Origin of the sequence: Kitasatospora sp. NPDC053057, assembly GCF_044546945.1 — a bacterium.
In the GTDB taxonomy this organism is placed as follows: Bacteria; Actinomycetota; Actinomycetes; order Streptomycetales; family Streptomycetaceae; genus Kitasatospora.
In genome coordinates this window covers 120,545-175,341 of the sequence record NZ_JBITZP010000007.1, presented here as the reverse complement: position 1 = coordinate 175,341, position 54,797 = coordinate 120,545, and the positions used below count along the sequence as shown (strand labels likewise).

Below are 54,797 nucleotides of genomic sequence, written 5' to 3'. Positions count from 1 at the left end.
GGGCCAGGGTGAGCTGTTGCTCGTTGGGGGTGTCCTGCCACTCGGTGCCCCAGTGGATGCTGACCACCACCAGGTCCGCGCCGTCCGCCCGGGCGGCGCGGGCGTCGGCGAGGATCCGGTCCCGGTCGATCAGGTTGACGGCCCAGGGCTCGTTCTTGGGCAGCGGGATGCCGTTGGTGCCGTAGGTGTAGGCGAGTTGGGCCACCGTGGCACCGCCCGCCCGCAGCAGCGCGGGCCGCCCGGCCTCCTCGGCGGTGCGGGCGGAGCCGGTGTGGGCGAGGCCGACGGCGTCCATCGCGTCCAGGGTGCGCCGGATGCCGGCCGGGCCGTCGTCCAGGGTGTGGTTGGAGGCGGTGTCGCAGGAGGCGTACCCGGCGTCCTTGAGCGCCTTGGCGACCTGCGGCGGGGACTTGAAGGCCGGGTACCCGGTGTACGGGCCGCCGTCGGCGCCGTAGACGGTCTCCATGTGGCAGATCGCCAGGTCGGCCGCGCCGATCAGCGGTTTGACACCGGCCAGCATGGGGCCGAAGTCGTAACCGGAGCCGCCGGCGTCCTCCTTGGCCTGCTGGATGATCTCGGTGTGCGGCAGCACGTCGCCGGTGGCGAGCAGGGTGAACGCCCGCGGCCCGGTCGGGGTGGGGGTCGGGCTCGCCGAGGGGCTGCCGGGCGCGGTCCGCCCGGACGGTTGTGGGGCGCCGCAGCCGGGGAGGGCGAGCAGCAGGGCGAGGGCCGTGACGGCGGTCCGGCGGCGGGGGAGGGGCATGGTCGGCTCGTCTCACGATCGGAAGGTGTGACCAACCCTCCGACTATGCGGGCGACCGCTTCGCACGCCGTCGGCCCCACGCCCGCAGGTCACCCGGGGAGCCGTCGACCCCGAAAATAGTGACCACGCGTGACTCCTTGTGCACGGTCCGCTCGATGTGCTGACATATCCACGTCAATTTTGACGAGGGGTCGCGCGCGGCGCGTTCGGACCGCGCCATGCCGCGCTGCCCCTGCCTCCGTGGACGATCGAAGGGGAAGCCCATGCTGCTCCGCACAATGGCCGCCGCGGCCGCCGTCTCCGCCGCGGTGGTCGGCTCGCCGACCTTCGGCGGCGACGCGCTGCCGACCCCGCCGGACCGGATCGTCATCGACGTCGCGACCGTCAACGGCTCCGGCTGCCCGGTGGGATCGGCCGCCGTGGCCGTGTCGCCGGACAACACCGCCTTCACCGTGACGTACAGCAGCTACCTGGCCCAGGTGGGAGTGGGCTCGAAGCCGACCGACTTCCGGAAGAACTGTCAGCTCGACCTGCAGGTGCACGTCCCCCAGGGCTTCACCTACGCCATCGCCTCCGCCGACTACCGCGGCTTCGCCCACCTGGAGAACGGGGCGAGCGGCGTCGAGCGGGCCAACTACTACTTCCAGGGGGACCCCGGGACCACCTACCAGAGCCACCGCTTCGACGGCCCGACGGACGACAGCTGGCAGGCGACCGACAGCGTCGACGTCGCCGCCCTGGTCTGGGCCCCCTGCGGCGAGGAGCGCAACTTCAACATCAACACCGAACTGCGCGTCGCCGCCGGCACCTCGGACCCGGCCCACACCACCAGCTTCATGACGATGGACTCGACCGACGGCAGCATCAACACCGTCTACCACCTCGCCTGGAAGCAGTGCCCCTGATCCGCGAGCGCGCCCGGTCCCGGCGGTGCCCCGGCCGCCGGGGCCGCGGCGTGCCCGGAGGTGAGCGACCGTCAGAAAAGCGATCGCCTTTGCATGTTCATGTCGCTACAGTGCTGCGGGTCCCGGACCCCCACTCGGCAGACGGAGCGCCATGACCATCGCACGCAGGTCCATCCTCAAGGGCACATCGGCGGCCGGAGCCGCCCTGGTCGCGGGCGGCGCGGCCGCCCGACCGGCCTCGGCCTCCGACGGCCCGACCGACGGAAACGCCGACGGAAACGCCGACGGGCCGGCCGATGGATCGTCAGGCGGACAGGCCGACGGGCCCGCGAGCCCGCTGCTCCAGGCCCGCCCGCACCGGATCGGCACCCCCAGCGTCAGCGGCCTGCACCTGCAGTTCGGCACCGACCCCGCCACCGAGATGACCGTCTCCTGGATCACCCCGCAGTCCGTCCGCCGCCCGCAGGTCCGGCTCGGCTCGCCCGACGGCGGCCTCGGCAAGGTCGTCGAGGCCGAAACGCGCACCTACCGCGACGCCCTCGGCAAGGACGAGGTGTACGTCCACCACGCCAAGCTCACCGGCCTGCGCCCGGACACCACGTACCTCTACACCGCCGGGCACGACGGCACGAGCCCCGAGACCGGCAGCTTCACCACCGCCCCGCACGGCCGCACCCCCTTCACCTTCACCAGCTTCGGCGACCAGGCCACCCCCAACCTCCGCCGCCACCTGGTCTTCCCCGACGGCATGCCCTCACCGCTCGGCAAGTACCCGGTGTACACCAGCAGCCAGATCGGCTCCCCGTACGCCGCCGACATCGTCGCCGCCGTCGAACGCGTCGGCCCGCTGTTCAACCTGGTCAACGGCGACCTCTGCTACGCCTCCTACAGCGGCCGGCACGGCGAGAGCCGCACCGCCACCTGGGCCGACTGGTTCATCAACAACAGCCGCTCGGCCCGGCTGCGCCCCTGGATGCCCTGCGCCGGGAACCACGAGAACGAGAGCGGCAACGGCCCGATCGGCGCCGCCGGCTACCAGACCTACTTCACCCTGCCCGACTCCACCGCCGACCGCGACCAGGAGACCCGGGGCATGTGGTACGCCTTCACGGTCGGCTCGGTGCGCTTCATCAGCCTCGCCAACGACGACGTCGCCATCCAGAACTCCGGCGAGACCTATCTGCGCGGCTACTCCGGCGGTGCCCAGCAGCGCTGGCTGGAACGGGAGTTGCGCACGGCCCGGAGCAACCGGGCGATCGACTGGATCGTGGTCTGCATGCACCACCCGATGATCTCCAGCTCCAAGCACGGCTCCGGCAGCGACCTCGGCGTCCGCGAGGCCTGGTGCCCGCTGTTCGACGCCTACGGGGTCGACCTCGTGGTCAGCGGCCACGAGCACTACTACGAGCGCTCCCACCCCGTCCGCGGCACCCTGCCCAACGACACCCGCACCCCGGTGCCCACCGGCACCGACCCCCACCTCGCCGACACCGGCCGCGGCACCGTGCACATGGTCATCGGCGCCGGCGGGAACGCCGCCACCACCCAGGACGACCTGTTCGAACGCCCCCAGGGCCGGGTGGTCATCGGCCTGGAGGACAAGCCCGCCCCAGGCGCGCCCTACCGGGAGTCGATCTGGCTCACCGAGGACGCCCCCTGGGCCGCCTACCAGGACCGCACCAACACCCACGGCTTCGCCGCCTTCGAGGTCGACCCCGGCGACCGACGCGGCGGCACCACCACGATGCGCGTCACCTACTACACCTTCGACGGCCCCCACGCCGACCTCACCCCGGTCGACACCTTCACCCTCCACCGCCGCCGCACCGACGGCCACGACTGACACCGGAGGGCGGGACCCACCCGGGGACCCCGTAGGCCGGGCAGCCCCCTTAGCACGAGGTCGGGCCCGGTGCACCCGACGCACCGGGCCCGACCCGCCGTTCGGGGGACAGCGGCCCCTTTCCGGTGTGGCTCCGGGACCGGCGTCAGGAGCGCTCATCTATGAATTGACCGGCGGGTCCGGCCGGTGCGGCAGCGGCGTGGACGCCGCCTTTCCGATGTGCGCGTGTCCGACCGAGGGAGCTCCCGTGACCGACACCCCCTGTGCCACGGACCGCGGCCGCGGCGCCGCTGCCGTCCTGACCGGCCTGGGGGCGTGGCTGCCACCGCGCCGCGTTCCCAACAGCGAGCTGTGCACCCGCATCGACAGCTCGGACCAGTGGATCCGCGAGCGCATCGGCATCGCCGAGCGTCGCGTCGCGGAACCCCACATCTCCACCGGGGACATGGCGGTGGAGGCCGGGGCGCGGGCCATGGCCTCCGCCGGGATCGGCAGTGTGGACGCGCTGGTCCTGGCCTCCAACACCCCGGACCGCCCGTGCCCGGCCACGGCGCCGTGGGTCGCCCACCGGCTGGGCCTGCCCGCCGTGGCCGCCTTCGACGTCATGGCCGGGTGCTCCGGTTTCGTGTACGCCTGCACGGTCGCCGCCGGCCTGATCGCCTCGGGCGCGGCACGCCGGGTGCTCGTGGTGGGCGCCGAGACGATGACCGCCCTGGTCAACCCGCTTGACCGGGCCACCGCCCCGATCTTCGGCGACGGGGCCGGCGCCGTCGTCCTCGAAGCCGGCTCGCCGCACACCGAGGGCGCCCTGGGGCCGGTGGTATGGGGCAGCGACGGCTCCCTCGCCGATGCCATCGCCGTTCCCGCGGGCGGTGCGCGCGAGCGCCACCGGCGGGACCGGACGGCACCCGAGGAGCACTTCGTGCACATGAGCGGCAACGAGGTCTTCCGGCACGCGGTGCGCAGGATGACGGCGGCCGCGCGGGAGGCGGCCACCGAAGCCGGCTGGGTGGTCCGCGACGTCGACCGGCTGATCGCCCACCAGGCGAACCAGCGCATCACCGCCACGGTCGCCGACATGCTGGAGATCCCCGCGGCACGCGTCCCGTCGAACATCGAGGAGGTCGGCAACACCGCGGCCGCCTCCGTGCCGCTGCTGCTGGCCCACGCCGCCGACCAGGGGGAGCTGAAACCCGGCCACAAGGTGCTGCTGGTCGCCTTCGGCAGCGGCCTGGCCTGGGCTGCCACCACGCTGGTGTGGCCGGCCGGCCTCAGCGCCCGCCTGTCCTGACCCCGCCCGTCCCCGTCCGTCGGCCGCCGCGTTCCGAGCAGGCCGTCTTCCCACCGGAGGGAATCGCGCATGACGTTCGACCAAGTCAAGGAGATCCTGACGGACAGGTGCGGCCTGCCCTCCGCGCCCGTCACCCCCGACGCCCCCCTCGCCAGCGCGGGCGTCGACTCCATGGCCCTGGTGGTGCTGTCCATCCACCTGGAGGACCGCTTCGGAGTGGAGATCAGCGAGGATCAGCTGTCCGCCGCGACCTGCGTGGACGACATGGCCAAGCTCATCAGCCGGTACGCGGTGAGCCGTTGATGACCCATCCGTCCCCCGTCGAGGAGCTCCACCACCTGCGCTGGCGGGGCATGAAGTACGTCTGCCGGATCGTGCACACGGATCCGGGCACGGGGCACTGGCGCAGACCGCACTCGGTGACCGAACCCCTCCTGCTGCTCGGCGGCGCACTTCAGGACATGTACGCCTGGCCCCGCCTGGAGCGGCGCATCGCACCGCACACCCCGGTGATCCTGGCCGACCTGCCCGGCACGGGCACCGCGGACGACCTGCCCGAGGAGGAGGGCTTCGACACCCTGGCCGCCGCGGCCCTGCACCTGCTGGACGCCCTCGGCCTGGCCCGCGTCAACGTCCTGGGCGCCTCCTACGGAGCGCCGATCGCCTACCGGCTGGCCCAGCGCCGCCCGGACCGGATCAGCCGGCTGCTGCTGTCCGGCACCGCCCACCAGGTGACCGGCACCATGCGGGCGTTCCTGAGGGAGGCCGTCAGCCACATCGAAGGAACCGCTCCCGGACCCGGCGAGTCCCTGGACGACGCATGCCCGGCAATGGGCCCGTACGCCGACCGCCTGGTGCGCTACCTCGTCAACACCGACGAGCACCAGCGCGTCCAGCAGTCGGAGGCCGTGCAGCGGCTGCTGCGCAAACAGGCCCTGCGCACCACGTGGCGGCAGGCACGGCGGCACGCGGCGTGCCACCGCCGCGTCCTGGAACCGTCCCTCCTTCCGCAGGGCGGTGTCACCGGCGTCCCCGCACTGGTGTTCACCGGGGAGTACGACAGCACCACCCTCCCGCGGCAGAACCGGGAGGTGGCCCGCACCATCGCCGGCTCCACCCTGGTCCTGCTCAAGGAAGCCGACCACATGGCCCATCTGGAACGCGACGCCGAGTACGCCCACCTCGTACTCCGGTTCCTGCGCGACGAACCGCTCGACGGCCTGGACTTCGCCTACACCGCCTGAAACCCGGACGCGAGAGGGAACCCATGCCCAGGACACCCACCCGCCCGTGGCGACAGTGGCGCGCCGCAACGGAGCTGACCACCGGCCCGTCCGACGACGTGGAGAACGCCAGTCGGCGCTTCCTCCTCTACGGCGTGCTGCCCCTGTGGTTCGCACCGGCCGTCGGCGACTGCGGCGAGGAACTGCTGCGCTGCGCCCGCGCCGGCCGCCGCCGGGCGGCGGCGTGACGGTGCCCGCGGATCGCCCGGCGGTGTCGTGATTCCGGGTGAACGGGCGCGGCGCGTCGGTACGGTGCGCCGCGAACTCCCGGGGCGAGCGGTTAGGACGGGGGAATGCGTCTTCTTCCCCTGACCGCGCTCCTGGCGGTTCCGCTCCTCCTGTTCCCCGTCTCCGTGCCCGCCCAGGCCTCCCCGGGCGCCCCTCCCGAGCCCTTCGCCGCCGCGCCGCCCGACGGTTCGGCGGAGCCACTGCCCGAGTACCGGTACACCGGGGCCGGGTTCGACGCCTGCTCGGCTCCGCCGGCGGAGGCCCTGTACGTCTGGCGCACCGCCTCGCCGTACGGTGCGGTGAACATCTACAGCAGCGGCAGTCAGCGCGGCTGCGAGCAGCGCCGGCTGACGCCGCGGTGGGTCGCCGAGGTCCGGGCGATGGGGTGGAGGCTGGTGCCCACGCACGTCGGGCTCCAGGCGCCCTGCGCCGAGCGGCCGGACAAACCGCTGCGGATCGACCCGGACCGGGCCGAGGAGCAGGGCGCACAGGAGGCGGGCGAGGCCGCGGCGGCGCTGGGGGAGCTGGGCCTGGGGCCGGGCAGCCCGGTGTACCTCGACATGGAGGCCTACCCGGTGGGCGACGCGGTCTGCAGCCGGGCGGTGGTCGACTTCACCGTCGGCTGGACCAGGGCCCTGCGGGCGGCCGGCTACCGGTCGGGCTTCTACTCCAGCATGGATTCCGGCATCGCGGACCTCGTCGCCGCCGCCCGGGCCGGCCGTGCCCCGCTGCCCGACGCCATCTGGTACGCCCGCTGGGACGGCCGCCCCGCGACCAGCGGGCAGCCCGGGCTGCCCGACGAGCTGTGGGCCGGCCGCCGCATCCATCAGCACCGGGGCAGCGCCGACGAGACGTACGCAGGGGTGACCCTCAGCGTCGACCCCGATGCGCTGGACGGACCGGTGGCCGGCCCCTGAGCCACGACGCGCCGGGCGCCGTCCATCGGCGCGGCCCTAGGTGTTCTGTCCCGGGGCGTCGTCCTCGGGGGCGGGCGGCGTCGCGGGCTCCTCGGCGTCGCGGCACGCCCCACAGGCGTTCCAGTACGGCAAGAGCCGGCCGTCGATGGTGGTCCGGAGGGGTGCGAGTGTCATGTCGGAGGTGTCCAGGCCGCACAGGGTGAGCGGGCCGCAGACTCCGGAGGAGTCCGTAGGGGCGGTGTGCGCGAGGCGCACGGGGTTATCCGGGTCGGCCGGCTCCTGGCCGGTACCGAGGAGCCGGACATTGGTCGGAGTGTCGGGTTCGAGCACGGTGACGGTGTCCATCTCATCAACCTTGCCGCAGAAGCCGTACGTTGCACGCGCAGGGTGGCATCCGGACCAGTCGGCGGTGGACGTCGGGGTCAGCGCTCGGGCCGTTCCTCCAACGCGTGCAGGACCTTGTCCAGGGTGATCGGCAGGTCCCGTACCCGCACGCCGCAGGCGTGCCACACCGCGTTCGACACCGCGGCGGCCGTGCCGACGATGCCGATCTCCCCGATGCCCTTGGACCCCATGGCGTTGACGTGGGGGTCGTGCTCGGGGAGCCAGTACGCCTCGATCGCGCCGACGTCCGCGTTGGCCGCGATGTGGTACTCGGCGAAGTCGTGGTTGACGACGTGACCGGTGCGGGGGTCGAGCACGCTGCTCTCGTGCAGGGCCATGGACAGCCCCATCGTCATCCCGCCGACGAACTGAGAGCGTGCCGTGCGCGGGTTGATGATCCGGCCCGCGGCGAACACGCCCAGCAGGCGCGGGACGCGCACCTCGCCGGTGTCCAGATGGACGTGCGCCTCGGCGAACTGCGCCCCGAAGGCGTGCATCGCGAGGCGGTCGTCGGCCGGCCCCACGGTGCCGGACGCCTCGGCCCCGTCCGGCGGCTCGCTCCCGTACTTGGTGCGGAAGGCGCCCGCCGCCTCGACCACGGCCGAGCCCCACGTCGTCATGCCCGAGGAGCCCCCGGCCACCGAGGCCATCGGGTAGTCGGTGTCGCCGATGCGCACGTCCACGAGAGCCACCGGTACACCGAGTGCGTCCGCGGTGATCTGCGCCAGGGTGGTCCAGGTGCCGGTGCCGAGATCGGCCGCGCCGATCTCGGCGACGTAGCGCTCGCCCTCCCGCCGGATCACCGCCGTCGACCTCGGCATGCGGTAGGCCGGGTAGGTGGAGGCGGCGACGCCCGTGCCGACGAGCCAGTCGCCGCGGCGGCGCACGCCGGGCCGCGGATCGCGCTCCGACCAGCCGAACCGCACGGCGCCCTCCCGCAGGCAGCCGACCAGGTCACGGCTGGAGAAGGGCTTGCCCGAGCCGGGTTCGACGGCGGGCTCGTTGCGGATCCGCAATTCGACCGGGTCCATGCCCAGGCGCTCGGCCAGCTCGTCCATGGCCACCTCGGGGCCGAACATGCCCGGGCACTCGCCGGGGGCGCGCATCCAGGACGGCACCGGGACGTCGAGGGCGGCCAGGCGGTGCGTGGTCCACCGGTTCGGCGAGGCGTACATCATACGCGCGGGGACACCGCTCTGCTCGGCGAACTCCTTGATGCGCGAAGTGAGTTCGACGACGTCGATGGCGAGAGCGGTGATCGTGCCGTCCCGGTCCGCACTGAGGCGACAGCGCTGGATGGTCGGCGTGCGGTAGCCGGCCAGGGAGAACATCTGCTGCCGGGTCAGGGCCAGCCGCACGGGCCGGCCGGGGACCGCGCGTGCGGCCATGGCGGCCAGGACGACGTTGACGTGCGGCTGCCCCTTGGACCCGAACCCTCCGCCGACGTACGGGCAGACGACCCGCACCCGCGCCTCGTCGAGGCCGAACACCGACGCCAGGACCGCCCGCGTCGAATGGACGCCCTGGGTGGAGTCCCACAGGGTGAGGAAGCCCTCACCCGCCGGGTCCCACAGGGCGGCCGTGGCGTGCGGCTCCATCGGGTTGTTGTGGTACATCGCGGTCGTGTACGTCTCCTCGACGCTCACCTCCGCAGCCGCCATCGCGGCGTCGACGTCGCCCTCGGCGGTGTCGGTGGGAAAGTCCGGGTTCACCCTCTCGGGCGCGTACAGGTCCTCGCGGTCGGCCCGCAGCTCGGCGTCGTGCGCCTCCTGCGCGTACTCGACCCGCACGAGAGCGGCCGCGTGCCGCGCCACCTCGGAGCTGTCGGCGACGACCAGCGCGACGACCTGGCCGCGAAAGGCGACCTCCTCGCCCTGCAGGACCGCCAGCTCCCTGTCCTCGGTGGATGCCAGGCGCTCCGCCGTGCCGGGGGTGAGCACCGTGACCACACCGTCGAGTCCTTCGGCGGCGGCGGTGTCCAGCCCCGTGACGCGCCCCCGGGCGACCGTGGCCTGGACGGCGTGCAGGTAGGCGGCGTTCGCCAACGGCGTCTCGTAGGCGTAGGTGGCGGTGCCCAGGACCTTGACGGCTCCGTCCCGGCGGGGCAGGTCGCGGCCGACGGCTTCGGGTTCGCTCGGGAACGTCATCGGGAGTCCTCTCCTGCCAGGTCGCGCAGGGTCGCGGTCAGGGTGCGGCGCAGCAGGGGGATCTTGAAGGCGTTGCCGCCGTCCAGTCCCTCGGCCGGCCGAGCGTCGGCGAGTTCCGCGTCCGCCGCGCTCCGGTAGCTCCGGTCCGACGCCGGGGAGCCCCGCAGCGCCTCCTCGGCTCGGTACGCGCGCCACGGCGCGTGCGCGACGCCGCCGAACGCGACGCGCGCGTCCACGATCACGCCGTCCTCGACGTCGATCGCCGCGGCCACGCTGACCAGGGCGAACGCGTACGAGGCTCGGTCGCGCACCTTGCGGTAGGCCGACCGGCGGGCGATGGGCCGCGCCGGCAGGTCGATCGCGGTGATCAGCTCACCGTGTTCGAGCACCGTGTCGCGCTCGGGAGCGTCGCCGGGCAGCCGGTGCAGGTCCACGAAGGGGATCGTGCGCTCCCCGGCCGGGCCCAGCGTCCGCACCCGGGCGTCGAGCGCGGCCATCGCCACGGCCATGTCGGACGGGTGGGTCGCGATGCAGTGCTCGGACGCGCCGAGGACCGCGTGGTGACGGGTCCACCCCCCGGTCGCCGAACAGCCCGAGCCCGGCTCCCGCTTGTTGCACGGTGTCGTGACGTCCTGGAAGTAGACGCAGCGGGTCCGTTGCAGCGGATTGCCCCCGACGGTGGCCATGTTGCGCAACTGCCCGGACGCGCCGGACAACAGCGCCTGCGACAGCACCGGGAACCGCTCGCGCACCCGGGGGTCGGCGGCGAGTTCGCTGTTGCTGACACCCGCGCCGATCCTGAGGGCGCCGTCGCCGAGCTCCTCGATCCCGGCGGGCAGCAGACCGGCGAGGCCGACGACCAGACCGGGTTCGACGACGCCGAGCTTGAGGTGGTCCACCAGGTTCGTGCCGCCGCCGAGGAACACCGCGCCCGGATTCCCGGCGACGCTGCGCACGGCGTCCGCGGCGTCCGCGGGGCTGAGGTAGTCGAAGGGCTTCATCCGGCCACCTCCGGACCGGCCGTCCGCCCGGCGGGGGACGACCCGGCCGCCTGCAGCACCGCGGTCACGATGTTGACGTAGGCCGCGCAGCGGCACAGGTTGCCGCTCATCCGCTCGGCCACCTCGGCGCGGTCCAGTCGCGGCGCCCCCGAGCCCTCGGTGACGGCGCTCGGCCAGCCCATCGCGAACTCGTCGAGCGCCCCGACCGCCGAGACCACCTGCCCCGGAGTGCAGTAGCCGCACTGGAGCGCGTCGCAGTCGATGAAGGCCCGCTGCACCGGATGGAGGCCGCCCTCGGCGTGCTGTCCGTCGGCGGCGGCCACCCCGGTGGCGAGACCTTCGGCGGTGATGACCTCGGCGCCGTCCTGGGTGACGGCGAGCGTGAGGCAGCCCAGCACGCGCCGCCCGCCGGACAGCACCGTGCACGCGCCGCACTGGCCGTGGTCGCAACCCTTCTTGGGGCTCGTGATCCCGAGCCGTTCCCGCAGGGCGTCAAGCAGTGTCGTGCGCGCGTCGACGGTCAGCCGACGCGCGATCCCGTCGACCCGAACGGTGATTTCCCTCTGCATCGCACGAGAGTCCCCGGCCCCGGCCATGTCCACACGGCGCACGGCGCCGCGTCACACCGGCGGCGGCAGGACGCCGGGGCCCGCCTGTACGCCGGAGCGAAGGGCGGGCGGGGACCGACCGGCCCCGCCCGCCCTGGAGCGGGTGTCAGCGGCGGAACAGGCCGGTCAGCACGTCCCACCAGCTGCGGCGCTGCGCCGGAATGGTCGCGGCGGCCGGGGTGCCGGCGGCCGCCGCTCGCTGGGTGGCCTCCAGCGCCCGGGTGGCGAGCTCGCGCTCCTCGGCGGCCCGGGCCGCCGCCGCGCGCTCGGCCTCCGCGACCGACTCCGGGTCGGGCTCGATCTCGTGGGGGGTGAACTCCACCGGCAGCGCGGTGAGGTGGCGGGAGATCCAGGCCGAGCTCCAGGTCAACTCCTCCTCGGGGACGGCGAGTCGGAGGTCCGGCAGCAGGGTGAGCAGGATGTCGATCCCGGCTTCGGCGACGTGTCGGCCGATGTCCTGTCCGGGGCACTCGTGCGGTCCGGCGCCGAAGGACAGGTGCGAGCGGTTGCCGTACAGCGGGGTGGCCAGGTCGGGCCGGATCACCGGGTCGACGTTGCCCGCCGCGAGGCCGAGCAGCAGGAGGTCCCCGGCCTGGATCTGCTGGCCGCCGAGCTCGGTGTCGGCGGTGGCCCAGCGCCCGGCGACCAGGGACATCGGCGGGGAGTCCCAGAGCACCTGGTCCAGCGCCTCTCCCAGGGTCATCTGGCCGCCGGACAGGTGGGCGCGGAAGCGCGGGTCGGTGAGCACCATCTTCAGCGAGTCGGCGATCAGGTTGACGGTCGTCTCGTTGGCGGCCAGCAGCACGACCCGCAGGTGCTCCATCACCTCGTCGTCGGTCAGCCCGGCCGGGTGGGCGAGCAGCCGGCTGGTCAGGTCGTCGCCGGGGCTTTCGTGCTTGATCGCGATGGTGCGGCGCAGGCTCGCCACCACGTACTCGTTGCTGGCGATCGCCGTCTCGGTGCCCTTCATCAGGTCCCGTGCGGCGTCGACGAGTTGGGGCCCGTACTCGTCCGGCATGCCGAGCAGCTTGGTCATCACCAGCATCGGCAGGTGCTCGGCGAACTGGGTGATCAGCTCGGCCCGGCCGGTCGGCCCGACCACCTGGACCAGGTCGGTGGTGAAGCGGCGGACGTGGCGGCGGATGCCGCGGCGGTCGAAGCCGTTCAGGCCGTCCAGCAGGGCGGTGCGCAGCCGGCGGTGCTCCTCGCCGTCGGCGAACACGCAGATCGGCTGCCAGGCGACCACCGGCAGCAGCGGGGAGTCGGCCGGGATCTCGTCGTTGCGGAAGGCGTTCCACAGCCGCGAGTCGCGGGAGAACAGCGAGGGGGTGCGCATCGCGGTGATGTTGGCGCCGTGGCCGAGGATCAGCCAGGCCCGGTGGTCGCCGTGCAGCAGCACCGGGGCGACGTCGCCGTACTCGGCGCGCAGCTTCTCGTACAGGCCCGCCGGGTCGGCCTCGGCCTCCGGGCCGTACAGCCGGCGCAGGCCGCCGGGGCCGATCGGTTCGACGGCGCGCCCGTGGGCGGGGCAGCCGGGCGGCGGGACGGGGGCGGCGTCGTCGTCGGGGAACGGGGTGGTCACTAGGTCTCCGGTCGCGAGGTTCGGACAGGTACGGCAGGGGTTCAGCCGGCGGGGGGCGCGGCCAGTTCGTACAGGTAGTGCATGAGCGTCATCAGGGTGTCCCGGCTGGATTCGCGGCTGCGCGCGTCGCAGGCGACGATCGGCACCTCGGGCGGCAGGTCGAGTGCCTGGCGCAGCTCGTCGAGCGGGTAACTCGGCGCCTCGGGGAAGCCGTTGACGGCGACCACGAAGGGCACGCCGCGGTCCTCCAGCCGTCCGATCACCTCGAAGCTGACCTCCAGCCGGCGGGTGTCCACCAGCACGACCGCGCCGAGCGCGCCCTCGAACAGGCCGTTCCAGAGGAACCAGAACCGCTCCTGGCCGGGGGTGCCGAAGACGTACAGCACGAGCTTGTCGCTGATGCTGATCCGGCCGAAGTCCATGGCCACCGTGGTGGAGGTCTTGCGCTCGACCCCGGTCGGGTCGTCCACGCCGACCCCGGCCTGGGTCATGGTCTCCTCGGTGGTCAGCGGGCGGATCTCGCTGACGGCGCCGACCAGGGTGGTCTTGCCGACGCCGAAGCCGCCGACGATCACCACCTTGACCGCCGTGGTGACGGTGTCGGGCAGCAGGTCCGCGCTCGCCGGTCCGACGGCCGTGTCAGAGCCGCTGAAGTCCATGGATCACCGCCTCCAACAGGGCACGGTCGGGGAGTTCCGCCGCGGGCACGGCGGAGCGGGCCTCGATCCGCCCGTCGTCGAGCAGGTCCGCCAGCAGGACGGTGACCACGCTCGTGGGCAGTTCGAGGTAGGCGGAGACCTCCGCCACCGAGAGCGGCGAGCGGCACAGCCGCAGGATCGCCGCGTGCTCGGGCTGCATGGCGGGGGTCGGTTCCGCGAGGGAGACGATCAGGGTGACCAGGTCGAAGACGCCCGGCCCGGAGGGGCCGCTGCGGCCGCGGGTGATCACGTACAGGCGATCGGGCTCGGGTCCGTCCCAGCCGCCCTGGTCGGCGGTCATGTGACTGCCTCACTGTGCTCGTTCATGTGCCCGCCCGGGCGCCGGCGGTCGTGGCCGGACGGTTCACGCGACCACCTCCGGATTGCGCGGCGGGGCGGACAGGTGCTCGCCGATCCGGTCCACCAGGTCGCGCATCTGGTGGCTGACCAGCCCGGCGTCCACGCCCTCGTCGGCGAGGACCGCGAGGTAGGCGCGGTCACCGGCCGACATCAGGTAGAAGTAGCCGCCGTCCACCTCGATGACGACCAGTTTCATCGCGCCGTTGCCGTGCGGGAACTCGTGCCCGACGGCGGCGGCCAGGCTCTGCAGGCCGGCGCAGGCGGCGGCCAGCCGGTCGGCGGTGTCCGGGTCGGCGCCGTACTGGGCGATCCGCAGGCCGTCGGCGGAGAGCACGATGACGTGGCGCACGTACGGGACGCTGTGCGCGAGGTCGTTGAGGATCCAGTCCATGTTGCTGCGGTGCGGAATCACTGCTCGCCTTTCCCTGCCGTCTCTTCACTGGTGTGTCCGGCGCTGTTCGGTGCGGTGCTGTTGTTTCCGGTGGTGGCGGTGTCGCCCGTGCCTTCGCTGCTGCTGCCGGTGCCCTTGTAGCCCTCCATGAACGCCTCCAGCCACAGGCCGGGCTGCTTCTTGGGCCGGGGGGCCGGGGCGGCCGGTCCCGCCGCGGGGCCGGCGGTCGGGCCGCTGGGCTGGGCGGTGCCGCGGGCGGGCGCGGAGAAGACGGCCCGGCCGGTCGGACGGCTGCGGCGGCGCTGCGGCAGGCCGTTGGCGGTGCGCTCGGTGATGATCACCTCGTCGTCCCCGGCCCCCGAGCCGGACGGCCCCCACGGGTTGGTCGAGCCGAAGGAGGGCCCGACGCCGGCGGACTGCCCCAGCCCCGCGGTCTGGCCGAGGCCGCCGGACTGGCCGAAGCCGCCGGACGGCCCGGTGCCGGACGGGGCGGTCCGGGCGCCCCAGGGCCGGGCGGGGGCCGCGTGCCGGGGCGGGTTGGCCGGGAGCGGCCGCGGGCCGGAGAAGGCGCCGATGCCGTGCGCCCGCCCGGTCGGGGGAGCGGTGGTGAGCAGTTCCTGGGGCACCACCAGCACCGCGCGTACGCCGCCGTACGCGGAGCGGCGCAGCGACACCTGGAAGCCATACGCCTGGCAGAGCCGGCCGAGGATGGCGAAGCCCAGCCGGGGGGACTCGGTGAGGTCGTCGAAGTCCTTGGAGACCATGGCCTCGCGCATCGAGCGCTCGGCCCGGGAACGGGCCTCGTCGGTGAGTCCGAGGCCGCCGTCCTCGACCTCGATCGCTATCCCGCTCTGCACCTCGGAGGCACTCAGGTGGACGTGGGTGTGCGGCGGGGAGTAGCGGGTGGCGTTGTCGAGCAGCTCGGCCACGGCGTGGATCAGGGGTTCGACGGCCGGGCCGGTGACCGAGATCTGCGCCACCGGGTGCAGGTCGACCCGCTGGTACTCGAGGATCCGGGACATCCCGCCGCGCAGCACGCTGTAGAGGGCGATCGGGCGGGTCCACTGGCGGCCGGGCCGGGCACCCGAGAGGACGGCGATGGAGTCGGCGAGGCGGCCGACCAGGGCGTTGCCGTGGTCCAGGCGCAGCAGGTCGTCGAAGACCGCCGGGTCGTTGCCGTGCCGGTCCTCCATCTCCCGAAGGTCCTTGGCCTGGCGGTGGATGATCGCCTGGACCCGGCGGGCCAGGTTGACGAAGGCGCGCTCGGCGGTGTCGCGCCGACTGACCTCGTCGTCGACGGCCTGGGCGATGCCGCGGACCACCAGCTCCAGCGAGTGGCGGAACTTCCTTGACAGCAGCGGGTTCGGGCGCTGGAACGGCTGGAGCAGTACGTCGATGGACGAGCCGTACCGGGCGCCGCCGACCAGCCGGCGCAGCTCGCCGGTGGCCATCCGCTCGATCTCGTCCTCCTGCCCGGCCAGTTTGCGCTGCAACTCGTCGACCCGCCGGGTGTGTTCGTCGCGCAGTTCGGCGAGGGCCCGGCCGCGGCGGGCGGATTCGGCGGCGACCACGGCGACCAGAACGGTGGCCGTCGCCCCGCACCACAGCAGTTGGGCCCGGGCTCCGGCCGACACCACCACCGCGGCGACCCCCACCGCAGCCGCCATCACGGCTGTGGGCAGCAGCCAGCCGAGCAGGGGCGCGCGGCGCCGTCTGGCGGGTGACGATCCAGCTCGAAGCATTCGGCATCCTCAAACGATCGGTACAGAACGGGGACGGGCGACGACCGGCTCCGGAGGCGTGGTGCTGCAGCATAGCCAAGTTCAGGACAATCCTGACCAAAGCTCAAAAATACTGTCCGTCAACCGACTTGTGGCAACTTGCCGGATATGCCAGACATCTCGCACACCTGTCGCAGTCCGGGTCGGTGCCGCCCGGCCACCAAGGCTTCTCGCCCGGCCGCCCCCGCACCGGGAACCCGGCCCGGATTCGCTCATGTGAAGGGTTTCCGGCCCAAGTCGCCGCGAGCGGAGGTGAGTTCGTGCTAGGCGCGTCGTGTGGGGCTCGCCCGTCACTCCTGTGGGGGACGGCGCGGTGCGGCGCAACAGATGTTGCTCAACAGGGCAATGGTTGTTGACGGCTCGTGCGCGCGGTCCCTACAGTGCGGGGCCATGGACATGAACGATCTCGGTCGGCGGGTGGCGGCGGACGTCGCCGGTGGGGGCGGGCTGGACGGCCTGCACCGGCTCTCGGGGGTGATCGAGGCGCTGGAGGATCGGCGCACCGACCTGGTGGAGGAACTGCGGCGCGGCCGCGAGGCGACCTGGGAGGAGATCGGCCGGGCCTGCGGGATGACCAGACAGGGCGCGACCCGGCGCTGGTCCGGCCGGCTGCGGGCCCGCTCCTTCGGCCTCGCGGCCGGCTCCTACCAGCACGGCCGGCCCGGCTACCCGCAGGCGCTGATCGGCTCGGCGGTGCCCCGTGAGGCCCGCCGGGTGCTCGATCTGGGCGCCGGTACGGGCAAGTTGACCAGTCTGCTGGTCGACGCCGGACTGGACGTGGTCGCGGTGGAGCCCGACGAGGGCATGCGCGACCGGCTCGCCGCCGCCGTACCGAAGGCGGCGGTACGGGCCGGCTCGGCCGAGCACATCCCGCTGCCCGACGCCTGCGTGGACGCGGTGGTGGTCGCCCAGGCCTGGCACTGGTTCGACCAGGCGACGGCCGTACCGGAGATCGCCCGGGTGCTCGCCCCCGGCGGGACCCTCGCCCTGGTGTGGAACGTCCGGGACGAGACCGAGCCCTGGGCCGCCGCCCTCGGCGCGCTGATGCACCGGTCGGCCCGTCAGCAGATCGACACCGCACCCGTTCTGCCCGCCCCGTTCGGCCCGCCCGAGCGGCTGGAGATCCGCTGGGAGCACTCCACCACCCCGGCCGGAATCATCGATCTGGTCGCCTCCCGCAGCTACGTCATCGCCCTGCCCGAGGCCGAACGCGCCCGGCTGCTGGCCGACGTCGAGCACCTGCTCGCCACCCACCCCGGCCTGGCCGGGCGGGAGGAGATCGCCATGCCCTACGTGACCAGGTGCACCCGTGTCCGCCTCGGCTGAGCCCGCCGCCGTCATCCGCCGCCTCGGGGTCGCGGACGCCGAACCGTACCGGGCCTTCCGGCTCACCGCCCTGCGCGAGACGCCGAGCGCCTTCACCTCCGGCTACGCCGAGGAGCGCGCCAAGCCGATGGCCGACACGCTCGCCCGCCTCGCCGGGATCGAACACGGGCCGGGCGCCCTGCTCGGCGCCTTCGACCCGGACGGCGCCCTGGTCGGCACCGCCGGGCTGCGGGTGAAGCAGCGCGGCCAGGAACGGCACAAGGCCACCCTGTGGGGCATGGCGGTGGCCCGCCCGGCCGGCGGCCGGGGAATCGGCGGCGCGCTGGTCGACCGGGTGCTCGCGGTCGCCGCCGAGGACGGGCAGCTGCGGCAGGTGCTGCTGACCGTCTCCGAGGGCAACGAACCGGCCCTGCGGCTCTACACCTCCCGCGGCTTCGAGGTCTGGGGCCGCGAGCCCCGGGCCGTCCTGGTGGACGGGCAGGCCGTCGCGAAGCTGCACATGGTGCGGCTGCTGCCCGAGCCGACGGGCTGACAATTGTCATGGTGCGGGGGTGTGGCAGCACACTGCCGCCCGCCCCCGGCCGACGGCCACGATGAGGGCATGACCTCCACCGACCCGCACCACCCCGACATCCGCCGGGCCTTCCGCACCGTACGGCGACTCGTGCTCGTCTACCTCGGCCTCAGCGCCCTCACCCTGGTGGCCGCCTTCGCCCTGCGCGACCACACCGACCTGATCACCCCGGCGGTGTGGGTCCGCGGCACCATCGTCCTGGCCGGCGCCGCCGTCGCCCTGCTGCTCACCGTCCGAGCGGCCCGCGGCTCCCGCGGCGCCTTCCGAAGGCTGCGGATCGTCTCCGGCGCCATGCTGGTCGCGATTGCTGCGATCATCGCCGTGCCGGGGGTCTTCCCGGTCTGGATGAAGATCGAACAGGGTCTGTGCGGCCTCGCCCTGCTGGGGGTCGCCGTGGTGCTCAACGGACGGCAGCTGCGCACGCTGTTCGCCCGGCCCTGAGGAGGGGACGCAAGAGTGACCGACCTCGACCGTGAGGACGCGCCGGCCCCCGCCCACCGCTGGGCGGGCGGCTGGCGGCGGATCATGCTGGGCACCGGGATGCTGGTCTTCCCGACGCTCACCGCGGTGGCCGTGAGCGGCGACGTCGGCGGGTCCGCAGCGGTCGCCGGGCTCGCCGTGGTCATCGCGTTCTGCCTCTGCTACGTGCTCCTCGCGCTCGCCCTCGGGCGCGAGCGGCGGAGCTTCATCAGACCGCTGCTGGCGGTGATGACCGCCCTGTTCCTGGCCTCGCTGCCGTTCGCCCACGCGGACGCCTTCTACCTCGCCACCGTGATCGTGTCGGTGGTCGCGGTGCTGTGGCGGCAGCACACCCTCCGGGCGGTGACCGCCGGCACGCTCGCGGCCCTGCTGGTGCCCTGGGCGGTGCCCGCCTGGCACACCGGGCCCGGCGGATTCCAGGCACTGGCCTTGCTGTTCACCTCGCTCACCTGCGGGGCCTTCGCCGAGATCGCCGCCACCAACCAGGCCCTGGTCGCCGCCCGCGCCGAGGTCGCGCGCCTCGCCTCCGAGGCCGAGCGCAACCGGATCGCCCGCGACCTGCACGACCTGCTCGGCCACTCGCTCACCGCGATCACCGTCAAGTCCCGCCTCGCCCAACGGCTGGCCGCCAAGGACCTGGACCAGGCGGTGGCGGAGATGACGGCCGTGGAGTCGCTCTCCCGCCAGGCCCTCGCCGACGTGCGCGCCGCCGTCACCGGCTACCGGGAGGTCACCATCGCCGGCGAACTCGCCCGCGGCCGCGAACTGCTGCGCGCCGCCGGGGTGGTGGCCGACCTGCCCAAGGCGGCCGACGCGGTCGGGCCGGAGCAGCGCGAACTGTTCGGCTGGGTGGTGCGCGAGGGCATCACCAACGTCGTCCGGCACGCCCGGGCCGGACGCTGCTCGGTGCTGCTGACCGCCACTTCGGTGGAGATCCGCGACGACGGCCCGGGCGGTGCCGGCCCCGGCCTCATCGGTGCCGGCAAGGGCCTGACCGGGCTGCGGGAACGGGTCGCGGCGGCGGGCGGTACGGTCGAGGCCGGCCCGCTCGACCCGCGCGGGTGGCGACTACTGGTCACCGTCCGGCAGACCGACTCGCGCTCCGAAGGGACGACATGACGATCCGCCTGCTGCTCGCGGAGGACCAGGAACTGGTCCGCACCGCGCTGCGCGCCCTGCTCGACCTCGAGGACGACTTCGAGGTGGTCGCCGCCGTGGGACGCGGCGACCAGGTGGTGGAGGCCGCCCGCGAGCACCGGCCGGACGTCGCCCTGCTGGACATCGAGATGCCCGGACTGGACGGCCTGGCGGCCGCCGCCGTCCTCGCCCAACAGGTCCCCGACTGCCAGGTGGTCATCCTCACCACCTTCGGCCGCGCCGGCTACCTGCGCCGCGCCATGGAGGCGGGAGCGCTCGGCTTCGTGGTCAAGGACGCCCCGGCCGAGGTCCTCGCCGACGCCATCCGCCGGGTCGCGGCGGGGGAGCGGGTGGTCGACCCCGAACTCGCCGCCGCCACCCTCGCCGCCGGCGCCTCCCCGCTCACCGCCCGCGAACGCGACGTCCTCGACGCCTCCCGCTCCGGCGCCGGAGTCGCCGACATCGCCGTGAAGCTCTACCTCTCCGAGGGCACCGTCCGCAACTACTTCTCCTCCGCCATCGCCAAGACCGGCACCCGCAACCGCACCGAGGCCCTGCGAGCGGCCGACGAGCGCGGCTGGCTGTAGGCCGGAGCACATGGCCCTGGACGGAACCATCGCCCAGCGGGTCGGCGAACTCGGCAGCGGCGGGAACCCGAACGCGTTTCGGGGCTGGTGAGCCGGTTAGACGCACGGAGCCGAGGGAGCGGGAGCGGCCGGAGAGCCGCCGTGCCGCGGAAGGACGCGGAGGAGAAGAGCATGACCGGCTCGCACAGCGAGGAGGACCGGGGCGAGTCGACGGTCCAGCGCTTCGCGGCGGGTTCCTTCGTCGGGGTGTTCGCGGTGACGGCGGTGGTGCTGGCGGTTCTGGCGGCCGTCCTCCCCGTCGACGGGGCGACGACGGGCTACTGTGCACTCGCGGCTCTCCTGTTCGCGCTGCTCGCGGTGGGCACGGCCGTCGAGCGGGTGGCCGTCCGCCGGCGGGCGGATCGCTCGCGTCACGGGGGAGGGCCACCGGTGCGAGACTCGTAGGGGGACGGAGCAAAGGACGGAACCATGACTGGGGACATCGGGATCGAAGCGCTGGGTGACCACGAGTACCTGGTGAGCTTCCCCACCGCCGGCGAGGCGGTCCTCTCCCGCTTCCAGGCCACCGAGGCGACCCTGAGGCAGCTGAGCCCGGCCCGCGCCGACGAGCAGCGGATCGTCGCGGAGACCGCCGTCTACCTGTCCGAACGCCAGCAGACGGCCGACCTCCCGCCGATGATCGACCTCGACGATGTCGCCGCCGCGTACGGCGACGACTACCTCGAGGAACTCGGACGCCGTCTCACCACCCTGTGATCAGGCCTCGGCCGGGCGGCGGGAGTTCCCCATGGCTGACCGGACGGGCGACGGCGCGGCCCGGGGGCCGGTGGTGTGGGCGATGGCCGTGCGGGAGGCGGTACAGGGCCCGCCGGTCGCGGAGCTGATCGTGGAGGTCGGGGCGAACCTGCACGCCGACCTGGTGGAGGCCGCCGTCGACAGTGGCTTCACGGTCGCCGCCGGTGAGCCTCCGGCGACGACCGGCGTGATCGAGGTCGGCGACGGCCGGGTGGAACGGCTGCTGCTGGTCGGCGGCCGCCAGGGGTGGGAACCGGGCTCACGGGTCGAGGTGTCGCCCCGCTGGCTGGCGGCGGCCGAGGGGCGGGGTGAGGCGGTGGTGGTCGTCGTACCGCCGCAGGACTGGCCGATCGTGCCGGTCGATGAGGATCTCGCGGCGCGGATCGACGCGTTCACCCGGTGGGTCGAGGAGCAGCGGGTGGCCGGCCGGGTGCTGCACGGTGCGGTGTCGGTGCGCGGCTGGGCGTGACCGGGCTCAGCCGGTGTGCAGGATCCGGAAGCGCTCGGGTGCCGCCGGATCGCGATCGACGACCTGGACCGGTGGCCAGCCCCACTGCCACACGCTGATGCCGGGCGAGCGGACGAAGCACGGCGGCGGTTCCTGGCCAGGGCCGAGCCCGGGCCGTCGCGTTACCCGTCCGGCGCAGCGTGGCGCGCGGAGCGGGCGGGGTGCTGCGATCTTCGGAAGGCACCCGGCCGTGCGAGATCGCCGTGCCCGACCGCCGGGTCCCCTCGTCCCGAGACCGTGGAGGCCCGGATGTGGCAGGCTCCCCCCGCTCCCGTCAGCGGTGAGTGGCTTCCGGTGCTGGACATGCCGGCGCCCGGCCCGCAGAGCCGGTGGACGGTGCTGCTGCGGTTCCTGCTGCTGATCCCGCAGTTCGTGGTGGTGTGGGTGCTGTCGGTGGCGGCGTTCTTCGTCACCGTCATCGGCTGGTTCGGCGCGCTGGTGCTCGGCCGGCTGCCCGGCTTCGTGGCGGACTACCTCACCGCGTACCTCCCGTACGAAACCCGGGTCACCGCGTACCTGATGCTCACCGTGGACCGCTACCCGCCGTTCCGGTTCCGGGCCCCCGAGTACCCGGTGCAGGTCGGGCTGCGCCCGGGCGAGCTGAACCGGCTCGCCGTCCTGTTCCGCATCATCCTGGTCATCCCGGCGTCGATCGTGCAGGGCCTGGCGTACGCGGGGTGGTGGCTGGTGTCGTTCATCATCTGGCTGGTGGTGCTGGTCCTCGGCCGGATGCCGCAGCCGCTGTACGAGGCGACCACGGCGATCGTGCGCTACCGGATGCGCTTCACCGCCTACCTGGTGATGCTCACCTCGGCCTACCCCAAGCGGTTGTTCGGCGAGGAGCCGGGCAGCGAGCCCGAGCCGGTGTCGGCCACCCGCCCGCTGGTGCTGAGCGGCGCCGGGCGCGGCCTGCTCGTGCTCTTCCTGATCCTCGGCCTGGCCTCCTGGGCGACGAGCTCCGTCACCGCCTCGGTTAACTCCGACGAGGACGACAACGACGACAACAACGGCATCAATCCGACCCAGCACGTCATGGCACCGCTCGTGCCGGGCCCTGCTGACCAGGGCTAACGCCGTTCTCCCGCACGGTACTTGACGGAATCGTCGGCAGAGGGAGATGCTGTGCGCCAGTCGGCCAAGCTGATGTGAATGAGATCGCAGCCTCATTCACATCAGCTGGCCGGTGTCATTCCAGGGCATCAGGGCCGCTGGGAGGCCTCCCGGGCGGCCTTTGATGATCCTCGGCTTGGCGGCGACCACGCCGGAAAGGGTCTCCATGGCCTGCTGGAAGTGCGCCGACTCGACGTGGGCCCGGCCGGCCCGGCGTCGCGGAAGCCCTCCACGAGGACGTACTCGTCCGGGTCGTCACGGCTGCGGGACCTGATGAAGATCATGGAGGTCCTTCGGGGCGGGGAGGATGGTCGGGTCCTCACCGTGCCCGAGCGACGCCCGGTGCGGGAAACGTACGGCGCCGCGATTCCACCCATGCCGGAAAGCGTCCTCCACCGGGCGTCTGCGCCGCCGTCATGCGGCATCGCCCGCCGCGATGAGCTTCTCGCAGTCGGCGATGTGCTGCTTGACGCGTTGCGCGAACTTCGCGAGGTCGTCCGCGTGTGCGGCGATGTACTGCTGGTCGTAGGCGGTCTGGACGGCCACCGCGATCCCCATCAAGTTGGTGGACCGCTTGCAGGCGTCGTCGGCGGTCGCGGTGGCGATCTCGGCCGGGCTGTGGGTGACGGCGGCTCCGGCGCCCGGGTTCTGGTCGCGCCAGCGCGGATCCATGTAGGCGTCCGCCGGGTTGGCGTAGGTGAACCCGTGGGTCTTCATGCAGCCGCTCCACTGGTGGTCGGCGGCCACGATGCGGGGGTCGGTCAGCGGTACCTTTGGCCCGCCGCCGGGGAGGGCGGACGGGTCGGGGGTCATGGCCATCGATCCGCCGACGGCGTCGAGGGCCTCCTTCAGACAGCCGCCCTTGGGTACGGCCTTGCCCTGGTACTGGGTGAGCGGGGCACCGGTGCTGTCCCGCCCGGCCAGGACCTGCTGGGTGGTGGCCGAAGCCGGCGTCCGGGTGTCTGTGGCGGTGATGGCGTCGTAACCGGTGGTCGCGACCCGGTCGGGGGCGAAGTATCCGTAGAGCTGGGATCGGACGTCCTGGTCAGTGGCCTCGGTCTGCGCCGGGGCCGCCCAGGGCGCCTCCGAGATGCCCAATCGCCGCAGGCAGCGCGCACTCGTCAGGTAGACGGCTCGTTGCGCGATCAGGCCCTGTGACGCGGTGGGGAGGTAGGCGTCGATCGGACGCACGACCTGGCGGACACTGGTGATGGTGGAGATCTCGCCCAGCTGTGGGGGGTCCGGGTGGGTGCCTCCGGCGCCGCAACCCGCGAGGGCCGCGAATAGGGCGATCGTCACGGCTGACGTCGTCGAGCGCTTCATTTCCGTCCTTCGGGAGCGGGCGCGGCGGGGTGGCACCCGCCACGCGTGACCGTGGTCGGTGGCGGGTGCCGGTTTCACGGGCCGGTTTGGCCTGGGATCACGTGAAGTTCGGGTTGTCGATCTCCAGCGCGTAGGTCATGACGTTCCCGAGGTAGCCGCTCTTCCCACCGGGCTGCAGCTTGAGGGGGCCGGTCGAGTTGTAGAAGACGGCCCAGTTCCAGTTCGTCTGCTCGTAGATGACGCCGCCGACCTGGCCCTGGTAGCCGCCGGTCAGGTCGCTGATGGTCTTGTAGCCGATGGAGCCTGCGGCGCAGAAGTTGCCGTTGCCGCTGGTGATGACCGTGAGCCCATTGGTCGGGCAGCCCACCTGGTCGATGGCGTTCGCCGGTGCCGCCACGGCCACGCCGGCCAGGGCGAGGCCGGCGGTGGCGGTGAGGGTGAGGAGCTTCCTGCCGATTTGCATGAGAATCCCTTCCATGGGGGGTGTCGGGGCTTCTGTCCCGGCCCACAGAGATGGTGGGTGTCGGGGGCGCGGGGGCGCGAGCTGTTCAGGCAGACCCGAATAGTCGCGAAACTGCTCCAAAGTTGTACGGAACACGTCATGATTGCCGCCGTCGGCTGCACGCCAACGGGGGAGAGATGCTCGACCTTCATTTCACTGTTCCGGCGTTGGCCCGGACCAGATTCGCCATCTCGCCGCTGGACCAGATCCTCGGCGGAAGCGCTGGAGCGGAACACCCCTGCGTCGGTCCTTCGGTGACGCGAGACCGCTGGTGGCGACGGGTGCGGCAGCACGTGCCGTACCAGGCCGCCCCGTTCCTGGAACTCATCAACGCCAGCCTCACGGCCGTTCCGGACTTCCTCGCGGTCAACGTCGATTCCGGCCATCGCAAGCTCGCCGACGAGCTCGACGCCGTTCTCGCCGTCACCGAAGGCGACCTGCGCCAAGACCTCGCCTTTTACGGTGCCGGGCGGGATCTGCCACCCATCGTCAGGGACTTGCGAGAGGGGGGATCGCGCCAGTTGCGACGGGTCACCGACGGGATCTGGGCATTGTTCCAGTCCTGTTTCGCGCCGGACTGGTCTGATATCCAAAGGGTCCTGAAGGCGGACATCGCTCACCATTCGCGTTCCGCGGCCGAGGCCGGATTCGGTGCGATGCTGGATGCCGTTCACCCGCTGACGGTTTGGCGGTCCGACGGCGTCCTGCGGATCCCCGTACATGCCACGGACGACGAATTCGACCTGGACGGAAGAGGGTTGGAACTGCGCCCCAACTTCTTCCTGACCGGGATCGCGGCTGTTCTGGGCGGACAGCGACCGGCGACGCTGATGTACCCGCTCCCCGCTCGGCCGCCCGAGTCGACCACGGCCCGGCGGGCCGACGGACTGGCCCTGCTCATCGGGGTCACCCGTGCGAAAGCCCTGCGGTCGATCGGGCGGGGCCCGTGCACCACGACCCTGCTCAGCCAGCGGATCGGCCTCAGCACGGCGACCGCGTCCGCCCACGCCACCGCCCTGCGGGCCGCCGGGGCGATCACCACGGAACGCACCGGGACCCAGGTCCGCCACACCCTCACCCCGCTCGGCGAGGACCTCCTGCTGAACAATCCCGAGCCACCGGCAAGGCCGCTCCGGCGGGCGGTCGCCGCCCCTACGGCAGCAGGCGGTCGGGGGACGGGAGGCGGGTGATCGGCGGGTCGTCCCAGGAGTAGACCTCCAAGTTGGACAGCCGGCCCTCGAAGGCGAACACCATGGCCCCGCCGATCGGTTGGCCGCCGGCGTCGAGCACGGTGGCCTCGGCGACGATCCGGCTGCCGACGGGTGCGGCGGGCACGGCCTCCGGGGCGTCCATGCCGAAGTCGAGGCTGGGGCAGGGGCACGGGCAGCCGCCGGTGACCCGCAGGTGGGGGATCTGCGCGCGCAGGGCGCGGCAGGCGGGCGTGTCGGCGTCGAGGAGTGCCTCCAGGAGCGCGACCGCCTCGGCGGGCAGACGGTCACCGGTCGTGCTGTCGTTCATGCCGGAAGCCGATCATCCGCCCGGACGGTGCGTCAATCGGGTTCGACGGGCGTCGGTAGGCGGCGAGGGCCAGGGCCAGGGGGCGGAGGCGATGACGCCGGCCGCGCCGCCGGGGCGCCTGCCGGAGGAGTCATGGCCCCATGGTCGGAGAGGTGCGGCGGGTGCGGGCGGCGGCTGCGACGTCCGGCTGCGGTAGCGTCGACGGCCGGTGGGGCGGTGATCGAGGGGCGGACCGCTAGGCTGCCGCCATGATCGAGGACGGCGCCACGGACAAGGGCAGCGTGACCACGGTCCGGCGGATCGGCGAAACGATCCGCCGACCGGTCGGCGAGTGGACGCCCGCGGTACACGCCCTGTTGGCCCACCTGGAAGCGGTGGGCTTCACCCGGGCCCCGCGGCTGCTCGGCGTCGACGGCACCGACGAGGTGCTGTCGCTGCTGTACGGCGAACCCGCCTTCGGACCCTGGCCGTCGATGCTGCGGTCGACCGCCGGAATCGCCGAACTGGGGCGCTGGCTGCGGGACTACCACGACGCCGTCCGGGACTTCCGGCCGCCGGCCGACGCCCGGTGGCGGGGCCAGGAGGAGGAGTGGCGGCCCGGCATGGTCATCCGGCACGGCGACCTCGGCCCGTGGAACTCCATCTGGAACGGCGACGAACTGGTCGGGTTCATCGACTGGGACTTCGCCGCGCCCGGCCACCCCCTCGACGACCTCGCGCAACTCGCCTGGTACGCCGTTCCCTTGCGCTCCGCCGAGAAGCAGCGGCGAGCAGCAGTCGCCGGCGACCACGTCCTGCGGAGCCGCCTCGACGCCCTGTGCGCCGCCTACGGGGCCGAGCCGGCAGCGGTGCTCGACGCACTGGAGGCACTCCAGTCCCGCGAGGCCGAGCGCATCGAACGGCTCGGCGGGCTGGGCCAGGAGCCGTGGGCGAGCTTCCTCGCCCGCGGGGACGTGGCCGAGATGGCGGCCGAGCGGTCCTGGCTCCGATCGGAGCGCACGGCTCTGCTCGACGGTTCGGATGCCTGAGCGCCGTCAGCCGGGGCTCTGACGCCGCTGTCGGAGGCAGCTGCGAAGATCACGCCCATGGATCTCTGAAGCCCTCGCCGGCCTCGACACCCACCCCTGGGCCTCCCGACCGTCGGGTGGCCGCCGAGGTGCTCGGCGGCCACCCTTCGGCTCGGCTCACACCAGGCGCAGCACCAGCTTGCCGGTGTTCTCGCCGCGGAACAGCATCCCGAGGGTCTCCGGGAAGTCGGCCACGGTGCCCTCGACCACATGCTCCTTGACCTTGATCCGGCCCTCGCCGATCCAGCCCGCGATCTCGGCCGCCGCCTGCGCGTAGCGGCGGGCGTAGTCGAAGACCACGAAGCCCTCCATCCGAGCCCTCCGCACCAGCAGCGACAGGTAGTTGGACGGGCCCTGCACGGCCTCCTCGTTGTTGTACTGGCTGATCGCGCCGCAGACGACGACCCGGGCGTGCATCGCCAGCCTGGTCAGCGCGGCGTCCAGGATCGGGCCGCCGACGTTGTCGAAGTAGACGTCGATGCCGTCCGGGGCGTGGGTGCGCAGCGCCTTGCGGACGTCCTCGGAGCGGTAGTCGATCGCCGCGTCGAAGCCGAGCTCCTCGGTGAGCAGCGCGCACTTCTCCGGCCCGCCGGCGATCCCGACCACCCGGCAGCCCTTCACCTTGGCGATCTGCCCGACCATCGTGCCGACCGCCCCGGCGGCGCCGGAGACCACCACGGTCTCGCCCTCCTTGAGCGCGCCGACCTCCAGCAGCCCGAAGTAGGCCGTCATCCCGGGCATCCCGAGCGCCCCGACGTAGGTGGACAGCGGCGCGAGCGCGGGGTCCACCTTGAGTGCTCCCTTGCCGTCCGACACCGCGTAGTCCTGGACCCCGAAGGACCCCACCACGTGGTCGCCGACCTGGAACTTCGGGTGGTTCGACGCCACCACCTCGACCACCGACCCGGCTCGCATCACCTCGCCCAGCCCCACCGGCGGCAGGTACGACGGGCGGTCGTCCAGCCACCCGCGCATCGCCGGGTCCAGCGACACGTAGTGCGTCCGCCCCAGGAACTCCCCGTCCCCGGGTGCACCCACGGGCTCCTCCGTGTACGCCCAGTCCTCCGGCCGCACCTCACCGACCGGTCGACGGGCGAGGCGGATCTGGCGGTTGACATCGGTCATGGCATCTCCTGGGGCGTACTCGGTACTCGGTCTCCGCATGGACAGGTGTCCGATTCTAAGCAAGCGCTTACTCAGAAGACCAGAGGACGGGCAGCCCGGTCAGGACGAAGCAGGCTCCGCCACCGTTCTGCGGCCCGGTCTCCCGGGCGACCAGGTCGGCGCCGTGGGCCCGGGCGATCTGGCGGGCCATGGCGAGCCCGAGACCGGAGCCGGGAAGGCTGCGGGCGGTGTCGGAGCGGTAGAAGCGGTCGAAGACGTACGGCAGGTCCTCGGCGGCGATTCCCGGGCCGTGGTCGCGGACCGACACCTCCAGTGTTCCGTCGCGGTCGCCCGCGCGGGTCACCCGGACCTCCACGGGCCCGTTCCCCGCGCCGAACTTGGCGGCGTTGTCGAGCAGGTTGCCCAGCAACCGCACCAGCCGGGCGGGGACGCCCGGCACGACCGCCTCCTCGGCGCCGGGGCCCACATCGAGCGTGAACTCCTGCCCCGGCCAGTGCCCGCGCGCCGACGTGACGGCGTGTTCGACCAGTGGCAGCAACCGGAACCGCTCGACCAGGGCCTGGGGCTCCTCGTCGCGCGCGAGTTCGACCAGGTCGTTGACCATGCCGGTCACCTCGCGCAGTTGCCGCCCCAGGGCGTTGGCGGCGCGCTCCCGCTGGGCGTCGGTGAGACGGCCGCCGCGGGCCAGCAGCTCGGCGTTGGTGCGCAGCGCCGTCAGCGGGGTGCGCAGCTCGTGCGAGGCGTCGGAGACCAGGCGGCGCTGGGCGGTGACCGACCGCTCCAGTGCGTCGAGCATGGTGTTGAAGCTGTCGCCGAGGCGGGTGACCTCGTCGCGGCGGCGGCCGGTGGCGGCGTGGGAGGTGATGCGGTGATGGGGGTCACCGGTGGCGGTGATCCGTTCGACCGTGGCGGTGAGCCTGGTCACCGGGCGGAGGCCGGTCCGGGAAACCCACCAGCCGAGGAGCCCGGCCAGCAGAACCGCGCCGGCGCCGAATCCGGCGAACAGGGCCGCGGACTGCCGTACGGCGCGGTCGACCCCGTCCGAGCGCAGCACGACCTGGAGGGCCGTGCCGGTGCGGAAGGGCGTGACGAGCATGCGGGCGGGGTACCCGGCGATGGTCGTCGTGCTGAAGTAGGCCGCGTGCCGTCCGGCGGCGACCTCGCGCACGGCGGGGGTGACCGGAAACAGGTACGGCGTGACGGCCGACCCGGGGTCGCGTGCCGGGTCGGCCGGGACGACCTGCGTGCAGGCCGGGGCGGCCAGGTAGCGGCACTGCCCGGAGAGCACACCCGGCGGCTCGCTGCCCTGTTGCTGGACGGCGACCGTGGCGGCCTGGGTGAGCTCCAGGTCCAGCTGGTGGGTCAGCTCGTAGCGGATCACGGCGAAGGCGGCCCAGCTGAGGCCGAGCGCGACGGTGGCGACGGCCACGGCGGCCACCAGCGCGAGCCGGACGCGGAGGGTCACGAGTCCGCGGCCAGACGGTACCCGACGCCGTGGACGGTCTGCACCAGGCGCGGCTCTCCGCCCGCCTCCAGCTTGCGGCGCAGGTAACCGATGTAGACGGCGAGGGAGTTGGACTCGGGGCCGAAGTCCTGCCCCCAGACGCGCTCCAGCAGGGTTTCGCGGGTGAGCACCTGTCCGGAGTGGCGCAGGAGCAGCTCCAGCAGCGCCGCCTCGGTGCGGCTGAACTCCACCCGGCGGGAGCCGCGGTACCCGGTGCGGGTCTGCGGATCCAGGGCCAGGTCCGCGTAGCGCAGCTCCGCGTCGGTTTCTCCACCGGGTGCGTCGAACGCGGCGCGGCGCAGCAGCGCGCGCAGGCGGGCGGTCAGCTCCGCCAGCGCGAAGGGTTTGACGAGGTAGTCGTCGGCGCCGGCGTCCAGCCCGTCGACGCGATCGCTGACGTTGTCCCGCGCGGTCAGGACCAGCACCGGGGTGCGGTCGTGGAGTGCTCGCAGCTGTCGGCAGACGGCGAGCCCGTCGAGGACCGGCATCATCACGTCGAGGATGACCGCGTCCGGCTCGTGGGCGGCGATCTTGGCGAGGGCATCGTGCCCGTCGACCGCGGTGACCACCTCGTAGCCCTCGACGGTCAGTCCGTCGGCCAGGGCCTCCCGAACCTCTCGGTCATCGTCCGCCACCAGAATCCGCACCGCCGGCCCTCCGCTCCTCGTGCCCCGCTGACCTGCTGCCCCGCTGACCTGCTCCGATCTCGCAGGCCGTTCCAGGCATACCGAAAGATAGCGGGCGAAGGCCCGCAATCTCTTAAAGCTCTCTTAGGCCGGGACGCCACGGTGGTGAGCCATGCACACACCTCTCTCGGTCGTCATCGGTGCCGGCGGCACCGGCGGCCACATCTACCCGGGCCTGGCCTTGGCGGAGGCCCTGCGGAAGACCGACCCCGATGCCGTGATCTCCTTCGTCGGCACCACGCGGGGCCTGGAGACCCGGCTGATTCCCGAGGCGGGATACCGGCTGCACACGGTCGACATGATCCCCTTCGACCCCTCGCTCGGCGCCCGGCGGTACCTGCTGCCGGCCGACCTGGTCCGCGCCGCCAAGCAGGCGCAGCGCGCGCTCGCCGACCAGCGGGCGCAGGTCGTCGTGGGGATGGGCGGGTACGCCTCCGCTCCGGCCGTGCTGGCCGCGCGGATGGCCGGTCTGCCCAGCCTGATCCACGAGTCGAACGCGGTGCCGGGCCGGGCCAACGCCTTCGCCGCGCGGCTCACGGCGCACATCGCGCTCGCCTTCGACGAGACCAGGGCGCACCTGCCGAAGTCGCGCCGGAGCGGGGCGGTCACCGTCGGGATGCCGCTGACCGGCGCGGTGGCCCACCTGGACCGGCGGGCGAAGAGCGCCGAAGCCCGACGCCGGCTCGGCGTTCCAGAGGCGGCGCGGCTCGTGCTGTTCAACGGGGGGAGCCTCGGCGCCCAACGGTTGACGGAGGCCGCGATCGGCCTCGCCGAGCAGTGGCGTGACCGGGCGGACGTCCGGCTGCTGATCAAGACCGGCCCGCAGTCCCTCGACAGCACGCGGCACCGTCTCGCGCGCAGCGGCGGGGACGCCGTCGCCGAGGCGGTGCCGTACCTGGACCGGATGGACCTCGCCTACGCCGCCAGCGACGTCGTGGTCTGCCGCGCCGGGGCCGCGACCGTGGCCGAACTCGCCACGGTCCGGGTACCCGCCGTGCTGGTGCCGTACCCGCATGCCCCCGGCGACCACCAGTTCCACAACGCGAAGGTGCTCGCCGACGCGGGAGCGGCCCGGATCCTGCGTGATGCGGACACGGACGCGAACTCCCTCGCCGCCGTGCTCGATCCGCTGCTGGCGGAGCCGTCCAGGCTGGCCGCCATGAGCCTCGCCGCCGCCGGGGGAACCCACGCGCAGGCCGCCGACCTGCTGGCCGACCGGGTGCGGCGGCTGGCCGGCCGCTCGCTCGACCCGAACCCCACCATCACTGAAATGGAGCTCGCAGAATGACCGACACCGCTACCCCCAGCCCCTGGACGGACCGTACCGTCCTGGTCACCGGCGCGGAGGGCTTCATCGGCTCGACCCTGGTCGATCTCCTGGTCGCGCAGGGGGCCAGGGTCCGCGCCCTGGTCCACTACAAGCCCTACGCCGAGCGCGGCCACCTGGCGGGCCACCTCGGGCACGACCGGGTCGAGATGCTCGCCGGCGACGTCCGCGACGCCGGCCGGGTCTCGGACGCGGTGGCGGGCTGCGACACGGTCTTCCACCTCGCGGCACTGATCGGGATCCCCTACAGCTACGACTCCCCGGGCGCGTACGTGCACACCAACGTCGTCGGCACCGAGAACGTGCTGGAGGCGGCGCGGCGCCACGGTGTGCGCCGGGTCCTGCACACCTCCACCAGCGAGGTCTACGGAACCGCGCTCAGCGCACCGATCGGCGAGGACCATCCGCTGCAGCCCCAATCCCCCTACTCCGCCTCGAAGATCGGGGCCGACATGATGGCGCTCAGCTTCCACCACGCCTTCGAACTGCCGGTCACCGTGGTACGGCCGTTCAACACCTACGGCCCGCGCCAGTCCGCCCGCGCGGTGATCCCCTCGATACTCGCCCAACTCCACTCCGGAGCAAGGGAACTGCGCATGGGCTCGCTGACGCCGACCCGGGACTTCAGCTACGTCACCGACACCGCCGCCGGCTTCCTGGCCCTGGCCGACTGCGACCGCGCCGTAGGCGAGGCGGTCAACCTCGGGACCGGTCAGGAGGTCTCCATCGGCGACCTGGCCGAGGCGCTGATCGCCGCTTCGGGTCGTACGGACGTCGAGATCACGGTCGATCCGGCCCGGCTGCGCCCGGCCGGGAGCGAGGTGCACCGGCTCCTGTCCGACAACTCCCGGGCCCGGACGTGGTCGGGGTGGCGGCCGGAGGTCCCGTTGGAGGAGGGGCTGGCCAAGACCTCGGCCTGGGTGGCCGAGCACCTCCACTTGTTCGACCCGAACCGCTACGCGGTCTGAGAACCGACGGGCGGCGCGCCCCGGGAAGGGGACGCGCCGCCCGTCCGTTCGTGCAGTCGGCCGGTCAGTACTGGGTGCTGACGGTCACGCCGCTGAAGTCGGTGGTGGCGTAGAGGCTGATGTAGCGGTAGCCGGCCGTGGGGTTGGTGACGGTGAGGGTCTGGGCGGTGCCGGGGTTGGTGGAGGCGGCGGTGTGGGCGGTGGGGGAGGCCCAGGTGTCGGGGTTGTAGTAGAGGGCTGCGTTGCCGGTGCCGCCGGAGGTGGAGACCTTCAGGGTGGTGGTGCCGGCCGGCAGGTAGAGGTAGAAGTAGTCGAGGTTGCCGGCGGTGCGGGCCTGGTTCGGGCGGGAGCAGTTCTGGCCGAGCGCGTCGGTGCGCGGGTCGGTGCAGGTCGGCAGGCTGGTGCCGCCGCCGGTGGTGATGGTGACCGAGGACGGGGTGGCGGCGGTCCCGCCGTCGCTGTCGGTGACGGTCAGGGCGACGGTGTAGGTGCCGGGGGCGGCGTAGGTGTGGACCGGGTTCCGTTCGTCGGAGCTGCTGCCGTCACCGAAGGTCCAGTGCCAGGAGGCCAGCGACGCCTGCGAGTTGGTCTCGACGGACTTGTCGGTCAGGGTCACGGTGGCGCCGTCGACGGACTGGCCGAAGAGGGCGGTGGGGCCGTCGGCGTAGCAGGCGCCGGCGGCGCAGGTGTTCAGCCAGCTGTCGAAGTCGGCGTCGTAGGACGTGCCGAGGCCGTTGTAGACCGCGTAGCCGCCCTGGTAGTCGCCGGTGCGGAAGTGGCCGAGCATGTTCTGGATGTCGGCGGGGTGCTTCTCGAACATGTAGCGCACGGCGAGGTAGCCCCACGGGTAGGTGCGCACCGTGTCCGAGTTGGCGTAGGTGTTCTGGAAGATCGTGCTGAGCTTGTACCGGTGTGTGGCGGCCTCGGCCATCGCCTGGGTGTCGGTGGTGCCGCGGTAGGCGTAGGACTCGTACTCGGCGACGCCCTCGATCCACCAGATGTCCGGGACGGAGATCTCGGTGGAGAAGTTGCCCTTCATGTCGTAGATGTTGTCGAGGTAGTGGGTGTACTCGTGGTTGAGGTTCCACACGTTGGCGGGGAAGCCGTCGTCGTACGACTTCTGGTACATCACCGACACGGGCTTGTTGTTGGGGTCGGTGACGTCCATGACGGTCTCGCCGCCGTTGTCGGTGGAGTTGCCGTAGATCGCCCAGGAGTAGGTCTGGTAGTCGTCCCGGTTGGAGAAGACGGCGAGGGTGATGGTCTTGCCGTACTGGCCGGGGACGGGCCCGTCGTCCTTGACGAGGTCGTGGAAGAACGTGTCCTCGCCGCGCAGGCTCTCGCAGACGGTCGACAGCTCCTCGGGGGAGAGGCCCTCGGTGCGTATGGTGCGGTTGTCGCAGACCAGGCTGTTCGGCAGGACGGCGGCGGTGAGCTTGCCGGGCAGGTCGCAGGTGCCGTAGTAGGAGCACTGTGCGTTGTCGTACTGGTTGGCGTTGTACGCGGTGTAGACGTACAGCTTGCCGACGGCGCCGGAGATCGGGGTGGTGTCGAGCACCTTCTTGACCAGCGGCTTGGCGAAGGCCTCGATGCTGCCGCCGTTGCCGGCGGTGCGGGCGAGGTCGTTGCCGGCGTTGACGTCGAGGAAGGCGTTGGGGGTGGTGAGCTGGTCCTTGTGGTTCTGCGCGAAGTTCGCCAGCGTGGTGATCACGCTCGGGTCGGCGGTGACGGCGCCGACGTAGTCGGGGTTCCAGTTCGCCCGCCACAGCGGCGCCCAGAGCACGGAGTTGACGGCGTTGACCATCTTCGGGAACGCGTTGTAGCCGTTGTCGTAGCCGTTCAGGACCTGCTGGTAGACCTTCAGGTAGTGCGCCTGGATGTTCGCGCTGTCGGTGAGGATCAGCACCTCGCTGAGCACGGCGCCGTTGGCGTCGCTGACGTCCGTCCGGTGCGCGCTCGCGAAGAAGGCGTCGAGGCCGCCCTGGACGGCGGAGGTGAGCGTGGCGTCGTAGGGGCCGACGGCGCTCGCGTTGTTGGACTGGATGTAGTAGCCGGCCCGCAGGAAGAGCACGAGCTGCAGGAGGTTCGCGGAGTTGTCGCCGGTGTAGTTCGCCGCCTGGGCCCGGAAGGCGTTGGCGACGGTCAGCATCTGCGACTGCTTGAAGACCTTGCCCGCGTCGGTGCCGGTGACGTTGAACAGCGTCTTGACGCAGTCAGTGGTCGCGCCCTGGACGAAGGAGACCAGGGCCGCGCCGCTGCGGCTGCCGAAGTCGGCGGGCGTGCAGTTGGGCACGGCCGGGGCCTGCGCGGTCAGTGCGCGCTCGGCCGGCGCCGTGGTGTGGGGATGCGGGGCGGTCTGGACGGCCGTCCCGGTCGGCTGGAGCGCCTGGCCGAGCAGCTCCGGCGGGAGCGGCGCGGCCGTGCGGCCCAGGTCCTCGGAGGAGTCGGCGGCGATCTCGGCGCCGAACGGCTTCGGTGCGGCCGTGCTGGCCGGGGCTTCCGCCTGGGCCTGGGCTTGTGCCTGGGCCGTCGGGTTCGAGGCCGCGACGGTCGTCGCGGACGCGGCGAGGGCGGGGGTCGGTAGCAGGGTGGCGGGGCCGGCGAGGGCGGCGGCCACCAGGAGCGGAAGGGATTGGCGCAGACGCACTGCGGTGTCCTTGTCCTGAGGTGGGGGGTGACGCGGCGTCGGCCACGAGGTGAAGGGGAGTTGACGTGTGACCTGTCACCGGAATCAGGGTCAGAACAATGTCACAGGTTATATGTCATCGCAAGGGTGTGCGCAGGGGCGGCTCTCGAAGGCCGACGGCCTCCTGCGGAGTCCTCAAGTCGTCTGCGGGAGAACGGAATGCGGCCGGCCCGGCTCCCCCCGTGGGTTGGGGGGAGCCGGGCCGACCGGTGGGCTTGAGAGGACCGCGACGCGGCTTACGGTTCGCCGCGGTCCAGGAGCTGCTGGAGGTTCTGGGGCGTCTTCTTGCCGCATCGGGCCACGGAAGGGCCGACCGTCGGGTCAGACTTCGTCCGGGAGCTTGCTGATCAGCCAGCGCACGCTGTTGTCGCCGCCGAGTTGGGGGAAGTGGACCATGGCGGCGTCGCACAGCTTCATGAGGTGCTGCTTGTTCTTTCCGGAGCCGGGCAGTTTGTGGAACTCGAAGGTGGGGCCGGCGTGGACCACCATGGCCTGCGGGACCATGACTTGCGTGGCGGCCATCATCTCGGCAATCGAGACGAGGATGCCCTGCATGGTCGCCATGAAGGTCCGCTCGTAGTGGTAGCGGGGGCTCTGCTTGCCGGGCTGGATGTCGTTCCGCGGGGTCTGGTAGATGACGTCGATCATGTGCAGCACGTAGCAGTACACCGCGTTGAAGAGGGTGTTGAGGCTGGTGACGGCGTGATCGTCGGCGTAGAGCCCCGCCTCGGGGTCGGTGGGGAGCGGCCAGACCGGGCCGATCGGCTCGACGCCGTCCGCGATGCGCTTGAACTTGATGTAGTGGGGCATCTCGTCCAGGCCGGGGACGGGCTTGAGCGGGTCGATGGGGACGGAGAGCTTGTTGTCCTTGGTCCCCTCGCCCTGGTCGACGATGATCTTGAGGGCGTCCTGGGCGGTCTTCAGGTCCTTGATCTGGACGGGTTCGCCGCCGCCGTCCTTGTTCCAGTAGGCCGCGACGTACTGGAGGTGCGGCTTGTTGGACTTCCAGAGGTCCGCGATCTGGGAGTCGAGCAACTTGAGCCCCTTGCCGACGGCTTCGTAGAACTTGCCGATGCTGGGGTACCACCCCTCTGGCACGGGCTGGGGGCGCCCCTTCGGTGCCGGCTTCTCGAACTCCATGAAGACGTCCCGGACCAGCTCCCTGGAGCACGGCCCCATGTGCAGTTCGAGCGGGGGCCAGCGGTGCGGCATGTACATGGGGAAGCTCGGCATGAACTTCTCGTCGTAGAACTTGATCCGGTCACCCTCCCCGAGGGCCACCAACAGGTTTCGCACCAGGCAGAGGTGCAGCATCTCCTCCACCACGATGCTGCGGATCAGTCGGAACGCGCCCATCCCGGGATCCCACTGGGAGTACCCGCGCGAGGCGATGGAGAAGGACGGGTAGAGGTACATCGGGATGGTGATCGTCTCCAGGCGGGCGGCCTGCTTGAGGTGTTTGATCAGCTCCTCCCGTGTGGTGATCGGCTCGCCGGCGTTGACCCTGGTGGCCTCGTCGGTGAGGAAGGTGGGGATGAGGGTCTCGTCGATGGCGGAGGTGGTGGCGGTCACGATGTCTGACTCCTGAGGGTGAGGGGTGGGGGAGGGGAACCGGCCAGCAGCCAGCCGTCCGCCGTCCAGCGGTGGAGGAGGTGTGTGGTGGCGGCCTCGTCCAGGTCCGCCGCGGCGGCTGCCGTCCGGACTGTCCTGCCGTCGACCAGGTCGGAGAGGAACTGGTGGGCGGACGCGCTGAGTTCGGTGGCCGTGACGACGTAGTCGCGGCGGGAGAGCACGAGCGGCATCCGCCGTGGTACCGGGTCCTCGGCGGGCCGGCCCCGGCGGACGGCCGCCGCGTAGGTGTGCACCGGTGCGCTCAGGACGAGCAGCCGCAGCGACGGGGCAGGCCGCACGGAGTCGTGCGGCCCCGGCAGGACGGAGCGGGTGTCCGGCAGGCCCTCGGTGCCGGGGCCGTCGTACACCTCGGCGAACGCCCGCTCGTAGCGGGCCAGATCGATGACCACGTCGATCCAGGCCTCGCGCCCGGCCGCCGGTCGGTCCCGGTCGGGCCGGTGCTCGGCGAGGAACTCGGCGAAGTGCGCGTCGAGTTGGAACAGGGTGTAGGAGCGGGACGGGCGGGAGTCCAGGTACTCCAGCGCGAAGTCGTCGAAGAGCTCGTCCCCCAACAGGGCCCGCAGGGCCGGGTGGAGGCCGCGCATCGCCTCCAGCAGGCGCAGGCGGTAGCCGCGACGGTAGACCTCCAGGCACTGGCCGGGGGAGAGCCTGGCGGCGGCCGACAGGACCGTCTCGGCGGCCCGGTCCTGGGCCTGAGCGTACGAACCCGGCCCGTACGGGGCGAGGATCGCGTCCTGGAACCAGCGTTGGGCGGCGGCGGTCGCCTCGGGCGGGCTAGCCACGGCCTGCCGCGACTGTCTCGGGCAGGTGGCGGCGGGCCTTGTGGAGCTCGGCGAGCAGTTCGGGGAACGGCGGGATGCGGTCGTCCCACTCCAGCAGGGTGGGTACGGGCCCGGTCAGCGAGAGGGCCAACTCGTAGAGCTCCCAGACCGGTTCGGCCACCGGCTGGTCGTGGGTGTCGATGATGTGCGTCCCGAGGTCGGTGTGGCCGGCGAGGTGGATCTGCACCACCCGCTCGGCCGGGAGCGCCCGCAGGTACTGCTCCGGGTCGAACCCGTGGTTGACGGCGGAGACGTGGACGTTGTTGACGTCCAGCAGCAGGCCGCAGCCGGACTCCTCGGCCAGGCGGGCGACGAACTCCCACTCCGGCATGCTCGCGCCCGCGAACGCCGCGTACGTGCTGGGGTTCTCCAGCACCAACGGCCGATCCAGGACGTCCTGGACGAGGCGCACGCGACGCACCAGGTGGGCGAGCGACTCCTCGGTGAACGGCACCGGCAGCAGATCGTGGGTGTTGAGCCCTGCCGTGCCCGTCCAGCAGATGTGGTCGGACACCCAGCGCGCCCCGGTGGCCTGGGCCAGGCGGCGCAGCCGGTCGAGGTAGTCGCGGTCCACGGGGTCGGTGCTGCCGATCGACAGCGAGACGCCGTGCATGACGATCGGGTAGCGCTCGGCGATCCGGTCGAGGGCGTGGCGCGGGTAGCCGCCGGAGTCCATGAAGTTCTCGGAGATGACCTCGAACCAGCCCACCTCGGGCCAGCTCTCCAGCACATGCTTGAGGTGCGGGAAGCGCAGGCCCAGGCCGAGGCCCAGGCCGGAGGATCCGGGGATGTCCATCGTCGTGTCGCGGCCGGTCACGCGCCGGCGGCGCGCTTGACGCCGTGCGGTTTCTCGTAGCTGGGCACCAGGTCGTCGGGGTAGCCCTCGCCCGGCGAGGGGCCGAAGGGGATGCCGGCCTCGAACATCCGGTGCTCGAAGATCTTGCGGGCCCGCTTCCAGACGCTGGTTCCGCGGTACGGGCCCGCCGCGTGCACCCGGCTGACGTTGATCGGACTGGCGCAGCTGCCGTTCCAGCGGCACTCCTGGGCGCCCGGCTTCGCCTGCTCGGCGTCGGACCCGGTGTAGCCGCAACCGCCCTGCCCGCGGCACTCGTTGGCGCCGTGGCAGACATGGAAGACGGTGGCGCACTCGCCCATGCCCGCCATCTCCCCGGACCCGCCGAATCCGTGCCCCTTGCAGGCGTTCAACCCCATGCACACGTGCAGGTCGATCGCGGACTGTAGCTTGGCGGGTTCCGTGCGGGCCGTCGGACCTGCCTCGGTGGCCTCCAGATGCTTCTGTTTCCCCTCCAGGCCGCCGACGAGGAGCGACTCGATGTCCTCCATGTTGGTCAGCTGACCGTCGACCTGTCCGTGTCCGTTGTGTTCCGCTTTCATACCGGCCTCCTCGTGACTCCCCCAGCGGATGGTGCGTTGGCGATCTAAGTCGCGATCACTCACTGCGTCCGCCTCAACGGCTATCAGGGAGCAGGGGCTGGCGCACCTCGATGGCTACGGGACGTAACGGCTGCGGCGGCGAACGGGAACGTTGCAGGCCAATGCGGTCATGTGGCGTCCGGGCGGGGGCCGTTGTGGGGGTGTGGGAAGTCGACGTGTCCGGGCGCGCGGGCGCGCCCTGCTCGCGGCGTGGCGCCGGGCAAGGCGCAGGTCGGGGCGTCGGACCGCTTCAATCCGTCACGTTGCGTGATGGACTCGCCGCCTCGTGGCGCCGGACGGGCAAGAGGACCCGGAAGCAGGAGTGCGTCATTCGAGCAGCGCAAAACGGTCGATGACCGCCTCTGCCCGCGGCATGCGAATTCGGGTGTCGCTCAGCCCCGTCCCGGCGCGGAGGGGGACCAGCCGAGGGCCGGGCCGAGCCGGGTGGCGAGGTCGGTGAGGATCTGTACGTAGTCCTCGGGTTCGAAGGTGAACGGCAGGGCGAAGGCGACCTCGTCGACCTCCCGGTAGCCGGCGTGGGCGTGCAGCCGTTCGGCGAGCTCCTCGGAGGTGCCGACCAGGTCGGGGGAGAAGAGCAGTCGGGCCGGGCCCTGCGGGGTGAGGGTGCGCGGGGTGCGGGCGAGGGCGTACGCCTGGTACTTGGCGCGCTGCTCGGGGGTGGCGCTGTCGGTGGGGATGACCACCAGCCCTTGGGAGACCCGGGCGCGCTCGCCCTCGGGGTGGACGGCACGGAAGGCGTGGATCTGCTCGGCCTGGAGCTCGGCGAAGTCCGGTGCGGAGTCGGCCGGTTCGGGCTTGACCACGCTGCTGGTCAGCAGGTTGAGCCCCTGCTCGCCCGCCCAGCGGGCCGAGCGCAGGCTGCCGGCGCCGTACCAGAGCCGCCCGGCCAGGCCGGGGGAGTGCGGCTGGACGCGGCGCGAGTACACCTCGATGCCCTCGGTGCCGGCGAAGTCGGAGGCGTCCTCGCCGCGGACCAGGGCGAGCAGCCGTTCGGCGCGGCGGTGGCCGAAGTCCTCGTGGTCGCCGGTGTCCGGGTAGAGGGCCCCGCGCACGTGCTCGTAGTGGGTGGGCGGGCCGACGCTGAAGCCGGGGTTGAGCCGGCCGCCGGAGAGCAGGTCGACGGTGGCGAGGTCCTCGGCGAGCCGCAGCGGGTTCTCCCAGCCGAGCGGGGTGACGGCGGTGCCGAGCTGGATGCGGCTGGTGCGCTGGGTGGCGGCGGCGAGGACGGCGACGGGGGAGGAGATCCCGTACTGGAGGTGGCGGTGGCGCAGCCAGGCGCTGTCGAAGCCGAGCTGCTCGCCGAGGGCGATCAGTTCGAGGGTGGACTCGTGGCCCCGGCGCGGGTCGGCCTCGTCGAAGAGCCCGATGGTGAGGAAGCCGAGTTTGCGCAGCGGGCGGGGGGAGGGTGGCATGGTGGCGGCTCCGCGTGGGTTCCTGCGGCCCCGGGGAGGACCGGACGGGTGGTGCCCGTGCCCGTCGACCGTACGCAGGGCGTCCGCGGTGCCACAAGATCGGCGTGCGATCCGGACAGCGGATCGCAACGGGCCGCAACGCGGCGCAACACCGGGGCGCGTACGGCAAAGCGCGCGCGGCGGGCGCCCGCCCGCTCCGGGGTGGGCGCCCGCCGCGGCCGTGCCGTCGGTCAGCAGCTGCGCAGCTCCGGGCTCTGGTTGCGGATCTGGTTGTGCAGCGAGGTGAACTCGCGGTACGCCTCGCTGTCCTCGGAGCCGGGGCGGAAGGCGCCGACGCGGTGGCAGTTGACGAAGGCGAGCTTCACACCGAAGTGGTCCTCCAGGCTGCCGCGGATGGCGTTGCTGGCCAGCGCGCGCAGCAGCTGGGCGCGCTGCTCGTCGCTGGGCGTGGTGTTGTCGGTGGTGAACTCGGCGTCGGTGGCGGCGAGTTCGGTGCTGAGTCCGGCGACGACCTGGTAGGCGTACGGCAGCGAGCCGCGCACGGTGTCGAGGAAGTCGGCCTCGTCCACGCGGCCGTTGCGGGCCTGGTCGAGCAGGGCGGGGGAGACGTCGAGCGACATGGGGGTCCTCTTTCGCGGGGCGCGCGCAGGCGCGGGCGGGGATGGTTAGCGAAGATGAAAACCATTTGCGTAAAGGACTCTCCTGGACGCCCGGACGGTCTGTCAAGTACCGCCCCGCGAAGGGCTGACGCCCGGCCCGTCCCTCCAAGCGTCGACGTCCGGTGCGTGCGGCACCCGCCGCACCTTGATGACGAACACCGCGATCAGCACCGCGAGCGAGGCGAACACCAGGCCCATCTGGAAGGCGGTCGCGATGCCGTGCACCAGCACTTCCGAGGAGTACGGCGCCGGCAGTTTCCCGCTCGCCCTGAACTGGGCGGCCTGCTGCGGGGTGGCCTGCCGCAGGAACTTCCCGACCTGCTGCCCGGCCTCGTTGCGACTGGCCGTGCCGTACACCGTGACCAGGATCGACAGGCCGAGCGAACCGCCCACCTGCTGGGTGGTGTTGAGCATCCCGGTGGCCGCGCCGGTCTCGTGCGGGGCGACCTGAGAGACGGCGGTGAGCATCACCGGGACGAAGATCGAGCCCATCCCGAAGCCGAACAGCAGCGTCGGCCCGAGGATGCCGCCCGTGAAGGTGCTGTGGATGTCGATCCTGGTCGCCCAGAACACCCCGCTGAGCACCAGGACCGAGCCGGTGACCAGGAACGGCTTCGGGCCCCACCGCAGCTGGTTGCGCGCGGCGAACTGGGCGGCCGTGACGATCGCCGCGCTGATCGGCAGGAAGGCGAAGCCGGCCCGCAGCGGGCTGTAGTCGAGGATCTCCTGCACGAACAGGGTGATGAAGAAGAAGATGCTGAACATCGTCGCCGCCATGCACAGCATCAGCCCGTACGCGCCGGAGCGGTTGCGTTCGCGGAACAGGTGCAGCGGGGTGATCGGCTGCGGCACGTGCCGCTCGTTCACCAGGAAGGCCGCCAGCAGCGCGACGGCCAGGCTGAACGCGGTGAGCGTGACGGCGTCCGTCCAGCCGTGGTCGGAGGCCCGGATGAAGCCGTACACCAGCGACACCATGCCCACCGTCGCGGTGAACGCACCGGTCAGGTCGAAGCGCCCGGGGTGCCGCTCGGACTCGTTGATGTACAGCGGCGCCAGCACGGCGATCGCGACGCCGATCGGTACGTTGACGAACAGCACCCACCGCCAGGACAGCCAGGAGGTCAGCATGCCGCCGAGCAGCAGGCCGACCGCGCCACCCGCGCCGGCGACGGCGGAGTAGACGCCGAAGGCCCGGTTGCGCTCCGGGCCCTCCTTGAAGTTGGTGGCGATCAGTGCCAGCGCGGTCGGCGAGGCGATCGCCCCGCCCAGGCCCTGCAGGGCCCGGGCCGCCAGCAGCCAGGCCGAGGACTGGGCGACGCCGCCGAGCAGCGAGGCGAAGCTGAACACCAGTACGCCGACGATGAACACCCGCCGGCGCCCGAGGATGTCGCCGGCGCGGCCGCCGAGCAGCAGCAGCCCGCCGAAGGTGAGGGTGTAGGCGTTGATGACCCAGGACAGGTCGGTGGTGGAGAACTTCAGCGCCTGCTGGATGTGCGGCAGGGCGATGTTCACGATCGTGATGTCGAGAACCACCATCAGCTGGGTGGCCGCGATGACGGTGAGCGCTATCCCCGGGTGCTGGCCTCGACGTGCGGTCGCGGGCGGAGCCGGGGCCAGGGCGCGGGAGGTGGCCATGGCAGGTTCCCCAATGGCTCGGGGGCGGCGAACGGCGGGCAGGGGACGGATTCGTTCGCCACGACCGACAGTAGCCCCGGCAGATAGGGAACACAACCGTTCATTACGGACAAGCGGCGATTTCCGGACAATCGCTGATCGGAGGTGTGAAAGCGGCTCGATGCCGGGGACCGCTACGTCCGGGTCGCGGCCTGCTTGACGGTGCGGATCACCGGCGCCGTCTCCACCTGGAGCACGGCCGGGAGCGCGGCGACCCGGGTGGTCAGATAGCGGTACAGCGCCCGCTGGTCCGCGCACACCACGGTGGCGTACAGGTTCGTCGGGCCGGTCGTGGCGGCCGCGAAGGCGACTTCGGGGTGGCCCGCCAGTGCCCGGCCGGCTTCTTCGAGGTGCGGGGGAGCGACCGAGAGCCACAGCAGGGTCCGGGTGCCGAAGCCGAGCAGGCGCTTGTCGCAGTCGACGTCCAGATAGAGCACCCCGCGTTCGCGCAGCTCCGTCATCCGGCGCCGGACCGTCGTGGGCGACCAGCCGGTGAGCTCGGCCAGCTGCTCGAAGCCGGCGCGGCCGTCGGCGGCGAGCGCGGCGAGCAGCCTGCGGTCGCCGTCGTCGAGCCGCACCGGTCCGGGCCGATCCGGCAGTAGGCGGTCCGGCAGCGGCCGCTGCGGCAGCGGGGGCGGGCGCAGCGCCTCGACGGCCGCCGCGTCCAGTGGGCCCAGCTTGGCGATGAGGCTGTCCGGGCCGCCGTAGAAGGTGTGCAGCACGGAGTGGGCGCTCACCCCCTCCACCCGCGGGGTGCGGGGCAGGCGGGCCAGCAGCAGCGCCTCGCTGTCGGCCTCGCTCTCGGCGCGGACCGTGCAGGTGATCTCGGTGCCGCCGGAGGAGAGGCTCACCCAGGAGGTCTCGGGGCGCCGCGCCAGCGCCTCGGCGACCGCGACCGAGGCGGACGGCGCGCAGCGCACCCGCAGGAGCCACAGCACCGCGCCCAGCGCCATCGGGTCGACCCCGCCGAGCACCCGCACCGCGCCGGTCGAGCGCAACCTGGCGTACCGGCGGGCGACGGTACGGTCCGACACCCCGAGGGCGGCGGCGATCGTGCTGAACGGGGCCCGGCCGTCGACCTGCAGGGCGTGGACGAGGCGGCGGTCCAGGTCGTCGTAGTCGGATTCCACCGCGCCGAGCGTAGCCGGTGTCGGATACCGCCGCCATCGCACCGGTCACTCGTCCAACAGCCCCCGGCGGAGCGAGCGTTGTTCCCGTCCCGAGAACCACTGTTCGACGAGAACCAGGGAGAGAACCATGGACACCGACGTCCTCATCGTCGGCGCCGGCCCGACCGGCCTGACGGCGGCCAACGAACTGCTGCTGGCGGGCGCATCGACCGTACTGGCCGACCGGCTGCCACAGCGCAGCGCCCTGTCCCGGGCCGGCGGCATGCAGTCCCGCACGGTGGAAGCGCTCGACCAGCGCGGCCTGCTGGAACCGATGCTGGCCGCCGGGGACCACCCGGTCGGCACCAGCCACTTCGTCGGCATCCCGCTGCCCGCCGACGGCGCCTCCCGCCCCCGACTGCCGTGGCGCTCCGTCCCGCAGGTCGTGCTGGAGGGCTTCTTCGAAGACCATCTCGCCGCGCAGGGCCTGCACGTCCGGCGCGACCACGAACTGGTCGCCCTCACCCAGGATGGGGACGCCGTCACCGCGACCTTCGCCAACGGCCGTACCGCGCGGGCCCGTTACCTGATCGCCGCGGACGGCGGCCACAGCACGGTGCGCTCGCTGCTGAAGGCCGAGTTCCCCGGCCGGGCGGGCACCGCGACCACGGTCGCCGCCGACGTCCGGCTCAGCGGCACCGAGGACCTGGGGACGCACCACCGCGCCGAGGACGGCACCTGGGCGGCGGTGTTCCCGCTCGGCACCGACGACCGGGGCAGGCCGCTGCGCCGCCTCGCCCTGGGCGGGCCGGGCCGGTCGGTGCCCAGGGACGTCCCGATCACCGAGGAGGAGATCCGCACCGGGCTGCGGGCCGTGTTCGGCGAGCGGGTGCAGCTGCTCGAACTGTGCCACGCCCGCCGGATCACCAACGCGGCCCGGCAGGTCGCCCAGTACCGGCACGGGCGGGTGTTCCTGGCCGGCGACGCCGCCCACGTCCACCTCCCGCTCGGTGCCCAGGGCATGAACACGGGCATGCAGGACGCCTTCAACCTCGGCTGGAAGCTCGGCGCCGCCGTGCGCGGCTGGGCATCGGAGGGGCTGCTCGACAGCTACCACACCGAACGCCACCTGGCCGGCGCCCTGGTGCTGCGTAACGTCCAGGCGCAGAGCCTGCTGATGGACTGGGCGGGCACCGGCGACCCGGAGGTGACGGCCGCCCGGCAGCTCTTCGCCGAGCTGGCCGAACTGCCGGAGGTGCGGCGCCGTCTCGGCGAAGTGATGGCGGGGATGGCCACTCGCTACCCGATGCCGGACGCCGGCCCCCACCCGCTCCTCGGCGGCCCCGCACCGGACCTCGACCTCGGCCCGGCCCGGCTGCACGAACTGCTGCGGTCCGGGCGCGGGGTCCTGCTCGATCCGCAGGGCACCCTGGCGGAAGCCGTCGCCCCCTGGTCGGACCGGGTCGACCGCACCACCGGCCGGGGCGCTGCGACCGAGCCGATGCTGGTGCGCCCGGACGGCTACGTCTGCTGGGTCGGCACCCCGGAAGCCCTGCGGCCGTCCCTCGCCCGCTGGTTCGGCGCCCCGACGTCCGGCTGATCCTTCCCCGTGCCGGGCTGCGGGCGGCCGCCCGGTCCGCCCGCACCACGGCCTGGTATCGGGGTCACCGGCATGGCCTCACCCTCCGCGGCCTCCCAGGGGTCCCGGGCCTGTGAGCCGCGCGCTCAGGAGGCCGTCGGGTAGCCGCGGGTGCGGACGAGGGCGTGGGTGAGCTCGGTGAAGGCGCGGGTGGCGGCGCTGCGGTAGGCGTCGGCGCGCCGCAGCAGGGTGACGGTGCGGGTGGGGAGCGGAGGGTCGAGGGGGATCCGGGCGAGGCGGGGGTGGTCGTGGGTGACGGCCTCGGGCAGGACGGTGGCGAGCGGGGTGCGCTGGACGACCTCGGTCAGGGCCTGGACGGAGTTGGCCTCGACGGCGATGCGCGGGCTGACGCGGTGCTGGGCGAAGTAGCCGTCGATGTGCCCGCGGGTGGCGAAGTCACCGCTGAGCAGGGCCAGTTGCCGTTCGGCGAGGTCCCGTACGGGGAGCGGTCCTGGCTGGTCGGCGGTGGGGTGGCCGGTGCCGGTGACCAGGGTGAGGGTCTCGGTGAACAGCTCGGTGGCGGTGACGCCGGGCAGATGGGGGCCCTGGAAGGCGATGCCGAGGTCGAAGTCGTCGGTCAGCAGGCCGGCTTCGATGCGGTCCTGGCTGGTCTCCCGCACGGTCAGGGTGACGCCGGGGTGCCGGGCGTGGAGCTCGGCGGTGAGCGGGCCGACGAGGTAGGCCGTGAAGGTGGGAGTGACGGCCAGGCGCAGCTGCCCGCGCGAGAGGTCCTGGACGTCGTGGACGGCGCGTTCGGCGGCGGCGAGGTCCCGCAGTGCGCCGCGGGCGTGGTGGGCGTACGCCTGGCCGGCGTCGGTGAGGCGCACGGTGCGGCCGGTGCGGTCCAGCAGCTGGGTGCCCAGGGTCCGTTCGAGCTGCTTGATCTGCTGGGACAGCGTGGGCTGGGAGATGTGCAGCTCCTCGGCGGCGCGGGTGAAGTTGCCGTGGTCGGCCACGGCGAGCAGATAGCGCAGGTGGCGCAGTTCCAGAGCCATGGGAGCAACTATAGATGGCATCAATGGAATCCATGGGCACCACGTCTTGGACACTATAGAAGCAGGTCATGCACAGTGGATCTCGCCAGGCCGCACCGGCCCGGCCGCCACGAAAGGAAGTGACCCCATGCGTGACTTCGCCCAGGGCATCGCACGCTTCCAGCAGGACGTCTTCCCCGTGAAGGAAGAGCTCTTCACCCGCCTGGCCGCCCACCACGCCCCGCACACGCTGTTCATCGGCTGCTCGGACGCCCGCGTCGTACCGGAGCTGATCACCGGGTCGGAGCCGGGCGAGCTGTTCGTCATCCGCACCGCCGGCAACCTGGTGCCCGCCTACACCCCGGGGGCCGACGGGGTCACGGCGAGCATCGAGTACGCCGTCGCCGCCCTGGGCGTGCGGGACATCGTCGTCTGCGGGCACTCCGCGTGCGGCGCGATGACCGCCCTCGCCCACGGCCACGACCTCAGCGGCGCCCCGGCCGTCGCCGACTGGCTGCGGCTCGCCGACGCCTCGGTCGCCCGGACCGCCACCGCGGGGGACGTACCGGCCCTGGTGCGGCACAACGTACTCGCCCAACTGGCCAACCTGGCGACCCACCCGTCCGTCGCCCGCGCGCTCGCCGAGCGGACGGTCACCCTGCGCGGCTGGGTCTTCGACATCGCCACCGGCCGCGTCGAGGACCTCACCGCCGACGGCCGCGCAGCCGTGCTCGCGGCCTGACGCGGAAACACCACCCCTGAACCCGGCGGCTCCGCACACGATCCGCGCAGCCGCGAAGCCGAAAGGAACTCCCCATGGTGCACGCCCAGTTCGACCCCGCCGCCCGCCAGGCCCTCGCCGTCGCCGCCGTCGACGCCAAGACCCGCAAGGACCTCAGCTGGCAGCGGATCGCCGACGCCTCCGGCCTGTCGGTCGCCTTCACCACCGCCGCCGTCCTCGGCCAGCACGCCCTGCCGGAGGACTCCGCCAAGGCCGTCGCCGAACTGCTGGGCCTGGACGACGACGCGGCGCTGCTGCTCCAGACCATCCCCACCCGCGGCTCGATCCCCGGCGGCATCCCCACCGACCCGACCATCTACCGCTTCTACGAGATGCTCCAGGTCTACGGCACCACCCTCAAGGCCCTGGTCCACGAGCAGTTCGGCGACGGCATCATCTCCGCGATCAACTTCAAGCTCGACGTGAAGAAGGTCGCCGACCCCGAGGGCGGCGAGCGCGCCGTCATCACCCTGGACGGCAAGTACCTGCCGACCAAGCCCTTCTGATCCGGTCCTCCGGCGGGGCGGGCCGCCGCCCGCCCCGCCGCCACCGGCCGGCTCCTGCGCTTGTAGCCCCTTTCCTCAGGGCGCGATGAGCCCGGGTAAGGGGCCGTACTCGGCGCAGAAGTCACAGTCGCAGCTGGTCATGGAGTTGGCCTGGCAGTGGGCGGTCTCCCAGTACAGCGAAGCGCAGGGCCCGGGGTCGACGGGGGAGCCGTCGTCGGGCAGCGTGCGCCGGCACCAGTCGCACCCGACGGCGGCCGCCACACCCGCGCGACGCAGGACCTGTGCCGCGTGGGAAGCGACCTCGAACGGGACATCCGACACGAGGGCCGCGGACCCGGCGTCCAATACCTGGCCGCTGCGCCACAAACTGAGCCCGGTCACCGTACGGACCGCCTTGAGCGCCGCCGGACCGCGGGGCGAGGCACCGGCCAACCGCACCGTGAATTGCGGGTCCTCCACAGTTCTCCTCCAGTCGTCACCGCTCGCGCCGAGCGCCGATCCACCCCGAGCACGGGCATAGTGGGCCTCATTCCCTCGTAGAACTGACTGGACGTCAATGGGATTTGGCGCCTCAGGACTTTGGTTCCCTGCAGTCTGTCGACCCGGGCGGTTCGGGGGCGCTGCGCGACCGCACGGGTGCGGCTGGCAAGCTGGGGCGGTCGGGGTGCCGCCGGGTGCCCCGCGGCGAGGGGGTCTGTGGTGGGTGGGTCGGTGGTTCGGCGGGTGCCTCCGTTGGATCCGCAGGTGGGGGCAGCCGTGGCGGCCGCCGGTGGGCGGGCCCGCGAGGTGCTCACCCCGGAGGGCCTGACGGCCTGGCAGGAGCGCGACGCGGCCGCCCGGCCCCGTCCGGCGCTCGACCAGTTGCGCGACGGCGGCCGGTTCGAGGTGGCGGAGCTGCGGGTGCCGCGGGCCGACGGCGAGGGAGAGGTCACGCTCGTCAGCGGGCGTCCCACCGGAGTCGGCGGCTCGCTGCCGGTGCTGTACTACCTGCACGGCGGCGGGATGGTGACGGGCAACGCGTGGTCCGTCCTGCCGCGACTGCTGCGCTCGTGGGCGCTGCCGCTGGGGCTGGCGGTGGTGTCCGTCGAGTACGGGCTCGCGCCGCGCACCCGCTTCCCGGGGGCCGTCGAGGACTGCTACGCCGGGCTCGCCTGGGTGGCCGAACACGCCGACGCGATGGGCGTGGACGTGCGGCGCCTGGTGATCGGCGGCAAGAGCGCCGGTGGCGGGCTCGCCGCGGCCCTCGCCCTGCTGGTCCGCGACCGCGGCGGTCCGGCGCCGGTCGGTCAGCTGCTGCTGAGCCCGATGCTCGACGACCGCGGCGAGACCTTCTCCAGCCACCAGATGGCCGGCCACGACACCTGGGACCGCGCCTCCAACGCCACCGCCTGGCAGGCCGTGCTCGGCGACCGGTACGGCGCCGCCGACCTCTCGCCGTACGCCGCCCCGGCCCGTGCCACCGATCTGTCCGGGCTGCCCGCCGCGTACGTCGAGGTGGGGTCCGCCGAGACCTTCCGGGACGAGGCCGTCGCCTACGCCGACGCGATATGGCGGGCGGGCGGTGAGGCCGAGCTGCACGTGTGGCCCGGCGCCTGCCACGGCTTCGACACCCTCGCCCCGCACGCGGCCGTCTCCCAGGACGCCCACGACGCCCGCACCCGCTGGCTGCGTCGCATCCTGCCGTCGGCGTGAGGAGTCGCGACGGGACGCCGCCCCCGGCGTGAACCGCCCGCCGCGGACGACTCGCCCCGGGCGACTCGCCGCATTGACCGTGCATGTTCACCAATTCCAATGGGATAGCCGCGAGTTGGTGAGAACCAGGTAAAACCGAACATCTCTCCGCGCGGTGGCCCAGTGCTGTTCACGTCCTGGCCGCCGCCGGTACACCGAGGACTCCCAGCCTGGGGGCCGCACCGCCGCAGCCACCTGCCCTCACCCTCCACAGGAGCCCTCCGTGACCCGTCGTTATGTCCGGCTGGCCGCCACCCTCGGCGCCGCCGGTGTGCTGGCCGGATCCACCGTCGCCCAGGCCGCCGCCGCCGAGGAGGGCCGGGGTGCCCACGCCAAGCACGTGCTGCTGGTCTCGGTCGACGGCCTGCACCAGTCGGATCTGGCCCGGTTCGTGGCCGCGCACCCGCAGTCGGCCCTGGCCCGGCTGGTCCGCGGCGGCGTCGAGTACACCCACGCCGGCACCACCAACCCCTCGGACTCCTTCCCCGGCATGGTCGCGCAGCTGACCGGCGGCGGCCCCGGCACCACCGGCGTCTACTACGACGACACCTACAACGCCGCGCTGCTCCCGGCCGGCACCACCGACTGCAAGAGCGCCAAGCCCGGTGTCGAGGTCGACCTCACCGAGGACCTGGACAAGAACCAGAACTCGATCGACGCCGGCCAGGGCCTGTCCGGCCTGCCCGGTTCCATCCTGCGGATGACCGGCCGGCCGCAGACCCTGATCGACCCGGCCAAGCTGCCGGTCGACCCGCAGACCTGCAAGCCGGTCTACCCGCACTCCTACCTCCAGGTGAACACCGTCTTCGAGGTGGCTCGCCAGGCCGGTCTGCGCACCGCGTGGTCGGACAAGCACGCCGCCTACGACATCCTCAACGGCCCCTCCGGCGAGGGCGTCCAGGACCTCTTCACCCCGGAGATCAACAGCAAGGCGACCGGCTACGACGGCGACTGGACCAAGGACAACCAGGCCACCGAGCAGTACGACTCGTACAAGGTGCAGGCCGTCCTCAACGAGATCGACGGCTACGACCACAGCCGCTCGCAGCAGGTCGGCACCCCGGCGGTCTTCGGCCTGAACTTCCAGTCCGTCTCCACCGCGCAGAAGCTCAAGAGCTCCGAGGGCCTCCAGGGCGGCTACGTCAGCAAGGGCGTGCCCGGCCCGCTGGTCGAGAAGAACCTGGAGTTCGTCGACCAGCAGATCGGCGCGCTGACCGACGAGCTGCGCAAGCAGCACCTGGACGGCTCCACCACCGTCATCCTCTCGGCCAAGCACGGCCAGTCCCCGATCGACCCGACCGCCCTCAACCGGATCGACGACGGCCCGCTGCTGGACGGCCTCAACGCCGCCTGGAAGGCCGCCCACCCCGGCGCCGGCGACCTGGTCGCCCACGCGGTCGACGACGACGGCGTGCTGCTCTGGCTGAACGACCGCTCCGCGGCCGCCACCGAGTTCGCCAAGAACTACCTGCTGGCGCAGAACGGCAACGGCGTCGACATCAACGGCAAGGCCCGCCCCTTCACCGAGAGCGGCGTCCAGAAGGTCTACGCCGGAGAGGATGCCGCCGACTACTTCCACGTCAAGCCGGGCGACCCCCGGGTGCCGGACGTCTTCGGCGTCGCCCAGTACGGCGTCGTCTACACCGGCGGCAGCAAGATCGCCGAGCACGGTGGTGACCACGCCGACGACCTGAACGTGCCGCTGGTCGTCTCCGGCGCCGCCACCCCGGACGGCGTCCGCCACGACGAGAAGGTCGAGACCAAGCAGATCGCGCCGACCATCCTGAAGCTGCTCGGCCTCAAGCCGAACGCCCTGCAGGCCGTCCGCGAGGAGCACACCCGGGTGCTGCCGGTCCGCTGACGACCGGATCGTCGGTCGATCGGAACGCCGGAAGCCCGGATGTCCGGATGAGCGACCCTAGCGGCCGTACGCCGACTGCGTACGGCCGCTCAGCTGGGCCGTGGAGCTCCCACACACCGTGGGCGCAGCCTCGCCGAGCGGCGATCGCCGGGTTCAGTCCGGGCCGGTCACGGTGGTAGCAGAGGAACTCCATGCCGGCAGTCTCTCTTCGAGTGGGTGACCGGGTCGAGCGGTTTGATCCCCGGTGCAAGTGTCGGGCGAACGTCGGGCCAACGTCGTGGCCGCAGGCGTGCCGGGGCCGCGAGGATGGGTCGCGTCAGCCGGTCAGCTGACACGGCAAGCGCCACGGAGCACGGCGCCGGATCGGCCCGGTGGTGGTTCGGCAGGGTCGGCGCCGCTTCCGGATCGTGCACGTGCTCCGTCCGCTCACTCATCCTGCGAGGAGAGTTCATGCGCAAGCAGATCTGCACCGGCCTCGGAATCCTGGCCCTGGTGACGGCCGCCCTCGGTGCGGGCGTCGGGTCGGCTTCGGCCGCCGACAGTCGCGCGAACGTCGGTACGGTTCGCGCCGCAGCGGGGCTGAACTACGTGGGCCAGTACCGGATCCACAACAGCTACAACGGCAAGTGCCTGGACGCGGACCTCAACACGATCGGCGCCAACGGCACCAAGGTCCAGCTGTGGGACTGCAACGGCTGGACCAACCAGAACTGGACCCTGTGGACCGACGGCACGGTCGACTACATCCAGAACAACTACAGCGGCCGGTACCTGGACGCGGACCTGAACACGATCGGCGCCAACGGCACCACCGTCCAGCTCTGGGACTACGACGGCTGGTCCAACCAGCGGTGGAACTTCGCCAGTTACGGGGTGGTGAACGGCTACAACGGCCGAGTGCTGGACGCGGACCTGAACACGATCAGTGCCAACGGCACCAAGGTCCAGCTCTGGGACAGCAACGGCTGGTCCAACCAGACCTGGACGCTTGAGGCGATCTGACCCTCCTCGGGTCCTTCCCGGCAGCCTGCCCCACCAGAGCTGCCGTGACGGACGGTGGCGCCGACTCACTCCGAGTCGGCGCCATCGTCATCGGCGGTGTCTCCGCCATCGAGCCGATCGCGGAACCGGGGGTGCCTGCGGCCGGCGCGCTCCCGAATCGCGGTCGTCGACTGGAGAGCCGCCAATCCGTGCAATGCCCGGCCCTCGGCTCTTGCCAGGTCAAGCCCCGGGGCGAAGGCGGCCGACGCGCCAGGGTCAGTGGCCGAGATCACCTGACTGGGGATCAGCCGACGAGGCCGGTTCGCGTCGAGGGGCGGGCGAGGGCGGGAAGAGTGGCGGGGTGGCGTTCACCGGGCGCTCCGGGTCTCGGGCGACCGGCTGGTCAGCCAGTCGTGCCGGACTTCCCAGGTACGGCCGTCCGCCGTGGCGCCGCGCAGGCCGTGCAGGGTGTCGGGGCCGGCGAGGGCGATGACCCGCGGCTCGGCGAGGGAGGCGAAGCCGAAGGTCCGCTCGGGGGCCCAGGTGGTGCTGTGCCGCAGCCGTCGGGCCATCTGGACCCAGCCGGGCGGGGCCGCGGCGACCACCCAGGCGTCCGGGGCCTGGGCGGTGAACCGCTGGGCCGGGCGGAGCCAGGAGGCGGCCTGCTCGGGCCAGTCGGTGACGGCGAGGACGGATCCGCCGCGGGCCCGCCAGGCGTCGGCGAAGGCCTGGGCGCTCGCCCGGGAGGCGTCGTCCCGGCTGTGGCCGACGGCAACCGTGTGCACCCGGGGGCGGGCGGCGCTCAACAAGCCGAGCAGGGCGGCGAGTTCGGCTTCGGTGTGCCCGGCGGGGGAGGGCAGTGGCCCGTAGCCGCCGAGCGCGCCGGGGCGGACCAGCGGGGACGGGCCGGGGGAAGTGGAAGGGGAAGGGGTCATGTCTGCTGCTCCTGCTGCTGGGCTTTCCACCGCAGGTACTTCGCGGGCAGGCAGACCGCGCAGGGCCGGTAGCCGGCCGCGAGCGCCGTCGGCTCGTCCGCGAAGAACACCCGGTGGGGTACGTAGCCGCCGGCGGCGATGGCGCGCCGGGCGGACGGGCAGTCGAGCCGCCCGTAGATGCGGCCGCGCCGGTAGCCGCCGAGGGTGCCTGGATGGGGACCGGTGCGGGTGCGGCCGTCCGGGCCGAGCAGCCGGTAAGTCCGCTCAGGGGCTGGTTCGTCGGCGTCGGCCATGGCGTCTCAGGCGTCGTGGAAGACGAGCCCGAGGGCGTGCCGGCGGCCCGAGCGCACGGTGCTCACGCCGTGCCGCACCGGGCCCGCGGAGAAGCCCCGGGTCGAGCGGATGGGCCGGTCGCGGGTGGTGAACACCAGGCCGTGGCCCTGCGGAAGGACGGTGCTGGTGCCCCGGGACTGCGCGCGGGGGCGCTGTTCGACGAGGAGGAACTCGCCGCCGGTGTAGTCGGTGCCCTGTTCGTCGAGGCCGATGACCACCTGGAGCGGGAAGACGAGGTCGCCGAAGACGTCGCGGTGCAGTGCGTTCCAGTCGCCGGCCTGGTAGCGGAGCAGGATCTGCGAGGACTTGGCCTGCCCGGCGGCGTGGCACCGCTCCAGCCACTCGTCCAGGCTGTCGGGCCAGGGCGCGGGCCGGCCGAGCTTCTCCGCCCAGCCGCGGGCGATGGTGAGCAGGTGCGGATACAGGGCCTGGCGCAGCGCGTGGACCGGCTCGGGCAGGTCGTGGGTGAAGTAGCGGTACCGGCCGGAGCCGAAGCGGTGGCGGGCCATGTCGACGGTGGTGCGGAACAGCTCGTCGCGGTCGTAGAGCGCGGCCAGGTCGCGGCATTCCCGGCGGGTGAGGAGCTGCGGGGTGAGCGCGCAGCCGTGGGCGTCGAGCTCCTCGGTGAGGGCCGGCCAGTCGGCCGAGTCGACGCGCTCCTGGGCCGGGGAGGGCGCAGGGGCGGGGGCGGTTCGGGTGGTCACGGTGTCCAGTCTCCGGCTCGCCGGCGGTCGTCGCTGGCGGTTTTCGGACCGGATGTTCGACGGGCTCGCAGGCCGGGGGGGGGCCCCCCCCCGGGGGGGGGGGCCCCCCGCGGGGGGGGGCCCCCGCGGAGGGGGCGGGGGGGGGGGGGGGGGGGGGGGGGGGGGTGTTTTTAGCGACCCCCCGG

The 54,797-nt window shown here is 72.7% G+C and carries 56 protein-coding genes and 1 pseudogene (1 of these 57 cut by a window edge); 26 read left to right on the top strand and 31 right to left on the bottom strand.

Going from position 1 to position 54,797, the window contains the following annotated elements:
- On the bottom strand, positions 1–763 hold the 5' portion of the coding sequence (locus tag ACIG5E_RS10890; protein WP_396532978.1) for a CapA family protein. It extends 434 nt beyond the left edge of the window; 763 of the gene's 1,197 nt are visible here — the first part of the coding sequence; the start codon lies at positions 761–763; its stop codon lies off the left edge, out of view.
- 263 nt (positions 764–1,026) lie between these two features.
- On the opposite strand from ACIG5E_RS10890, the gene ACIG5E_RS10885 reads away from it, so the two are divergent.
- The 7 genes from ACIG5E_RS10885 to ACIG5E_RS10855 all read left to right on the top strand — a co-directional run bounded on the left by ACIG5E_RS10885 (position 1,027) and on the right by ACIG5E_RS10855 (position 7,230).
- The gene (locus tag ACIG5E_RS10885) at positions 1,027–1,668 is read left to right on the top strand and encodes a DUF4360 domain-containing protein (RefSeq protein ID WP_396532977.1); all 642 of its coding nucleotides are present in this window, start codon (positions 1,027–1,029) and stop codon (positions 1,666–1,668) included.
- A 151-nt stretch (positions 1,669–1,819) separates the two neighbouring features.
- The gene (locus ACIG5E_RS10880) at positions 1,820–3,511 is read left to right on the top strand and encodes a purple acid phosphatase family protein (protein ID WP_396532976.1); all 1,692 of its coding nucleotides are present in this window, start codon (positions 1,820–1,822) and stop codon (positions 3,509–3,511) included.
- 247 nt (positions 3,512–3,758) lie between these two features.
- The gene (locus tag ACIG5E_RS10875; RefSeq protein WP_396532975.1) at positions 3,759–4,802 is read left to right on the top strand and encodes a beta-ketoacyl-ACP synthase III; all 1,044 of its coding nucleotides are present in this window, start codon (positions 3,759–3,761) and stop codon (positions 4,800–4,802) included.
- 69 nt (positions 4,803–4,871) lie between these two features.
- Positions 4,872–5,105, top strand: coding sequence for an acyl carrier protein (locus tag ACIG5E_RS10870; protein ID WP_396532974.1), 234 nt, complete (start codon positions 4,872–4,874; stop codon positions 5,103–5,105).
- Positions 5,105–6,046 (top strand): alpha/beta fold hydrolase, encoded by a 942-nt coding sequence (locus ACIG5E_RS10865; RefSeq protein ID WP_396532973.1) that lies wholly within the window; start codon positions 5,105–5,107, stop codon positions 6,044–6,046. The genes ACIG5E_RS10870 and ACIG5E_RS10865 overlap by 1 nt, the downstream gene beginning before the upstream one ends.
- A 23-nt stretch (positions 6,047–6,069) precedes the next feature.
- Positions 6,070–6,273, top strand: a complete 204-nt coding sequence (locus tag ACIG5E_RS10860; protein ID WP_396532972.1) for a hypothetical protein — start codon at positions 6,070–6,072, stop codon at positions 6,271–6,273.
- Positions 6,274–6,378: 105 nt separating this feature from the next.
- On the top strand, positions 6,379–7,230 hold the full coding sequence (locus ACIG5E_RS10855) for a DUF1906 domain-containing protein (protein WP_396532971.1): 852 nt from the start codon (positions 6,379–6,381) through the stop codon (positions 7,228–7,230).
- Between the two features lie 36 nt (positions 7,231–7,266).
- On the opposite strand, the gene ACIG5E_RS10850 is transcribed toward ACIG5E_RS10855, so the two are convergent.
- From ACIG5E_RS10850 to ACIG5E_RS10810, 9 genes are all read right to left on the bottom strand, one after another.
- Positions 7,267–7,575, bottom strand: a complete 309-nt coding sequence (locus ACIG5E_RS10850) for a hypothetical protein (protein WP_396532969.1) — start codon at positions 7,573–7,575, stop codon at positions 7,267–7,269.
- A gap of 77 nt (positions 7,576–7,652) precedes the next feature.
- On the bottom strand, positions 7,653–9,761 hold the full coding sequence (locus ACIG5E_RS10845) for a xanthine dehydrogenase family protein molybdopterin-binding subunit (protein ID WP_396532968.1): 2,109 nt from the start codon (positions 9,759–9,761) through the stop codon (positions 7,653–7,655).
- Positions 9,758–10,762 carry an FAD binding domain-containing protein gene (locus ACIG5E_RS10840; protein WP_396532967.1) on the bottom strand — a complete coding sequence of 335 codons (1,005 nt, stop codon included), beginning with the start codon at positions 10,760–10,762 and terminating at the stop codon, positions 9,758–9,760. Before ACIG5E_RS10840 ends, ACIG5E_RS10845 begins: the two co-directional genes overlap by 4 nt.
- Positions 10,759–11,331: a (2Fe-2S)-binding protein gene (locus ACIG5E_RS10835; protein WP_396532966.1), complete on the bottom strand. Its 573-nt coding sequence runs from the start codon at positions 11,329–11,331 to the stop codon at positions 10,759–10,761. The genes ACIG5E_RS10840 and ACIG5E_RS10835 overlap by 4 nt, the downstream gene beginning before the upstream one ends.
- Positions 11,332–11,476: 145 nt before the next feature.
- Positions 11,477–12,952, bottom strand: a complete 1,476-nt coding sequence (locus ACIG5E_RS10830) for a cytochrome P450 (RefSeq protein ID WP_396532965.1) — start codon at positions 12,950–12,952, stop codon at positions 11,477–11,479.
- Positions 12,953–12,993: 41 nt separating this feature from the next.
- Positions 12,994–13,611, bottom strand: a complete 618-nt coding sequence (locus ACIG5E_RS10825; RefSeq protein ID WP_396532963.1) for a GTP-binding protein — start codon at positions 13,609–13,611, stop codon at positions 12,994–12,996.
- A complete protein-coding gene (locus tag ACIG5E_RS10820; protein ID WP_350510307.1) occupies positions 13,592–13,951 on the bottom strand; it encodes a DUF742 domain-containing protein in 360 nt (119 codons plus the stop codon). Before ACIG5E_RS10820 ends, ACIG5E_RS10825 begins: the two co-directional genes overlap by 20 nt.
- A gap of 63 nt (positions 13,952–14,014) precedes the next feature.
- Positions 14,015–14,401, bottom strand: coding sequence for a roadblock/LC7 domain-containing protein (locus tag ACIG5E_RS10815; protein WP_197698027.1), 387 nt, complete (start codon positions 14,399–14,401; stop codon positions 14,015–14,017).
- Positions 14,402–14,418: 17 nt separating this feature from the next.
- Positions 14,419–16,143 carry an ATP-binding protein gene (locus ACIG5E_RS10810; RefSeq protein ID WP_396532962.1) on the bottom strand — a complete coding sequence of 575 codons (1,725 nt, stop codon included), beginning with the start codon at positions 16,141–16,143 and terminating at the stop codon, positions 14,419–14,421.
- 429 nt (positions 16,144–16,572) lie between these two features.
- Between ACIG5E_RS10810 and ACIG5E_RS10805 the strand changes: the two genes are divergently transcribed.
- The 8 genes from ACIG5E_RS10805 to ACIG5E_RS10770 all read left to right on the top strand — a co-directional run bounded on the left by ACIG5E_RS10805 (position 16,573) and on the right by ACIG5E_RS10770 (position 21,550).
- A complete protein-coding gene (locus ACIG5E_RS10805) occupies positions 16,573–17,508 on the top strand; it encodes a class I SAM-dependent methyltransferase (protein WP_396532961.1) in 936 nt (311 codons plus the stop codon).
- Positions 17,492–18,040, top strand: coding sequence for a GNAT family N-acetyltransferase (locus tag ACIG5E_RS10800; RefSeq protein ID WP_396532960.1), 549 nt, complete (start codon positions 17,492–17,494; stop codon positions 18,038–18,040). Before ACIG5E_RS10805 ends, ACIG5E_RS10800 begins: the two co-directional genes overlap by 17 nt.
- A 69-nt stretch (positions 18,041–18,109) precedes the next feature.
- A complete protein-coding gene (locus tag ACIG5E_RS10795) occupies positions 18,110–18,523 on the top strand; it encodes a hypothetical protein (RefSeq protein ID WP_396532959.1) in 414 nt (137 codons plus the stop codon).
- A 15-nt stretch (positions 18,524–18,538) separates the two neighbouring features.
- Positions 18,539–19,681, top strand: coding sequence for a histidine kinase (locus ACIG5E_RS10790; RefSeq protein WP_396532958.1), 1,143 nt, complete (start codon positions 18,539–18,541; stop codon positions 19,679–19,681).
- Positions 19,678–20,286 (top strand): response regulator, encoded by a 609-nt coding sequence (locus ACIG5E_RS10785; RefSeq protein ID WP_396532957.1) that lies wholly within the window; start codon positions 19,678–19,680, stop codon positions 20,284–20,286. The genes ACIG5E_RS10790 and ACIG5E_RS10785 overlap by 4 nt, the downstream gene beginning before the upstream one ends.
- A gap of 171 nt (positions 20,287–20,457) precedes the next feature.
- Entirely contained in the window at positions 20,458–20,730 is a 273-nt protein-coding gene (locus ACIG5E_RS10780) for a hypothetical protein (protein ID WP_396532955.1), read from the top strand.
- Positions 20,731–20,754: 24 nt separating this feature from the next.
- On the top strand, positions 20,755–21,042 hold the full coding sequence (locus ACIG5E_RS10775) for a hypothetical protein (RefSeq protein WP_396532954.1): 288 nt from the start codon (positions 20,755–20,757) through the stop codon (positions 21,040–21,042).
- A gap of 31 nt (positions 21,043–21,073) precedes the next feature.
- Positions 21,074–21,550, top strand: a complete 477-nt coding sequence (locus tag ACIG5E_RS10770) for a hypothetical protein (RefSeq protein ID WP_396532953.1) — start codon at positions 21,074–21,076, stop codon at positions 21,548–21,550.
- A gap of 6 nt (positions 21,551–21,556) precedes the next feature.
- Here the strand turns inward: ACIG5E_RS10770 and ACIG5E_RS10765 are convergent.
- Positions 21,557–21,667 (bottom strand): annotated as a pseudogene (locus ACIG5E_RS10765) (amino acid ABC transporter substrate-binding protein); the annotation flags it as partial.
- 171 nt (positions 21,668–21,838) lie between these two features.
- On the opposite strand from ACIG5E_RS10765, the gene ACIG5E_RS10760 reads away from it, so the two are divergent.
- Complete coding sequence (locus ACIG5E_RS10760; protein WP_396532952.1) at positions 21,839–22,660, top strand: DUF4389 domain-containing protein; 822 nt, start codon at positions 21,839–21,841, stop codon at positions 22,658–22,660.
- Positions 22,661–23,113: 453 nt separating this feature from the next.
- Here ACIG5E_RS10760 and ACIG5E_RS10755 read toward each other — a convergent pair whose 3' ends face one another.
- Positions 23,114–23,998, bottom strand: a complete 885-nt coding sequence (locus tag ACIG5E_RS10755; RefSeq protein WP_396532951.1) for a hypothetical protein — start codon at positions 23,996–23,998, stop codon at positions 23,114–23,116.
- A 121-nt stretch (positions 23,999–24,119) separates the two neighbouring features.
- The gene (locus tag ACIG5E_RS10750; RefSeq protein WP_396532950.1) at positions 24,120–24,485 is read right to left on the bottom strand and encodes a hypothetical protein; all 366 of its coding nucleotides are present in this window, start codon (positions 24,483–24,485) and stop codon (positions 24,120–24,122) included.
- A gap of 176 nt (positions 24,486–24,661) precedes the next feature.
- Here ACIG5E_RS10750 and ACIG5E_RS10745 point away from each other — a divergent pair, with 176 nt between their 5' ends.
- The gene (locus ACIG5E_RS10745) at positions 24,662–25,714 is read left to right on the top strand and encodes a hypothetical protein (protein ID WP_396532949.1); all 1,053 of its coding nucleotides are present in this window, start codon (positions 24,662–24,664) and stop codon (positions 25,712–25,714) included.
- Here the strand turns inward: ACIG5E_RS10745 and ACIG5E_RS10740 are convergent.
- On the bottom strand, positions 25,677–26,042 hold the full coding sequence (locus ACIG5E_RS10740) for a hypothetical protein (RefSeq protein WP_396532948.1): 366 nt from the start codon (positions 26,040–26,042) through the stop codon (positions 25,677–25,679). The genes ACIG5E_RS10745 and ACIG5E_RS10740 overlap by 38 nt on opposite strands.
- Before the next feature lie 248 nt (positions 26,043–26,290).
- Between ACIG5E_RS10740 and ACIG5E_RS10735 the strand changes: the two genes are divergently transcribed.
- The gene (locus tag ACIG5E_RS10735) at positions 26,291–27,070 is read left to right on the top strand and encodes a phosphotransferase (RefSeq protein ID WP_396532947.1); all 780 of its coding nucleotides are present in this window, start codon (positions 26,291–26,293) and stop codon (positions 27,068–27,070) included.
- Positions 27,071–27,226: 156 nt separating this feature from the next.
- Here ACIG5E_RS10735 and ACIG5E_RS10730 read toward each other — a convergent pair whose 3' ends face one another.
- The 3 genes from ACIG5E_RS10730 to ACIG5E_RS10720 all read right to left on the bottom strand — a co-directional run bounded on the left by ACIG5E_RS10730 (position 27,227) and on the right by ACIG5E_RS10720 (position 30,385).
- The gene (locus ACIG5E_RS10730) at positions 27,227–28,234 is read right to left on the bottom strand and encodes an NADP-dependent oxidoreductase (protein WP_396532945.1); all 1,008 of its coding nucleotides are present in this window, start codon (positions 28,232–28,234) and stop codon (positions 27,227–27,229) included.
- A gap of 67 nt (positions 28,235–28,301) precedes the next feature.
- Complete coding sequence (locus ACIG5E_RS10725; RefSeq protein ID WP_396532944.1) at positions 28,302–29,699, bottom strand: sensor histidine kinase; 1,398 nt, start codon at positions 29,697–29,699, stop codon at positions 28,302–28,304.
- Positions 29,696–30,385, bottom strand: a complete 690-nt coding sequence (locus tag ACIG5E_RS10720) for a response regulator transcription factor (protein ID WP_396532943.1) — start codon at positions 30,383–30,385, stop codon at positions 29,696–29,698. Before ACIG5E_RS10720 ends, ACIG5E_RS10725 begins: the two co-directional genes overlap by 4 nt.
- Before the next feature lie 151 nt (positions 30,386–30,536).
- On the opposite strand from ACIG5E_RS10720, the gene murG reads away from it, so the two are divergent.
- Complete coding sequence (murG, locus tag ACIG5E_RS10715; RefSeq protein ID WP_396532942.1) at positions 30,537–31,712, top strand: undecaprenyldiphospho-muramoylpentapeptide beta-N-acetylglucosaminyltransferase; 1,176 nt, start codon at positions 30,537–30,539, stop codon at positions 31,710–31,712.
- Positions 31,709–32,719, top strand: coding sequence for a GDP-mannose 4,6-dehydratase (locus ACIG5E_RS10710; protein WP_396532941.1), 1,011 nt, complete (start codon positions 31,709–31,711; stop codon positions 32,717–32,719). Before murG ends, ACIG5E_RS10710 begins: the two co-directional genes overlap by 4 nt.
- Positions 32,720–32,783: 64 nt before the next feature.
- On the opposite strand, the gene ACIG5E_RS10705 is transcribed toward ACIG5E_RS10710, so the two are convergent.
- From ACIG5E_RS10705 to ACIG5E_RS10665, 9 genes are all read right to left on the bottom strand, one after another.
- Positions 32,784–35,366: a collagenase gene (locus tag ACIG5E_RS10705; RefSeq protein ID WP_396532940.1), complete on the bottom strand. Its 2,583-nt coding sequence runs from the start codon at positions 35,364–35,366 to the stop codon at positions 32,784–32,786.
- Between the two features lie 360 nt (positions 35,367–35,726).
- Positions 35,727–36,977, bottom strand: a complete 1,251-nt coding sequence (locus ACIG5E_RS10700) for a ferritin-like protein (RefSeq protein WP_396532939.1) — start codon at positions 36,975–36,977, stop codon at positions 35,727–35,729.
- Positions 36,974–37,819, bottom strand: a complete 846-nt coding sequence (locus tag ACIG5E_RS10695) for a putative DNA-binding domain-containing protein (protein WP_396532938.1) — start codon at positions 37,817–37,819, stop codon at positions 36,974–36,976. The genes ACIG5E_RS10700 and ACIG5E_RS10695 overlap by 4 nt, the downstream gene beginning before the upstream one ends.
- Positions 37,812–38,654, bottom strand: a complete 843-nt coding sequence (locus ACIG5E_RS10690; protein ID WP_396532937.1) for a DUF692 domain-containing protein — start codon at positions 38,652–38,654, stop codon at positions 37,812–37,814. Before ACIG5E_RS10690 ends, ACIG5E_RS10695 begins: the two co-directional genes overlap by 8 nt.
- 17 nt (positions 38,655–38,671) lie before the next feature.
- A complete protein-coding gene (locus ACIG5E_RS10685) occupies positions 38,672–39,253 on the bottom strand; it encodes a hypothetical protein (RefSeq protein ID WP_396532936.1) in 582 nt (193 codons plus the stop codon).
- A gap of 431 nt (positions 39,254–39,684) precedes the next feature.
- Positions 39,685–40,725, bottom strand: a complete 1,041-nt coding sequence (locus ACIG5E_RS10680) for an LLM class flavin-dependent oxidoreductase (protein WP_396532934.1) — start codon at positions 40,723–40,725, stop codon at positions 39,685–39,687.
- A gap of 230 nt (positions 40,726–40,955) precedes the next feature.
- On the bottom strand, positions 40,956–41,345 hold the full coding sequence (locus ACIG5E_RS10675; RefSeq protein WP_396532933.1) for an SCO5389 family protein: 390 nt from the start codon (positions 41,343–41,345) through the stop codon (positions 40,956–40,958).
- A gap of 102 nt (positions 41,346–41,447) precedes the next feature.
- The gene (locus tag ACIG5E_RS10670) at positions 41,448–43,019 is read right to left on the bottom strand and encodes an MFS transporter (protein ID WP_396532931.1); all 1,572 of its coding nucleotides are present in this window, start codon (positions 43,017–43,019) and stop codon (positions 41,448–41,450) included.
- Positions 43,020–43,192: 173 nt separating this feature from the next.
- On the bottom strand, positions 43,193–44,188 hold the full coding sequence (locus ACIG5E_RS10665; protein ID WP_396532930.1) for an Lrp/AsnC family transcriptional regulator: 996 nt from the start codon (positions 44,186–44,188) through the stop codon (positions 43,193–43,195).
- Between the two features lie 127 nt (positions 44,189–44,315).
- Here ACIG5E_RS10665 and ACIG5E_RS10660 point away from each other — a divergent pair, with 127 nt between their 5' ends.
- Positions 44,316–45,767 (top strand): FAD-dependent monooxygenase, encoded by a 1,452-nt coding sequence (locus tag ACIG5E_RS10660; RefSeq protein ID WP_396532928.1) that lies wholly within the window; start codon positions 44,316–44,318, stop codon positions 45,765–45,767.
- Between the two features lie 125 nt (positions 45,768–45,892).
- Here ACIG5E_RS10660 and cynR read toward each other — a convergent pair whose 3' ends face one another.
- Complete coding sequence (gene cynR / locus ACIG5E_RS10655) at positions 45,893–46,801, bottom strand: transcriptional regulator CynR (RefSeq protein ID WP_396532927.1); 909 nt, start codon at positions 46,799–46,801, stop codon at positions 45,893–45,895.
- Positions 46,802–46,928: 127 nt separating this feature from the next.
- On the opposite strand from cynR, the gene ACIG5E_RS10650 reads away from it, so the two are divergent.
- Positions 46,929–47,522, top strand: a complete 594-nt coding sequence (locus ACIG5E_RS10650; RefSeq protein ID WP_396532926.1) for a carbonic anhydrase — start codon at positions 46,929–46,931, stop codon at positions 47,520–47,522.
- 74 nt (positions 47,523–47,596) lie between these two features.
- Positions 47,597–48,067: a cyanase gene (gene cynS, locus ACIG5E_RS10645; protein WP_396532925.1), complete on the top strand. Its 471-nt coding sequence runs from the start codon at positions 47,597–47,599 to the stop codon at positions 48,065–48,067.
- 75 nt (positions 48,068–48,142) lie between these two features.
- Here cynS and ACIG5E_RS10640 read toward each other — a convergent pair whose 3' ends face one another.
- Positions 48,143–48,526 carry a hypothetical protein gene (locus ACIG5E_RS10640; RefSeq protein ID WP_396532924.1) on the bottom strand — a complete coding sequence of 128 codons (384 nt, stop codon included), beginning with the start codon at positions 48,524–48,526 and terminating at the stop codon, positions 48,143–48,145.
- Between the two features lie 285 nt (positions 48,527–48,811).
- On the opposite strand from ACIG5E_RS10640, the gene ACIG5E_RS10635 reads away from it, so the two are divergent.
- From ACIG5E_RS10635 to ACIG5E_RS10625, 3 genes are all read left to right on the top strand, one after another.
- Positions 48,812–49,759: an alpha/beta hydrolase gene (locus ACIG5E_RS10635; RefSeq protein ID WP_396532923.1), complete on the top strand. Its 948-nt coding sequence runs from the start codon at positions 48,812–48,814 to the stop codon at positions 49,757–49,759.
- A gap of 262 nt (positions 49,760–50,021) precedes the next feature.
- A complete protein-coding gene (locus ACIG5E_RS10630) occupies positions 50,022–51,659 on the top strand; it encodes an alkaline phosphatase family protein (RefSeq protein ID WP_396532921.1) in 1,638 nt (545 codons plus the stop codon).
- Between the two features lie 450 nt (positions 51,660–52,109).
- The gene (locus ACIG5E_RS10625) at positions 52,110–52,661 is read left to right on the top strand and encodes an RICIN domain-containing protein (protein WP_396532920.1); all 552 of its coding nucleotides are present in this window, start codon (positions 52,110–52,112) and stop codon (positions 52,659–52,661) included.
- Between the two features lie 347 nt (positions 52,662–53,008).
- Here the strand turns inward: ACIG5E_RS10625 and ACIG5E_RS10620 are convergent, their stop codons facing one another.
- The 3 genes from ACIG5E_RS10620 to ACIG5E_RS10610 are packed head-to-tail and all read right to left on the bottom strand — an operon-like array spanning position 53,009 to position 54,612.
- Positions 53,009–53,575 carry a hypothetical protein gene (locus tag ACIG5E_RS10620; RefSeq protein WP_396532919.1) on the bottom strand — a complete coding sequence of 189 codons (567 nt, stop codon included), beginning with the start codon at positions 53,573–53,575 and terminating at the stop codon, positions 53,009–53,011.
- Positions 53,572–53,868, bottom strand: coding sequence for an Ada metal-binding domain-containing protein (locus tag ACIG5E_RS10615; protein WP_396532917.1), 297 nt, complete (start codon positions 53,866–53,868; stop codon positions 53,572–53,574). The genes ACIG5E_RS10620 and ACIG5E_RS10615 overlap by 4 nt, the downstream gene beginning before the upstream one ends.
- Before the next feature lie 6 nt (positions 53,869–53,874).
- On the bottom strand, positions 53,875–54,612 hold the full coding sequence (locus tag ACIG5E_RS10610) for a 2OG-Fe(II) oxygenase (RefSeq protein WP_396532916.1): 738 nt from the start codon (positions 54,610–54,612) through the stop codon (positions 53,875–53,877).
- Between the last annotated feature and the right edge of the window lie 185 nt (positions 54,613–54,797).

What these genes read in the sequence shown, in the direction of transcription:
- ACIG5E_RS10710 (WP_396532941.1), top strand. Translation starts at nt 31,709, where the DNA reads ATGACCGACACCGCTACCCCCAGCCCCTGGACGGACCGTACCGTCCTG.
- ACIG5E_RS10795 (WP_396532959.1), top strand. Translation starts at nt 18,110, where the DNA reads ATGACCTCCACCGACCCGCACCACCCCGACATCCGCCGGGCCTTCCGC.
- ACIG5E_RS10850 (WP_396532969.1), bottom strand. Translation starts at nt 7,575, where the DNA reads ATGGACACCGTCACCGTGCTCGAACCCGACACTCCGACCAATGTCCGG.
- murG (WP_396532942.1), top strand. Translation starts at nt 30,537, where the DNA reads ATGCACACACCTCTCTCGGTCGTCATCGGTGCCGGCGGCACCGGCGGC.
- ACIG5E_RS10780 (WP_396532955.1), top strand. Translation starts at nt 20,458, where the DNA reads ATGACCGGCTCGCACAGCGAGGAGGACCGGGGCGAGTCGACGGTCCAG.
- ACIG5E_RS10745 (WP_396532949.1), top strand. Translation starts at nt 24,662, where the DNA reads ATGCTCGACCTTCATTTCACTGTTCCGGCGTTGGCCCGGACCAGATTC.
- ACIG5E_RS10805 (WP_396532961.1), top strand. Translation starts at nt 16,573, where the DNA reads ATGGACATGAACGATCTCGGTCGGCGGGTGGCGGCGGACGTCGCCGGT.
- ACIG5E_RS10660 (WP_396532928.1), top strand. Translation starts at nt 44,316, where the DNA reads ATGGACACCGACGTCCTCATCGTCGGCGCCGGCCCGACCGGCCTGACG.
- ACIG5E_RS10675 (WP_396532933.1), bottom strand. Translation starts at nt 41,345, where the DNA reads ATGTCGCTCGACGTCTCCCCCGCCCTGCTCGACCAGGCCCGCAACGGC.
- ACIG5E_RS10835 (WP_396532966.1), bottom strand. Translation starts at nt 11,331, where the DNA reads ATGCAGAGGGAAATCACCGTTCGGGTCGACGGGATCGCGCGTCGGCTG.
- ACIG5E_RS10620 (WP_396532919.1), bottom strand. Translation starts at nt 53,575, where the DNA reads ATGACCCCTTCCCCTTCCACTTCCCCCGGCCCGTCCCCGCTGGTCCGC.
- ACIG5E_RS10735 (WP_396532947.1), top strand. Translation starts at nt 26,291, where the DNA reads ATGATCGAGGACGGCGCCACGGACAAGGGCAGCGTGACCACGGTCCGG.
- ACIG5E_RS10885 (WP_396532977.1), top strand. Translation starts at nt 1,027, where the DNA reads ATGCTGCTCCGCACAATGGCCGCCGCGGCCGCCGTCTCCGCCGCGGTG.
- ACIG5E_RS10650 (WP_396532926.1), top strand. Translation starts at nt 46,929, where the DNA reads ATGCGTGACTTCGCCCAGGGCATCGCACGCTTCCAGCAGGACGTCTTC.
- ACIG5E_RS10740 (WP_396532948.1), bottom strand. Translation starts at nt 26,042, where the DNA reads ATGAACGACAGCACGACCGGTGACCGTCTGCCCGCCGAGGCGGTCGCG.
- ACIG5E_RS10625 (WP_396532920.1), top strand. Translation starts at nt 52,110, where the DNA reads ATGCGCAAGCAGATCTGCACCGGCCTCGGAATCCTGGCCCTGGTGACG.
- cynS (WP_396532925.1), top strand. Translation starts at nt 47,597, where the DNA reads ATGGTGCACGCCCAGTTCGACCCCGCCGCCCGCCAGGCCCTCGCCGTC.
- ACIG5E_RS10820 (WP_350510307.1), bottom strand. Translation starts at nt 13,951, where the DNA reads ATGACCGCCGACCAGGGCGGCTGGGACGGACCCGAGCCCGATCGCCTG.
- ACIG5E_RS10750 (WP_396532950.1), bottom strand. Translation starts at nt 24,485, where the DNA reads ATGCAAATCGGCAGGAAGCTCCTCACCCTCACCGCCACCGCCGGCCTC.
- ACIG5E_RS10855 (WP_396532971.1), top strand. Translation starts at nt 6,379, where the DNA reads ATGCGTCTTCTTCCCCTGACCGCGCTCCTGGCGGTTCCGCTCCTCCTG.
- ACIG5E_RS10840 (WP_396532967.1), bottom strand. Translation starts at nt 10,762, where the DNA reads ATGAAGCCCTTCGACTACCTCAGCCCCGCGGACGCCGCGGACGCCGTG.
- ACIG5E_RS10685 (WP_396532936.1), bottom strand. Translation starts at nt 39,253, where the DNA reads ATGAAAGCGGAACACAACGGACACGGACAGGTCGACGGTCAGCTGACC.
- ACIG5E_RS10775 (WP_396532954.1), top strand. Translation starts at nt 20,755, where the DNA reads ATGACTGGGGACATCGGGATCGAAGCGCTGGGTGACCACGAGTACCTG.
- ACIG5E_RS10845 (WP_396532968.1), bottom strand. Translation starts at nt 9,761, where the DNA reads ATGACGTTCCCGAGCGAACCCGAAGCCGTCGGCCGCGACCTGCCCCGC.
- ACIG5E_RS10815 (WP_197698027.1), bottom strand. Translation starts at nt 14,401, where the DNA reads ATGGACTGGATCCTCAACGACCTCGCGCACAGCGTCCCGTACGTGCGC.
- ACIG5E_RS10770 (WP_396532953.1), top strand. Translation starts at nt 21,074, where the DNA reads ATGGCTGACCGGACGGGCGACGGCGCGGCCCGGGGGCCGGTGGTGTGG.
- ACIG5E_RS10810 (WP_396532962.1), bottom strand. Translation starts at nt 16,143, where the DNA reads ATGCTTCGAGCTGGATCGTCACCCGCCAGACGGCGCCGCGCGCCCCTG.
- ACIG5E_RS10730 (WP_396532945.1), bottom strand. Translation starts at nt 28,234, where the DNA reads ATGACCGATGTCAACCGCCAGATCCGCCTCGCCCGTCGACCGGTCGGT.
- ACIG5E_RS10880 (WP_396532976.1), top strand. Translation starts at nt 1,820, where the DNA reads ATGACCATCGCACGCAGGTCCATCCTCAAGGGCACATCGGCGGCCGGA.
- ACIG5E_RS10690 (WP_396532937.1), bottom strand. Translation starts at nt 38,654, where the DNA reads ATGGACATCCCCGGATCCTCCGGCCTGGGCCTCGGCCTGGGCCTGCGC.
- ACIG5E_RS10785 (WP_396532957.1), top strand. Translation starts at nt 19,678, where the DNA reads ATGACGATCCGCCTGCTGCTCGCGGAGGACCAGGAACTGGTCCGCACC.
- ACIG5E_RS10825 (WP_396532963.1), bottom strand. Translation starts at nt 13,611, where the DNA reads ATGGACTTCAGCGGCTCTGACACGGCCGTCGGACCGGCGAGCGCGGAC.
- ACIG5E_RS10670 (WP_396532931.1), bottom strand. Translation starts at nt 43,019, where the DNA reads ATGGCCACCTCCCGCGCCCTGGCCCCGGCTCCGCCCGCGACCGCACGT.
- ACIG5E_RS10680 (WP_396532934.1), bottom strand. Translation starts at nt 40,725, where the DNA reads ATGCCACCCTCCCCCCGCCCGCTGCGCAAACTCGGCTTCCTCACCATC.
- ACIG5E_RS10870 (WP_396532974.1), top strand. Translation starts at nt 4,872, where the DNA reads ATGACGTTCGACCAAGTCAAGGAGATCCTGACGGACAGGTGCGGCCTG.
- ACIG5E_RS10865 (WP_396532973.1), top strand. Translation starts at nt 5,105, where the DNA reads ATGACCCATCCGTCCCCCGTCGAGGAGCTCCACCACCTGCGCTGGCGG.
- cynR (WP_396532927.1), bottom strand. Translation starts at nt 46,801, where the DNA reads ATGGCTCTGGAACTGCGCCACCTGCGCTATCTGCTCGCCGTGGCCGAC.
- ACIG5E_RS10615 (WP_396532917.1), bottom strand. Translation starts at nt 53,868, where the DNA reads ATGGCCGACGCCGACGAACCAGCCCCTGAGCGGACTTACCGGCTGCTC.
- ACIG5E_RS10760 (WP_396532952.1), top strand. Translation starts at nt 21,839, where the DNA reads ATGTGGCAGGCTCCCCCCGCTCCCGTCAGCGGTGAGTGGCTTCCGGTG.
- ACIG5E_RS10860 (WP_396532972.1), top strand. Translation starts at nt 6,070, where the DNA reads ATGCCCAGGACACCCACCCGCCCGTGGCGACAGTGGCGCGCCGCAACG.